The organism is Micromonospora sp. WMMD987 (assembly GCF_029581435.1).
GTDB lineage: Bacteria > Actinomycetota > Actinomycetes > Mycobacteriales > Micromonosporaceae > Micromonospora > Micromonospora rifamycinica.
Genome location: NZ_CP120861.1, coordinates 4,660,001 through 4,714,997 on the forward strand (window position 1 = coordinate 4,660,001; position 54,997 = coordinate 4,714,997).

Below are 54,997 nucleotides of genomic sequence, written 5' to 3' on the forward strand. Positions count from 1 at the left end.
GCGGTCTCCCACCAGCACGCCCGGTTCCCTGCCGGCGTCACACACTACCCGGCCGGTTTCGCCCCACCAAATCGACCCCCCGGGCCGATCCGGGCACCGCCCGGTCCGCGCTTCGCGGGAGCAACCCCACGGAGTCGGAACCTTGCACCGCGCTCCGGCCTCCGAGGCATTCACCCCGGTTCGTCCGTTCCGCGCTGGCAGAGAGAAAGTTACGCGCCCGCCGAGTTGATCGTCAAATCCGGCGGGCGCGTCGCACGTCACACTCGTCCGCCACCACCGGAGCCGGGCCGGACACCCGTACGCCCGACGACGGCTCGGCCCAGGTCAGCCCCTGCCCGACCGACGACGGTTCGGCCCAGGGGCTGCCATCGCGCGACCGACGACGGCCCGACCCAGGCCGACCCAGGCAGGCAGTGGCGCGGGTCTCCACCCCGACGGCAGCGTTCCGCCGGATCGACCCGGAGGCCGGCCGAGAACGACCTACTACCGGGTCAGGGGCGCAGCTCGACCCCGGCGAAGGACCGCTTCCCCCGGCGGAGCACCAGGTAGCGACCATGCAGCAGGTCGGCCGGGTCGACGGTGGCGTCGACGTCGGTGACCCGGGTGTTGTTCACGTACGCGCCGCCCTCGGTGATCACCCGACGAGCCTCCTTCAGCCCGCCGACCAGCCCCGCGTCCCGGAGCAGCCCGGCCACGTCGGGGAGTTCGCCGGTGAGCACCACCAGACCGGCCTCGCTCAACGCGGCGCGCAGCGTCTCCGGGGCGAGCTCGTCGAGCGAGCCCCGGCCGAAGAGCGCCTGGCTGGCGGCGACGGCCTGCCGGGTCTCCTCCGCGCCGTGGACCAGGGTGGTGAGTTCCTCGGCGAGAGCCCGTTGGGCGCCCCGGGCCGCCGGCCGTTCCGCCGTCTCCTTCTCCAGCGCCTCCAGCTCCTCGCGGGAGCGGAAGCTGAAGTAGCGCAGGTAGCGGGTGACGTCCCGGTCGTCGGCGTTGACCCAGAACTGGTAGAAGGCGTACGGGCTGGTCATCTCCGGGTCGAGCCAGACCGCACCGCCCTCGGTCTTGCCGAACTTGGTGCCGTCGGAGCGGGTGACCAACGGGGTGGTGAACGCCTGCACCGGGCCGGCCCCCCGGCGACGGACGTAGTCGACACCGGCGGTGATGTTGCCCCACTGGTCGGAGCCGCCGTACTGGAGCTGACAGCCGTGCCGGCGGTGCAGCTCGAAGAAGTCGTTGGCCTGGAGGAGCTGGTAGCTGAACTCGGTGAAGCTGATCCCGGTCTCCAGCCGGGCCCGCACCACCTCGCGGGCCAGCATCTTGTTGACCGGGAAGTGCTTGCCGACGTCGCGCAGGAACTCGACCACCGACATCTCGCCGGTCCACTCCAGGTTGTTGACCAGTTGCGCCGCGTTCGCCCCGGTGTACGACACGAACGGCGCGAGCTGGTCACGGATGCGCTGCACCCAGCCGGCCACCACCTCGGGCGGGTTGAGGGTACGCTCCGCGCTCTCCTTCGGGTCGCCGATCTGACCGGTGGCCCCACCCACCAGCAGCAGCGGCCGGTGGCCGGCGAGTTGGAGCCGGCGGGCGGTGGTGACCTGCATCAGGTGGCCGACGTGCAGGCTGGGCGCGGTCGGGTCGAAGCCCACGTAGAAGGTGGCCGCCCCGCCGTCGAGCAGGTCGCGCAGCTCGTCGGGGCCGGTGGAGTCCTGGATCAGGCCGCGCCACCGCAGGTCTTCGGTCAGGGATTCCCGCCCGTGCGGGAGGTTGCTGTCGGTCACGGTCACCGATTCTCCCCCATCGCCGACCTGGGGCCGTACCGGGTTTGCCGGCCAGCGGCCCGACTAGGCTGGCCGGGCCGGTGCAGCGAGGAGGAGCAGCAGTGGAGATCCCGGAGATGACGGGCGGTCTGGTCGGCCTGTTGGGGCTGACGTTCGACGAGGCCAGCGGTGACCGGGTGGTGATCCGTTGGAAGGTCCGCCCGGAGCTGCACCAACCGGCCGGCATCCTGCACGGCGGTGTCTACTGCACGGTGGTGGAGACCGTCGGCAGCGTGGGCGGCACGCTGTGGCTCGGTGACCGGGGGTCCGTGGTCGGGGTGTCCAACCAGACGGACTTCCTGCGCGCGGTGCGCGAGGGTGAGCTGGTCGCGGTGGGCACGCCGGTGCACCGGGGGCGCAGCCAGCAGCTCTGGCAGGTGGAGATCACCGACGTCGAGGGCCGGCTGGTCTCCCGGGGCCAGGTCCGCCTGCAGAACCTCACCCGGGACTGACTCCGCGCGGCGACACAGCGATCCTGACCGGTTTGCCCGCTTAGTCGGCCGTACGCCGATATCGTCGCCTCGATGACCGCCGCCGTCCCCGTGCCCCCGTGAGGAAGCTCCTCGCCGCCACCCTCGGGGTGCTGTCGGCCATCGGTGGTTTCGTCGACATCGGCGACCTGGTGGCGGCGAGCCAGGCGGGGGCCCGGTTCGGCATGGCGCACGCCTGGGTGCTGGTGCTCGGGGTGGTCGGCATCTGCGCGTACGCGGAAATGGCCGGACGGATCGCGGCGGTCAGCGGCCGGGCGGTGTTCGACCTGGTCCGGGAGCGGTTGGGGCCGCGGGTCGCGCTGCTCAACCTGGCGGCGTCCTACCTGGTCACCGTGCTCACCCTGGCGGCCGAACTCGGCGGGGTGGCGCTGGCGCTGCAACTGGCCTCCCGGGTGAGTTACCTGCTGTGGGTGCCGGTCGCGGCGTTCGCGGTCTGGCTGGTGCTGTGGAGGATGCGCTTCCAGCTCATGGAGCGGGTGTTCGGGCTGGCCGGGCTGACCCTGCTGGTCTTCGCCGTGGCGCTGTTCTGGTTGCCGACCGACTGGGCGGCGCTGGCCCACGGCGCCCTGCGCCCCGACGCGGCCGGGCAGGGCTGGGGGGCGTACTGGTTCGTGGCGGTGGCGCTGTTCGCCTCCACGGTCAGCCCGTACGAGGTGTTCTTCTTCTCGTCGGGCGGGGTGGAGGAGAACTGGAGCGCGGTCGACCTCGCCGACGCCCGGTCGAGCGTGCTGATCGGCTTCCCGGTCGGCGGTCTGCTGGCGTTGTCGCTGGTCGCCACGGCCACCGTGGTCTTCCACCCGGGCGGGGTGTCGCTGTCGACCCTCGACCAGGTGGCCCAGCCGGTGGTGCTGGCGTTCGGCGGGGTGGGGCTGGCGGTCGCCGCGCTGGCGTTCTTCGCGGTGACCTTCGGGGCCGCGTTGGAGACCGGGCTGTCGGCGGCGTACGCGGCGGCGCAGTACTTCGGGTGGCAGTGGGGCAAACGGGTCAGTCCCCGGGAGGCCGCCCGGTTCCACAGCGTGCTGCTGGTCAGCGTGCTGGCCGCGACGCTGCTGCTGTCCACCGCCGTCGACCCGGTGCGGCTGACCGAGTACATGCTGGTGGCCAGCGCGGTGGTGCTGCCGTTGACCTACCTGCCGATCCTGGTCGTCGCCAACGACCGGACGTACCTGGGGGACGACGTGAACGGGCCGTGGCTCAACCTGCTCGGTGCGGTGTTCCTACTGGTGATCGTGGCGGCGTCGGTGGCCGCGGTCCCGTTGGCGGTCGGGACGGGGATGGGCCGGTGAGGATGCAGCTCGGCCGGCAACTGCTCGACCGGCAGATCGTGGACGCCGACGGGGTGCTGCTGGGCAAGGTCGACGACGTGGAGTTCGCCGTCGACGACCAGGGGCTGCCCTACGTGGCGTACCTGCTGACCGGGCAGGGCGCGCTCGGCCGGCGGATCGGCGGGCGGGTCGGGCGGCTGCTGGTGGCGCTCGCCGACCGGTTCACCGAGGAGGCGACGGGGCCGGTGCGGATTCCGTTCGGTCAGGTCGCCCGGATCGACAGCGCGGTCCGGCTGCACGTCCGCGCCGACACGTTGCCCCGCCCGCCGGTGGAGGTCTGGCTGCGGCGGCACCTGATCGACCGGATACCGGGAGCCGGCCGTGCGAGCGGGTGAGCTGCTCGGCCGGGCCGCGTACGACCTGCACGGCCGGCGGCTGGGCCGGGTGGTGGACGTGGTGGTGCGGGGCGACTTTCCGGACGGCCGGCTGCGGCTCACCGACGTGCTGGTGACCGCCCACTGGTGGAGCCGGGTGTGGGGGCGGCTGATCGGGGCGCAACGGCACCCGTCCGGCCCCTGGTTGATCCGGGTGTCGGCGCGGGCGGTGAGCCGGGACACCCGCCAGTTCCCCGCCGACCAGATCCAGCTCCTGCCCCCGGTGCCGGGCTTCCCGTTCGGGCAGCCGTCCCTGACGGACCGGGCACCCGACGCCGGCCGGGGCCGGGAGACGCCGCCCGGGGAGGCGGGGCCGCACGGCCGGGAGGAGACGAGCGGCTGACCCGGTCAGGCGTGGGCTTCGTCGCGGACGGGTTCCTGCTCGTCGGCGGGGGGCGCGGTCGGGGCGTGGTGCAGCCGGATCTGGGTGATGGCGCGCTGGTCGACGTCGGTGACGGTGATCTCCCAGTCGTCGATGGTGACGCTCTCCCCCGCCACCGTGGGGATGTGTCCGAGGCAGGACAGCACCATCCCGGCGACGGTGGTGTAGTCACCGGCCGGCCGGTTGGGCACCTCGACGCCGATGTCGGTCAGGTCGTGCACGGGAAAGGTGCCGGGCAGCACCAGCGAACCGTCGGCCTCGGTCCGCACCGAGCGGACGTCCCGGTCCGTCTCGTCGTAGATCTCCCCGACGATCTCCTCCAGGATGTCCTCCAGGGTGACGATCCCGTCGACCGCTCCCCGCTCGTCCACCACCAGGGCGATGTGCTGCCGCTCCGCCTTGAACTGGCGCAGCGCGTCCACCACCGGCAGCGAGTCGGGCAGCAGCATCGGCGGCCGGGCGCAGTCGTCGACCGACCGGTCGTCCGGCACCCCCACCAGGTCCCGCAGGTGGATCACGCCGACCGCGTCGTCCAGGCCGCCGTGGCGGACCACCGGTGCCCGGGAGTGGCCGGTGGCGGCCAGCAGCAGCCGGGCGGCCTCCGCGGTGGTCCCGCTGTCGAGCGTGAAGACCTGCAACCGGGGTACGAGCACCGCCCGCAGCTGCCGGTCGGCGATCTCCACCGCGCCGGCGATGATGGTGCGTTGTTCCTTGGTGAAGCCGTGGTTACCGGCGACGATGTCCCGCAGCTCGTCCGGGCCGATCTCGTCGGGCTGGTGCTTCGGGTCGACCCCGGCGAGCCGGACCACCAGGTCGCTGGTGGCACCGAGCAGCCACACCGCCGGCCGGGTGAAGCTGGACAGGATGTCGAGCGGGCGGGCCACCAGCAGCGCCCACCGCTCGGCGCGCTGCATCGCGATCCGCTTGGGGGCCAGCTCGCCGAAGACCAGGGTGACGAAGGTCAGCACCAGGGTGACCAGCACGATGGCCACCGTCTCGGCGGCCCCACCGAGGAAGCCGAGCAGCGGCACCAGTGGCCTGGCCAGGGAGACCGCCGCGGCGGCCGAGGCGAGGAACCCGGCCAGGGTGATGCCGATCTGGATGGTGGCGAGGAACCGGTTCGGGTCCTTGGCCAGCCGGGCGAGCACCCGACCGGCCCGACTGGTGCGCTCCAGCCGCTGCACCTGGCTGTCCCGCAGCGACACCAGCGCCATCTCGCTCCCCGCGAAGATCGCGTTGAGCACGACCAGGACTCCGACCAGGGCCAACTGGCTCCAGTAGCTCTGCACGCCCGGCACTCTCCCTCAGGCGGTGGGCGACGGCGACACCGCCGACGCCGCCGGACGGAGGACCCGTCCGGCGTAGCCCAGTCTGTGCCCCACCGCGCGGTCCGCGAACCCTCCCCACGGTCACGATCAGCCGCTGCCGGTGGCCGGGGGCAGGTCGAGGACGTACGTGTCGCCGTCGGGGCGGAAGCCCAGCCGGTGGTAGTAGGGGGTGACCATGCCGGGCGGGCTGACCACCCGGCGGAACCCCCGGTCGGTGAAGAGGCTGCTGCGGCGGTAGACGAACTCGCCGGGGGTGAGGTCACGGAACCGCGGGGTGACGTAGTCCAGGTCGATCTGGGCGGTCCCGCCCGGCTCGGCGTGCGACAGCACCACCCCGACCACCTCGTCGGCCCGCAGCACCAGGAACGCCGACCGGTCCGTGCCGGCCGGCGGCGGACGGAAAGCGGGGTTGAACCGGGCGATGTCGGCGGCGTGCACCCGCAGCGTGTGGGCCAGGAACTGGTCGTCCACGCCCACCTCGACCACCTGGTAGGTCTGCTCGTCGTGCCGGGTGGCCAGCATCGACCGCAGGTACCACACGTTGATCACGGCGAGCACCACGTTCAGGCCGACCATCGGCCAGACCTGCACGGCCGCGTTGTAGCCGATCAGGATCAGGCAGCCGACCAGGTTGAGGGCGCGCAGCCGCAGCAGGCGCGTCTGTAGCAGCGACCAGACCAGCAGCGCGGAGCCGGCCCAGCCGAGGAGTTCCAGCCAGTTCACCCCGCGAGACTAGTGCTTGCCCTGGTCAGCCGGGGCCGCGGGCAACTCCAGCAGCCACTCCTCGACCTGCCGGCTCCGGCTCTCGGCGTACCCCGAGTCCTCGCCGACGACGACGAAGCCGCACTTGCGCAGCACCGCCAGGGAGGCCCGGTTGTCCTTCGCGGCGCGGGCGCGCACCGGCCGCTGCGGCAGCTCGCGCAGCAGCGCCGACAGCGCGGCGGTGGCGTACCCGCGCCCCCAGCGGCGCGGGTCGATCCAGTAGCTGACCTCGGTGTGTCCGCCCACCGGGAAGGCCGCCACCCGCCCGACCACCGTCCCGTCGACGACCACCGTGCGGTTGACGATCCGGGGGTCGGCGCGGATCCGCGCCCAGTGCGCGTCGAAGGCGGCCCGGTCGGTCGGGTCGGCCGGGCCGAAGGCGGCCATCCAGGCCGCCTCCGGGTCCTGCTCGTGGGCGAAGAAGTGCGGCAGGTCGTCGTCGCGCACCGGGCGCAGGAGCAGGTCGGCGGTCACCGCCGGAGGATACGCAGCCGACGCCGCCGACCCCGGGACCTGTGGCCCGGACGGCGTACCGTCCGGCCCTGCCGGTGGTCCGCCGGAGGTTGCTACCAACGAGGGGACAGGCCCGACCGGCGACAGGAGGCAGCGCCATGACCGCGATCGTCAACCCGACCGGACCCGCCCCGCTCGGACCGCCGCCGGTGCCCCCTGCCCCGCTGGAGGCGGACCGGCCGACGGCGACCGGACCGACGGCGGCCGGACCGACGGCGACCGGGCCGACGGTGACCGGACCGGTGGGGCCGGTGTTGACGCTGCCGGGTGCGGCGGACGCCGCGCTGGTGCCGGTGACCCGCGACGGCCGGGCCGTGGGGGCGTTCGTGCTGGCCGACGGGCGGGTCCGGTACCGGGCGCTGCCCGCCCCGGACCGGGTGCTCGCCGCAGCGGCCGGCGTCACCGTCGTCGCCCTGGTCACCGCCGGGGTAGCGGCGGTGACGCGACGCCGGCCACCGGCGATCGGCGCGGTGACCATGGGGCCGGGCGGCTGGGTCAGCCTGCGCGGCGCGCGGGTGCCCGCGCTGCGGCCGGCGACGCCCCGGCCATGGTGGGCGCGGCTGCTGCGCGCCCAGCGACTCGTCGTGCGGCGCTGACCGGCCGCCGGGGGTCTTTGGTCCCGGGCGGGGATGGTCCTGCGCCTCTGCCCGGGAGCGCCCGGCCCGATGAGGCTGATGGTGCAGGAGCGACACCCCGGCGACCCAGGCCGCCGGACCCGACCAGCGCGGAAGGACCGATCATGACCGGCACCGCACATCTCGACCCGTGGCGCGGCTTCACCGGCGACGCCTGGCGGGACACCGTCGACGTGGCCGCCTTCGTCCGGGACAACCACGAGCCGTACACCGGGGACGCGTCGTTCCTCACCGGGCCGACCTGCCGCACCCTGGAGGTCTGGGGCACGCTGCGGGCGATGTTCGTCGAGGAGCGCCGCCGCGGCGTGTACGACGTCGACGCCGCCACCCCGTCCACCATCACCGCGCACGCCCCCGGGTACATCGACCGGGAGCGGGAGCTGATCGTCGGGTTGCAGACCGACGCGCCGCTGCGTCGGGCGATCATGCCGGCCGGCGGGCTACGGATGGTGGAGACCGCGTTGCAGGCGTACGGCTTCGCCGCCGACCCGCAGGTGCACCGGATCTTCACCACGTACCGCAGGACACACAACGACGCGGTGTTCGACGCGTACCCGGCCGACGTGCTCGCCGCCCGCCGCTCGCACGTCATCACCGGGCTGCCCGACGCGTACGGGCGGGGGCGGATCATCGGCGACTACCGGCGGGTGGCGCTGTACGGGGTGGACCGGCTGGTCGCCGAGCGCAGAGCGCTCAAGGCGGCGCTGGACGACCGGCCGTCGACCGACGAGGTGATCCGGGACCGGGAGGAGCTGGCCGAGCAGATCCGGGCGCTCGGCGAGCTGGCGCAGATGGCCGCCGGGTACGGCTACGACATCTCCGGGCCGGCGACCACCGGCCGGGAGGCGATCCAGTGGCTCTACTTCGCCTACCTGGCCGCCACCAAGGAGCAGAACGGCGCGGCGATGTCGCTGGGGCGTACCGCCGGGTTCGTCGACGTCTACCTGCGGCGGGACCTGGCCGAGGGACGGCTGACCGAGATGGACGCCCAGGAGCTGGTCGACGACTTCGTGATCAAGCTGCGGATCGTCCGGTTCCTGCGCACCCCCGAGTACGACCAGCTCTTCTCCGGCGACCCGACCTGGGTCACCGAGGCGCTGGGCGGGATGGGCGTCGACGGTCGACCGCTGGTCACCCGGACCAGCTTCCGCTACCTCCAGACCCTCTACAACCTCGGTCCCGCGCCGGAGCCGAACCTGACGGTGCTCTGGTCGCCCCGGCTGCCGGTCGGGTTCAAGCGGTTCTGCGCCCAGGTGTCGCTGGACACCAGCGCCATCCAGTACGAGAACGACGACCTGATCCGCCCGGCGTACGACGACGACACGGCGATCGCCTGCTGCGTGTCGGCGATGCGGGTGGGCCGGGACATGCAGTTCTTCGGCGCGCGGGCCAACCTCGCCAAGGCGCTGCTGTACGCGATCAACGGCGGGCGCGACGAGATCACCGGCGAGCAGGTCGCCCCGGTCACCGCCCCGGTCGGCGGGGAGACCCTCGACTACGCGGAGGTGCTGGCGGCGTACGAGCGCACCCTGGACTGGCTGGCCGAGACGTACGTGGACGCGTTGAACGTGATCCACCACCAGCACGACCGGTACGCCTACGAGCGGCTGGAGATGGCCCTGCACGACCACCCGGTGCGCCGGTTCATGGCCACCGGCATCGCCGGGCTGTCGGTGGCGGTGGACAGTCTCGCGGCGATCCGCTACGGCCGGGTGAAGGTGCTGCGCGACGACACCGGCCTGGCGATCGACTACGTGGTCGAGGGGGAACCGCCGACGTACGGCAACAACGACGAGCGGGCCGACGCCATCGCGGTGTGGCTGACCGAGACGTTCGCCGCGAAGCTGCGCCGGCAGCGCACCTACCGCGACGCGGAGCTGACCATGTCGGTGCTGACCATCACCTCCAACGTGGTGTACGGCAGGCACACCGGCAACACCCCGGACGGCAGGCGGGCCGGTGAGCCGTTCGCCCCGGGCGCGAACCCGATGAACGGCCGGGACACCCACGGGCTGGTGGCCGCCGCGCTGTCGGTGGCGAAGCTGCCGTACGACGCGGCCCGCGACGGCATCTCGCTGACCTCGACGGTGACCCCGGACGGGTTGGGCCACACCCGCGACGAGCGGATCGACAACCTGGCCGGGGTGCTGGACGGCTACACCGACGCCGGTGGCTTCCACCTCAACGTCAACGTGCTGGACCGGGCCACCCTGGTCGACGCGATGGCGCACCCGGAGCGCTACCCGCAGCTCACCGTGCGGGTCTCCGGGTACGCGGTGAACTTCGTCCGGCTCACCCGGGAGCAGCAGGAGGACGTGGTGTCCCGGACCTTCCACGGGTCGCTGTGAACGTCCGGCCCGAGCACGCCGTCGCCACCGCCACCGGGCGGGGCGACGGCGTGCCGACCGGGGCGGTGCACTCGTGGGACGTGTCGGTCGGGGTGGACGGGCCGGGCACCCGGTTCGTGGCCTTCCTCGCCGGCTGCCCGCTGCGCTGCCGGTACTGCCACAGCCCGGACACCTGGTACCGGCGCAGCGGCCGGCACCGCACGGTCGACGAGCTGATGGCGGAGGTCGAGCCGTACCGGCGGTTCATCGCGGTGGCCGGGGGCGGGGTGACGCTCAGCGGCGGCGAGCCGCTGATGCAGCCCCGGTTCACCGGCGAGGTGCTGCGCCGCTGCCACGACCTGGGCCTGCACACCGCGCTGGACACCTCCGGTTTCCTCGGCGTCCGCGCCGACGACGCCCTGCTCGACGCCACCGACCTGGTGCTGCTGGACGTCAAGTCGTGGGATCCGGCGACGTACCGCCGGGTCACCCGGACCGGGTCGGTGACCCCGACGCTGCGCTTCGGCCGCCGGCTCGCCGACCGGGGCATCCCGATCTGGGTACGGTTCGTGCTGGTGCCCGGGCTCACCGACGCCGAGGAGAACGTGGCCGGGATCGCCGACTTCGCCGCCGGGCTGGACACCGTGCAGCGGGTCGAGGTGCTGCCGTTCCACCGCCTCGGCGCGCACAAGTACGCCGAGCTGGGGCTCACCCTCCCCCTCGCGCGGACGGAACCGCCCACCCCGGAGCTGGTGGCCCGGGTCCGGGGCCAGTTCGCCGCACGCGGCCTGACCGTCACCTGACGCCGGCCACCGGACGGGCGAAGCCGGTCAGCCCTGCTCGTCCTCGTCGGCCGACGGCCTGGGCCGACGGTGTTCCCGGATGTACGCCTCGACATCGGACCGCAGCCACACCGAGCCGCCGATCAGCTTCTGGAACGGCGCGGGGAACTTGGGCAGCAGGATGAGCTGCCGGAATCGGGACCTGCTCACGCCCAGCATCTGCTGGATCTCAGCGGCTCCGACGAGCGGACCCGGAACTTCTTCCTCGCCCATGACCCCGAAGGTATGCACAGTGAGTCCTACCCTTCAGGGCCTGCCTTATACAGGCCGCCCTAGAGGGCCTGCCCTAGTTGACAGGGGTATTACCGGCGGTGTGGAATCGGTGACGCGGTACCCCCGCCCTGGTGGAGCTGGGCTCGGCGGGGCGGGGTGCCGCGACGACCCGACACCCCCGGAGGCGGAATGTGTGGACACCGCGAGCTGCCGTACCTGATCGCGTCGGCCTGGCGCTGCCTGGACCACCACCGCGACCGACGGTGCGAGAAGTGCACCGCGACCGGCTTCTGCCCGGTGGTGGAGGCCGCGCGCACCCGGATCCGGGCGTGGCGGCGGTACCGCGGCGTGTTCGGTCGGCGATGAGCGCGCCCCTGCCGAGGGCGGGCGACCTGCTCCTGCTGACCCGGGCGGCCAGCGTCCAGTTCGTCAGGCCGGTCCGGTTCCGGGTGATCCGGGTGCTCGACTGGCCGACGTACGACGGCTGGGTCTGGCTCGACGGCTACCGGCTCGACGACAAGGGCGACGCGGTGGCCCGCCGGTCGGTCTTCGTTCAGCCGGCCGGGCTGGTCATCCCCCCGCGCACCGCCCCGACGACGACGCAGCGCCCCACGCCGACACCGCCGGGTGCCGCGACCCGGGCGCGGGTGTCGCCGCCCGTCCGGGTCAGCTCGCCGCCGAGGTCGGGTAGCCGTACAGGTCGAGCAGCCGCCCCCGGGACGCCTGGAGCCGGTCCACCACCACGGCCATGAACCGGGTGGTGAGCTGCCGGCCCAGGGCGTCGTCGGACTCCATCAACCGGCGCACCCCCTCGGCGGTGAACTCCACGGTCGGCGTCCGCCGGACGGCCACCGCCCCGAACTGCCAGCGGTACGGCGGGAACAGCCACGACCAGCCCAGCACCCCACCGGCCCCGATCGACTCGATGCCCACGTCGCCGCGCGCGGGGACCGGGAAGTCCAGCGCCACCTCACCGCCCCGGACCAGCCAGAACCGTTCCGCCGGCTGACCGGCTCGGAACAGCCGGTGCCCGGGGTGCCAGACCACCGGCCGGGCGTACCCGGTCAGCCGGGGCAGCCACTGCGCCGGCAGGCCGGCGAGAAAGGGGTGCTCGGTGAGCATCTCCAGGGGGGTCATCGGGGCGCCCTTCGTCCGCAAGCTCCTCGTCGGTCGTCCTCACCTCCATGACACTCCGGTCGGCGGCGACGCGGCAGGGCCGTTGGTCCCGGACCTGCGGGCGGCGGCACGCCCGGCCGGGTCACCTGCCGGCGCAGACGGGCCGACACGTCGACAATGGGCTGAGCCGACCCAGGGAGAACCGCTGATGAACCGACCGGTAGTGGTGGGCGTGGACGGCTCACCGACCAGCCTGGCCGCCGCGGAACAGGCCGCCCACGCGGCGGTGCTGCGCGGCGTACCCCTGCACCTGGTGCACGGCTACCTGCACCCGCTCGGCTACGGCGTGCCGCTGAACCCGTACGACCTGGGGGTGCCGGCGCCGTCGGAGGAGGCGCAGGGGATGTTGGAGCGGACCGCCGCCGAGCTGACCGACCGGTGGACGGGGCTGGCGGTGCAGGTACGCCAGGTCGCCGGTGGGCCGGGCGCGACGCTGGTCGAGGAGTCCCGCCGGGCCGATCTGGTGGTGGTGGGCAGTCGGGGTCTCGGCGGTTTCGTCGGGCTGCTGCTCGGCTCGGTCGGCGCGCAGGTCGCCGCGCACGCGCACTGCCCGGTGCTGGTGGTCCGGCCGGAGGCGCAGCCGATCGCGATGGACGGCCCGGTGCTGGTGGGCGTGGACGGCTCACCGGCCGCCGGGGTGGCCGCCGACCAGGCCGCCGCCGAGGCCGTCCGGCGGGGCGTGCCGCTGGTGCTGGTGCACATCGGCCCCGCCCCGCAGGACCGGGAGGTGCCGGACGAGGTGGCGGAGGCCGACGCCGCGTACCAGGCGCACGCGGTACGGCTGCTCGCCGAGGCGTCCGCAGCCGTGCGCGCCGACCACCCGGACGTCGTGCTGCGGGAGCATCCGGTCCGGGCGGTCGGGGTGGCGCAGGGTCTGATCGAGGCGAGCGGCACGGCGTCGGTGCTGGTCGTCGGCACCCGGGGCCGGGGCGGCTTCACCGGGATGCTGCTCGGCTCGGTCAGCCAGGCGGTGGTGCAGCACGCGCACTGCCCGGTGCTGGTGGCCCACCCGTACCGGTGAGCGGTCGCCCGGCCCGCCGGCCGGGGACGCCGGGCGGGTCAGTCCTCCCGACCGCCGCCGAGGAGTTCGGCGAAGTCGGCGGTGAGGGCGAACGGGTCGGCCGGGCCGGTCGCCGGTGGCCGGCGGTCGACCTGCTCGGCCAGCTCCCGGCCGGCACGGTCGATCCGCGCCCGCAGCGCCCCCTCGGCGGTGCCGCCGGACCAGTCCTCCGGCGCGGCGAAGACCGACGTCGGCAGCACCACCGCGCGCAGGTAGCCGAACATCGGCCGGACGGCGTGCTCCAGGGCCAGCGAGTGCCGGGCGGTGCCGCCGGTCGCGCCGATCAGCACCGGCCGGTCGACCAGCGCCTGGGCGTCCACCACGTCGAAGAAGGACTTGAACAGCCCGTTGTACGACGCGTTGAAGATCGGCGTGACGGCGACGATGCCGTCGGCGCCGGTCACCGCGTCGAGGGCGGCCCGCAGGTCGGTCGACGGGAAGCCGGTGAGCAGGTTGTTCACCACGTCGTGGGCGTGGTCGCGCAGCTCGACCACCCGCAGTTCCACCTCGTCGCCGCGCCGGACCAGCTCGTCGCGGGCCGCCGCGGCGAGCTGGTCGGCGAGCAGTCGGGTGGACGACGGCTGGCTCAGTCCCGCCGACACCACGGCCAGGGTGCGCCGGGTCATCGGACCCCCTCCGCCCCGGCGGCGGCCAGGTCACCGGAGTCGGCCCCGTCGGCCAGGTCACCGGTGTCACCCGTCGTGGCCGACGCGGCGGCGTCGCGGGCGGCGACCAGCGAGGCGTGGGTGGGCGCGACCGGCACGTGCGCCGGACGCAGCGCGTCGAACTCCCGGCGCAGCACGGGTACGACCTCCTCGCCGAGCAGGTCGAGCTGCTCCAGCACCGTCTTCAGGGGCAGCCCCGCGTGGTCGAGCAGGAACAGCTGCCGCTGGTAGTCGCCGACGTACTCCCGGAAACCGAGGGTGCGGTCGATGACCTGCTGCGGGCTGCCCACGGTCAGCGGGGTCTGCCGGGTGAACTCCTCCAGCGACGGCCCGTGCCCGTAGACCGGCGCGTTGTCGAAGTACGGCCGGAACTCGCGCACCGCGTCCTGCGAGTTGCGCCGCATGAACACCTGCCCGCCGAGCCCGACGATGGCCTGCTCGGGCGAGCCGTGGCCGTAGTGGGCGAAGCGCTGCCGGTAGAGGCCGACCATCCGCTGGGTGTGCTCCTTGGGCCAGAAGATGTGGTTGGCGAAGAAGCCGTCACCGTAGAACGCGGCCTGCTCGGCGATCTCCGGGCTACGGATCGAGCCGTGCCAGACGAACGGCGGCACGTCGTCGAGCGGGCGCGGGGTCGAGGTGAACGACTGCAACGGGGTACGGAACTTGCCCTGCCAGTCGACCACGTCCTCGCGCCACAGCCGGTGCAGCAGCTCGTAGTTCTCGATGGCGAGCCGGATGCCGTTGCGGATGTCCTGCCCGAACCACGGGTAGACCGGCCCGGTGTTGCCGCGCCCCATCATCAGGTCCACCCGGCCGTCGGCCAGGTGCTGGAGCATGGCGTAGTCCTCGGCGATCTTCACCGGGTCGTTGGTGGTGATCAGCGTGGTCGAGGTGGACAGCAGCAGCCGCTCGGTGCGGGCCGCGATGTGCCCCAGCATGGTGGTCGGCGAGGAGGGGACGAACGGGCGGTTGTGGTGCTCGCCGGTGGCGAAGACGTCCAGACCGACCTCTTCGGCCTTGAGGGCGATGGTCACCATCGCCTTGATCCGCTCGTGCTCGGTCGGCTCCCGTCCGGTGGTCGGGTCGACCGTGACATCGCCGACGGTGAAGACTCCGAACTGCATGACCAGCTCCTCGCGTCTGAGATGCCGGGACCGTTCGTGGTACCCGGACGTCGCGCACAACCTATTTGACGCGTCAACTATTCCGCCGGCAGCAGGTCCCGGGGTGGTGCCGGTCACCCCACCGAAGGCCGACCCGACGACCCCTCGTCCTCCCTGCCGGCATTCTCCCTGCCGACGTCCTGCCTGCCGACGTCCTCCCTGGTGACGTCCTCCCTGCCTGCATTCTCCTTGGCGACGTCCTTCCTGCCGATGCTCTCCCCCGCCGGCCCGGACCCGCCCGACGACGGCGTGTCAGGGGACGGGGCGGCCGACGGCGGGCCGGGGTGCGGCGGGCCGTAGCGGGCCGGATCAGCCGGCGGCCACGGCCGCGCCGGGGGCGGGGTCGGTCGGCGACGGCCGAACTGCCACGCCGCCACGACGATCGCTGCCAGCACCACCAGCACCACCAGCGGAACGGCCACGCAGGCCAGCCGACCGGCCAGCACGCCGGCCTCGTGTGCGTCCATTTCCGCCACCTCCACGATCGCAACGAGCGCGCATGCTAGCTGATCCCCCCGGCGACGGACGCCCCGCCCGACGCCGGGCGGCTCCGTCGGCGGGGCACGTGCCGGCGGTAGGTGCTGACCGTCGGGTCGCCGGTGACCCAGAAGCGCCACGGCACGTCGTGTGCGGCGGCCACCCCGACCCGGGGGCCGGTGGAGACGTCCGCCCGGGAGACCGGGCGGGTCGGCGGGCTCAGCAGCAGCGGGCCACTGCCGTCGAGCACGCAGGTGCCGTTCGCCGACGCGCTGACGTCGAGCGTCACGGCCAGCCGGGCCGGACCCCGGGCCAGGTCCCGGTCGGCGACGTCGCCCCGTCGGGCGCGGGCCGCCGGCAGCCCGTCGACCACCTCGCCGGCCCGCAGCAGGACCGCCGCCGCCTCGCCGTCACGGCCACAGACGATGTTGAGACACCAGTGCATGCCGAACACGAAGTACGTGTAGGCGTACCCGGCCGGGCCGAACATCACCCTGGTCCGGGGGGTGGGTCCGCGGTGGGCGTGCGACGCCGGGTCCTCGCCGGTGCCGGCGTACGCCTCGACCTCGGTCAGCCTGATCCGGACGCCACCGGCGGCGAGCTCCCAGCCGAGCAGGGTGCGCGCCGTCGCGGCGACCTCGGCGGCGGGAGCGTGCAGCCACGGGTAGTCCACGGCTCCAGGTAACGCCACCTCAGGAAGATCGGCAAACCGACGACACCTTTTGAACGTTTCGTTGACAACGCTTCGTTGATGAATTGGGATGAGGGTATGAGCGACGTCTTCACCGCACCCGACGCGAGCCGCGCCCGGGCCGAACGGACCTACGCCGCGCTGCACCGGCTCAGCGAGCGGCACGCCGACACCGACACCCGACGCCGCCGGCACACCAACCCGCACCTCGCCGACCCGTGGGAGGCCGTCTGCGTGGTCACCGCGCTCGCCGCCGGCGGAATCGTCCCCGACACCGACGAGGAACCTGTCGACGACGCCGACCTCACTGCCGCGCTGACCCTGCTACCACACCTGCGGGCCGAACTCGACGCGCTGGAGGCGGGCCTACTGACGACCGCACGCGCCCGGGGGCTCACCTGGCAGGCGATCAGCCACGGACTCGGCCTGGGAAGCGCGCAGGCCGCCCGACAGCGCTACGAACGCCTGGCCACCCGGACCGCCTGACCTCCCCCACGCCGACGACGCCCGCCGCCCAGAAGGTTACCTAAAGTAGTTAACCGGCCGCCGCCACCTTTCCCCCTGCGACGCTTTGCTCTGCTGCCCTCAACACGCCAGGAACCCGGAGTAACGACCACAGTTCGAAGAGTCGCCTCAGCCTCAGCGAAAGCCGCAGGTCAAGCGGGTGGCGCGAAAGGGGCAGCAGAGCAAAGGGGGGCGAAGGTATGAAGGCGTGCGGGCGGAGGGACAACTGAACGTAATCAGACCAAGATAATCACTTAACGTAATCCCCAACCGTCCGCCGTCGGCGATGCGGCGACAAGGTCAGGTCGACCGAACGGCCGGAGCGAGCTGGTTCGGTGCGACGTGGCCGACCACCGCCGCACCGGGAGCACACCATGACCAGCGAGGAGACGCTGGCGTATGCAACGCCGCGATCCGGACCGCGCCGCGATGGACAGGACAGGTCGCGCGGGGTCGGAGCCGGACCGCACAGAGTCAGAGCCGGGACACGCAGGGTCGGAGCCGGGACACGCAGGGTCGGAGCCGGGACACGCAGGGTCGCCCGCGCCCCGGATCACGGGACGACAGGACGACCGGCGCGCGTCAGCTCAGCGGGGTACGACCCGCTCGGCGGCCCACTCCCGCCAGCCGGTGAGCTGGTCCGCCGCGGCGGCGAGCTGGTCGGCGACCGGGCCGGGGCCGGTGGAGCCGGGGGTGATCCGGGCGGCCAGCGCCGACCGGACCGACAGCACGTCACGCACCGACGGGTCGAGGTGCTCGCTGACCGCCGCCAGGTCGGTGTCGGAGACCTCGTCGAGGGCGCAGTCGCGGGCCGCGCAGAGCGCCACCAGCTTGCCGGTGATCTCGTGCGCGTCGCGGAACGGCACGTTACGCCGGACCAGCCAGTCGGCGACCTCGGTGGCGAGCGAGAAGCCCACCGGGGCGGCGGCGACCAGGCGGTCCACCCGGACGGTCATCGTGGAGATCATCCCGGCCAGGGCCGGGAGCAGCAGCTCCAGGGTGTCCACCGCGTCGAAGGCCGGCTCCTTGTCCTCCTGCATGTCCCGGTCGTAGGCCATCGGCAGACCCTTGAGCATGGTGAGCACGCTCATCAGCCCGCCCACCAGCCGCCCGGACTTGCCCCGGGCCAGCTCGGCGATGTCCGCGTTCTTCTTCTGCGGCATGATCGACGACCCGGTGGCGAACGCGTCGTCCAGCTCGACCCAGCCGAACTCGTGCGAGGTCCAGAGCACCACCTCCTCGCCGAGGCGGGACAGGTGCACCCCCACCAGCGCGGTGACGAAGAGGAACTCGGCGACGAAGTCCCGGTCGGCGACCGCGTCCATCGAGTTGGCGAACGAGGTACGGAAACCCAGCTCCTTGGAGACGGCCACCGGGTCCAGCGGCAGCCCGGAACCGGCCAGCGCCCCCGCGCCGAGCGGGCTGATCGCCGTCCGGTGGTCCCAGTCGCGCAGCCGCTCCAGGTCCCGCAACAGCGGTTGGACGTGGGCCAGCAGCCAGTGCCCGAAGGTGACCGGCTGGGCGTGCTGGAGGTGGGTCATCCCCGGCGCGGCGGTGTCGACGTGCCGTTCCGCCTGCTCCACCAGGGCCTCGGCCAGCTCGACCAGCCGGGCGGCCACCCCCCGGGCGTGGTCGCGCAGATAGAGCCGCAGGTCGGTGGCGACCTGGTCGTTACGCGACCGGCCGGCACGCAGCTTGCCGCCGAGGCTGCCGAGCCGCTCCAGCAGACCCCGCTCCAACGCGGTGTGCACGTCCTCGTCGTCGATGGTCGGGCGGAACTGCCCGGACGCGCAGGCGGCTTCCAGGTCGTCCAGCGCGGCCAGCATCCGTCCCAGCTCGTCGGGGTCGAGCAGCCCCGCGCCGGCCAGCACCCGGGCGTGCGCCCGGGAACCGGCGATGTCGTACGGGGCGAGACGCCAGTCGAACTGGACGCTCACCGACAGCCGCGCGAGAGCCTCGGCGGGGCCGCCGGCGAACCGGCCACCCCACAGGCTCGTCCGGTTGGTCGCGGCGCTGTTCTCGGTCAGGCTCTTGTCGTCCACGCCGTTCATTCTGGCAGTGCTCACCTTTCGTTCCCCGACTGCGGGGTTCGGTACCGGACCGTTGCTCGTGCCCACCGTGGCCCGTCGGCTCACGGGGTGTTGCCGTCCCCGCTGTCCTCGCGCCGGGCCCAGCCGGCGAGCTTCTCGCCGAGCACCGCCCCGCCGTCGGTCTCCCGGGCCACCACGAGGATGGTGTCGTCGCCGGCGATGGTGCCGACGATCTCGGTCAGCCCCGCCCGGTCCAACGCGCTGGCCAGGTAGTGCGCCGCGCCCGGCGGGGTGCGCAGGACGGCGATGTTGCCGCTGGAGTCGACCCCGTTGAGCAGTTCCCGCAGCAGCCGGACCAGCCGGGCCGGGGCCGCCTCGGCGTCCCGCAGCGGCCGGTGGCCGTCCTCCGGGATCAGGTAACCGGCCCGCCCGTCGCCACCCCGGGCCTTCACCGCGCCCAACTCCTCCAGATCACGGGAGAGGGTCGCCTGGGTGACCTGCACCCCGGCGGCGGCGAGCAGGTCGGCCAGCTCGGTCTGGGAGCGGATCGACCTGGTCCGGATCAACTCGACGATGCGGGCGTGCCGGGCGGCGCGGGTCGGAGCGGTCATGACGAGGATGCCTCCAGGAGAAAGGTCAGCAGCGCCTTCTGGGCGTGCAGCCGATTCTCCGCCTGGTCGAAGACCACGCTGTACGGGCCGTCTAGCACCTCGCCGGTGATCTCCTCGCCCCGGTGCGCGGGCAGGCAGTGCAGCACCTTGACGTCCGGCCCGGCGTGGGCGAGCAACGCGTCGTTGACCTGGTACGGCAGGAACGGCGTGATCCGGTCCAGCCCGTCCTCCTCCTGACCCATCGAGGTCCAGGTGTCGGTGGCCACCACGTCGGCGCCCCGGACCGCCTCGACCGGGTCGACGAGCGCCCGCACCGAGCCACCGGTGCCGGCGGCGATCTTTTCGGCCCGGTCCAGCACCCCGGGATCGGGCTGGAACCCGGCCGGTCCGGCGACCCGGACGTGCATCCCGGCGGTCGCCCCGGCCAGCAGGTACGAATGGGACAGGTTGTTCGCCGCGTCCCCCACGTACGCCAGGGTCCGCCCGGCGGTGCCGCCGCAGTGCTCGCGGACGGTGAGCAGGTCGGCGAGGAGCTGGCACGGGTGGTAGCCGTCGGTGAGCGCGTTGACCACCGGCACGGTGGCGTGCGCGGCGACCTCGGCGATCCGGTCGTCGCCGTGGGTCCGCAGCACGATGGCGGCGACGTAGCGGGACAGCACCCGGCCCGCGTCGGCGAGCGTCTCGCCCCGGCCGAAGTGGGTGACCTGGGTGTCCACCACGAGGGGGTGGCCGCCGAGTTCGGCGATGCCGGCGTCGAAGGAGATCCGGGTCCGCAGGCTCTGCTTGTCGAACAGGACCGCCACCGCACGCGGCCCGGCCAGCGGGGTGTAGCCGAACCGGTCGGCCTTCATCCGCGCGGCCAGGTCGAGCACCGCCAACTGCTCGGCCGGGGTGAGGTCGTCGTCGGCCAGAAGGTGCCGGATCATGCGTGGGTCTCCGTCGGGCTAGAGGGGCTGGCGGGCGGGATCGTGGCGGGTGCCGGCACGGACCGGTGCCCACCGGCGGCGGAGATGTCGCGAGCGGCCGGGTTGTCGGGGGCGGCCGGGTCGTCGGGGGCGGGGGTGGCCGGGTTGTCGGGGGCGGCCGGGGCGTCGAGGGCGGCGGGAAGGGCGGCCAGGAAGGCGTCGACCTGCCCGGCGGTGAGGATCAGCGGCGGGGCGAGCCGGATCACCCCCGGCTGGACCGGGTTGACCAGGAAACCCGCCGCCCGCAGCGCCTCGGCCACCGGGCCGGCGACCGGGGCGGCGAGCACGACGCCCAGCAGCAGTCCGGCACCGCGTACCTCGGCGACGAGTGGATGGCCCAGCGCCTCGATCCCCCGCCGTAGCCGTTCCCCGATCCGCTTCACGTGGTCGAGCAGCCCCTCGCTGGCGATGGTGGAGATCACCGCGAGGGCGGCGGCGCAGCTCACCGGATTGCCGCCGAAGGTGGTGCCGTGCGAACCCGCGCGGAGCAGCTCGGCGGCCCGACCGAAGGCCAGGCAGGCGCCGATGGGCAGCCCACCGCCGAGCCCCTTGGCCAGGGTGACCACGTCCGGTTCGACGCCGTCGGCCTGGTGGGCGAACCAGTAGCCGGTACGACCCATCCCGGTCTGCACCTCGTCGAGCACCAGCAGCGCGCCGTGCCGGGTGGTGATCCGCCGGGCCTCGGCCAGATAGCCGGGCGGCGGCACCACCACCCCGTTCTCACCCTGCACCGGCTCCAGGACCACCATCGCGGTCGCGTCGGTGACAGCCGCCGCCAGTGCCGCCACGTCGCCGTACGGCACATGGTCGACGTCGCCGGGCAGCGGGCGGAACGGGTCGGCCTTGGCCGGCTGGCCGGTGAGGGCCAGCGCCCCCATGGTCCGGCCGTGGAAACCCCCGGCGGTGGCCACCACGTGCGACCGGCCGGTGAGCCGGGACAGCTTGAACGCCGTCTCGTTGGCCTCCGCGCCGGAGTTGGTGAACAGCACCCGGCCGGTCCGGCCCGCCAACGCCAGCAGCAGCTCGGCCAGGGCCACCGGGGGCTCGGCGACGAACAGGTTGGACACGTGGCCGAGGGTGGCGACCTGGGTCGAGACGGCGGCCACCACCGCCGGGTGGGCGTGCCCGAGGGAGTTGACCGCGATGCCGCCGAGCAGGTCGACGTACTCCCGGCCGGCCTCGTCGACGACGACCGCGCCGGAGCCGGAGACCAGCGCCAGCGGCGGCGTGCCGTAGTTGTCCATCATGGACTGGCGCCAGCGTTCCACCAGCGTGCTCATGAGCCGACCGTGCCTTCCTCGTTGGTGGGTGCGGCCGGGGTGTCGACGACCATCGTGCCGAACCCCTCGGAGGTGAAGACCTCCAGCAGCGTGGAGTGGGCGACCCGGCCGTCGACGACGTGCGCGGCGGGCACTCCCCCGCGCACCGCCCGCAGGCAGGCCTCCATCTTGGGCACCATCCCCGCCTCCAGGGACGGCAGCAGCGTCGCCAGCGCCTCGGTGCCGATCTCACTGATCAGGCTGGTGGTGTCCGGCCAGTCGGCGTACAGGCCGGCGACGTCGGTGAGGACGACCAGCTTGCGGGCCTGAAGGGCGATCGCCAGCGCGGCGGCGGCGGTGTCGGCGTTGAGGTTGTGCAACACCCCGTCGGCGTCCGGCGCGACGGTCGAGATGACCGGGATCCGGCCGGCGGCGATCAGGTCGGTCACCGCCGAGACGTCCACCGACTCCACGTCGCCGACCTGCCCGACGTCGACCGCCTCGCCGTCGACCCAGGCGGGCCGCCGCACGGCGGTGAACAGGCCGGCGTCCTCGCCGGACAGGCCGACGGCGAACGGGCCGTGCGCGTTGATCAGGCCGACCAGTTCCCGGCCGACCTGGCCGACCAGCACCATCCGGACGACGTCCATCGACTCCGGGGTGGTGACCCGCAGGCCGCCCTTGAACTCGCTGGCGATGCCGAGCCGACCCAGCATCGCGGAGATCTGCGGGCCGCCGCCGTGCACCACGACCGGTTTGAGGCCGGCGTACCGGAGGAACACCATGTCGGCGGCGAAGGCCCGTTGCAGGGTCGGGTCGACCATCGCGTTGCCGCCGTACTTGACCACCACGGTCGCGCCGGAGAACCGGGCCAGCCAGGGCAGCGCCTCGATCAGCGTCTCGGCCTTGGCCTGCGCGCGGGAGAGGTCCGCGGAGAGGTTCATGTGGAGTACGCCGAGTTCTCGTGCACGTACGCGTGGGACAGGTCGTTGGTCCAGATCGTGGCCGTCGCCGGCCCGGCGTGCAGGTCGATCCGGATGGTGACGTTCCGCCCGGTCAGGTCGACCTTGGCCCGGTCCTCGGCGGCGGCACCGGCGCGGCACACCCAGATCCCGTTGACCGCGACGTCCACCGCGTCCGGGTCGAACGCGGCGGCGGTGGTGCCGACGGCGGCGAGGATCCGACCCCAGTTCGGGTCGTTGCCGAACAACGCGGTCTTGACCAGGTTGTTGCGGGCCACCGAACGGCCCACCTCGACCGCGTCGTCCTCGTCGGCGGCACCGACCACCTCGATGGCCACCTCCTTGGTGGCGCCCTCGGCGTCGGACACCAACTGCTGCGCCAGGTCGTGACAGGCGGCGGTGACGGCGGCGGTCAGCTCGGCCCCGTCGGGCTCCACCCCGGACGCCCCGCTGGACAGCAGCAGCACCGTGTCGTTGGTGGACATGCAGCCGTCGGAGTCCACCCGGTCGAAGGTGACCCGGGTGGCCGCCCGCAGCGCCGCGTCCAGCAACTCCGGCCCGGCCACCGCGTCGGTGGTCAGCACGCAGAGCATGGTGGCCATCCCGGGGGCCAGCATGCCGGCCCCCTTGGCCATCCCGCCCACCGTCCAGCCGGTCCCCCGGGCGACGGTGGTCTTCGGCCGGGTGTCCGTGGTCATGATCGCCTCGGCGGCGGCCGGGCCACCGTCGCGGGCCAGCGCCCGGATCGCGGTACGCACCCCCGGCAGCAGCTTGTCCATCGGCAGCCGCTCGCCGATCAGCCCGGTCGAGCAGATTGCCACGTCACCGGCACCGAGCCGCAGTCGGGGGCTGGACGCGGTGAGCGCGGCGGCGGTGTGCTCGGCGGTGGCGTGGGTGTCCTGGAAACCGGCCGGGCCGGTGCAGGCGTTCGCGCCGCCCGAGTTGAGCACCACCGCGCGGACCACACCGCCCCGGACGACCTGCTGCGTCCAGCGCACCGGCGCGGCCTTGACTCGGTTGGTGGTGAACACGCCGGCTACCCCGGCATCCGGACCGTCGTTGACGACCAGGGCGACGTCGGTGGCCCCGCCGCTCTTCAACCCGGCCGCGACGCCGGCCGCACGGAAGCCCCGAGGGGCGGTGACACTCATGGTGTTACTCCAAAGAGGGGCAGGCCGGTGGTTTCGGGCAGGCCGAACATCAGGTTGGCGTTCTGTACCGCCTGGCCGGCGGCGCCCTTGCCGAGGTTGTCGATGGCGCTGACCACGATCACCCGGCCGGAGTCGACGTCGACGGCGGCCTGGAGGTGGCAGGAGTTCGCCCCGGCGGTGGCGGCGGTGTGCGGCCACGCCCCCTCGGGCAGCAGGTGCACGAACGGCGTCTCGGCGTACGCGGCGGCCAGCACCGCGCGCGGGTCGGCGTCGCCGGTCGGCGCGGCGGTGACGGTGGCGAGGATGCCGCGCGGCATCGGGGCGAGCACCGGGGTCAGCGACAGGCCGGTCGCCCCGGTGGCCTGCTTGATCTCCGGGACGTGCTGGTGGGCACCGACCTTGTAGGGCGACAGGTCCCCCATCACCTCGCTGCCGAGCAGGTGCGCCTTGGCGGCCCGCCCGGCCCCGGAGGTGCCGGACGCGGCGACCACTACCACGTCGGCGGGTGAGACCGCACCGGCGGCGATCAGCGGTGCCAGGGCCAGGGTGACGGCGACGGCGTAACAGCCGGTGTTGGCGACCCGGGTCGCCCCGGCGATCGCGGCCCGCTGGCCGGGCAGCTCCGGCAGGCCGTACGTCCAGGCCCCGGCGTGCGGGCCGCCGTAGTAGCGGGACCAGGCGTCGGCGTCGCGCAGCCGGTGGTCGGCACCGAGGTCGACCACCCGCACCGACTCCGGCAGCTCGGCGGCGAGCGCCGCCGACTCACCGTGCGGCAGGGCCAGGAAAACCAGGTCCGCGTCGGCCAGGGTGGCCGCGTCCGTCGCCGCGAACACCAGGTCCAGCCCCGCGAGCTGCGGGTGTACGGCGGTGACCGGCGCACCGGCCTGGCGGTGCGCGGTGGCGGCGACCAGGTCGAATTCGGGGTGACCGGCGATCAGACGCAGCAGCTCGCCCCCGGCGTAGCCGCTCGCTCCGGCGACCGCAGTTCGGATACCCATTCCAACCTCCGCATGACTATGCAGAGAAGGCTAGCCGCCACCTGAGCAAGATGCAACTTCATACATTACTCCGCATGGAAATGACATCGAGGAACCAATCCCGCTGGGGTAGCAGGTCGCTGGGCGGGGTGGAGTGCCTTCCGGAGGCCGGGCCGCCTCCGGAAGGCACTCCCGTCCCTCTCACCGCGGGGCGAGCCCGTGCTCGCGTTCATAGGCACGCAACGCGACATCCCATGCCTCGGTGTACTCCGACGGACCCAGGTTGAGGTCGTGATGCCCCCGGACCGCCTCCCGGAGCAGAGTGACCAGCTCCGGTACCGTTCCCCGGCGCTCATCGACATAGCGGCGGAAGACCTCGGCGAACTGCTCCCCGGTCAACCGGGCCGCGTGCGCGGTCACCGGATCGGCCTCCAACGCCTGGAGCACCGCGCACCACCGGCGGGTCAGGTCGTCGACGTTCCGGGTCCGGATCTTCTGCAGCTCATGGTCGCACTCCAGCCTGATCCGCTCCTGCCAGTACGGCCGCAGTTGGTCCCTCACCCGCTCATCGGGACTGATCCGCACATAGGCGCTGAACTGGGGCAACGACTCGTCCGCCGGCCACCGCTGGCCGGCGAGCCGTTGGTTGAGAACCCGCTCCAGCTCATGCGACCGATGCGGCTCGAACTCCCTCGACACGTCGATGATCCGTTCCCGGACAATGCCACCGGCCCAGTCGAGGTACCGCTCGGCGCGGTACTTCAGCTCCTCGAACGTCATGCGCCGACCGGTCCAGAGATACACCGGGTGGACCCGGAAGTCGAAGGCGTCCCCCTTGGCCGGCACCAGCAGGGGTTGTGGGACGTCCTGCCGATACGACACCGAGACGGGTGCCGGGGGTGGTTGGGGTGACACCACCACGACCGGCTCTGGGAAGCCGAAGAAGGTGCGCCACCAGGAGCGCCGCTGCGGCGGTACCCGGCTCGGGCTGCCGGAGGTGGTGGTGGAGTGCGCATTCATCCGTGATCCTCGTCAGTGAGTCGGTGTACGGCGGCGAGCAGGGTGTTATGGGGCATCAGCTGCCCCCAGACGTGGTGCAGCTGGTGGTCCAGCCGATGCCGCAGGGGCGCTCGGCCCGCGACCACCAAACCCAGCATCTCCAGGCAATGGGCGGCGACCTCGGCGTGCCCGTCGGCGCGGCTCAGCCAGAAGCCGAGCGTGCGCCACGAGCGGTAGGCGGTCGTGGGCAGACTGAGCGCGTTCGCCCAGCAGGCAGCCAGATCGGTCATCGACACGGTGCCGGCCTGCGCCAGATCGAGCAGTTCCGGCCAGTGTTCCCGGGGGGCCGGTGCCCACCGGTCGGCGAGCACCCGCAACGCCCGTCCGGCGTGCAGCCACACCTCCGGATCCTCCGACCGGGTCCACTCCGCGAGGGCTGGCAGCACGGTCGCCTGGTGACCGGCCGAGTGCACCTCGACCAGGCCACGCACCACCGAGTGGTGCCAGCGTTGCATGCGTACCTGAGCGATCTGACGCAGATGCAGCAGCGCGGTGTCGGGCCAGAGCCGCGCGAGCCCCAGTGCGTACGCTCGGGCGACCGTGTCCCGCCGGTGGGCCGGCCCGTCGGACGCCCACCGGTCCAGCTCCGCGCGTACCCGCTGCCGCAGCTCCGGTTGCATGGCCATGGCCACCAACGCGACGGCGGCAGCCTGTCGGACGCCCGCACGACGCTCCCGGGCCAGGTCGTCCACCGTCTTCAGGGCTGCCCGCACCCCGTGCCGGGCAGACCATCCGACCGCTCCCGCAGCAGCCTCCCGGACCCCCGGTGACCCCGTGCGCACCAGAGTGGCGAGCCAACCGAGCAGATGCTCCGGAAGCCACCAGTTCGACCAGGCGACCTCGAGGAGAGTCGTCCGCAACTGGTCGTTGCCGGGCGAGAACTCGATGCGTCGGCCGCTGCCGATCCGGTCGTCGTCGACCAGGACGACGGCCTGCCGTAGCACCGGACCAAGCAGCAGGTCGACCGCCCCGCCCAACAACCCCACCGACGCCGGAGCAGCCACGTCGTCACTGCCGGGCATCGGTCCGACGAGCAGTCGTCCGGCCGCCGCCTGGACCTCCACCACGGACTGTCCTGCCAGCACCGCGCAGGACAGTCGGAACGCGCGTCGGTGATCGGCGTCCCACCGCGACGCCCCCTCGCCGCCGTCGTCCTCGACAGCGAACACCCCTCGGGCGCGTTGCCGCAACTGTCGTGGGAGCAGCCGCTCCAGCCGCTCGGTGAGGTCAACGCCACGGGGCGGTGCCTGGGCGATCAGCTCTGCCAGTCGGACGACCTCACCGGCGCGCGGGCCACCGGACAGGTGAGCCGCGAGCAGCGGATGCGGGACGCACTCCTCCTCGACGTACACGTCGACACAGTCACCGGTGCAGACATCGACGCACCAGCCGACGCACTGTCCGCGGAGCAGCCGGCGCAGCTGCGCCCGGAACACCTCCACCGAGGGGGCCGGGCGGTGGGGAACCAGGTGACCGGCGAACTCCTGCTCCCGGTGCGCGAAGTCACCGACAAGCACCAGGCTGCTCCCGGTGGCCTCCAGCCTCGCCGCCAGGCCCACCAGCGTCATACCGTCCAACTCCCGGACCGCCTCGTCGCCGAGGGCCAGCGTGTAGCCGTGGCCGGGCCGAACGGGCACGTCGGTGCCCAACAGGTCCGACAGGTGCTCCGCGTCGAGCACGCCGACCCGGTCGTAGCCATAACGGCGGGCCGAGGCCAGGCAAGCTGCAGTGTGTCGACCCGTACCGTCGACGCCGGTCAGGCAGACCAGGTGACGTAGCTTGAGCTGCCGGTCGAGCCACTGGTCGCTTGGCGCGGGAGCATAGCCGTCAGCCAACTGCCGCACCCAGGTGCCGCTAAGCGTCTCGGACCAGCTCCGGCCGCCCGTCGCCACGGTCGCCGTGGTGATGTTCACGGTGCCGATCGCCGTCGCTCCCGGGCCGGTCGCGTTCTGCCCCCGTACCCGTACGTCGCCGACGCCGATGCTCGACGGGGCACCGAGCAGTGCGGTGAGGCGGGCGAGGACGGCCACCGGGTCCGGTGCCTCGTCCTGCTCGTCCCCCGGGTCGGGTGCCTCGTCCTGCTCGTCGTCCGGGGAGGGCCGTGGAACAGGTGCATCCATCGCTGCGGATCGCCCGGCCTCGCCTGCGTCCGACCGCCGCTCGTCGTCACCGGGGAGGTCCGCTGCCGCGTCGACGGCACGTCGCTGCTCCACGTCGCCCGGGTCCGCCGCGCTCCACGAATCCGACGTCCTGCTCATTGACCACCGCCGTCGCCGCCGACCACGGCGTCACGGCCGATCGATCCGATGACCGTGGCGTTCGGTCCGATGGCGTTCTGCCCCTGGACCCAGACGTCGCCGGTGCGGATGTTGGACCCGACCGGGGCGGCCGTACCCCCGATGCCCGGACGGGCTGGCGGCGGTCCCCCCGGCGGAGCGGTCGCTCCCGGCGGTTCCCACGACGACAGGTCCTCGTCGACCACGGAGAGCCAGGCCGGCTCGCGGAACTCCTTTTCCGGGTGCTCGACCTCGATCCGGCAGAACCGCTCCGGTCGCATCTCCTCCGGATACTCGCAGACCACGTCGCGGTACATCTCGGTAGAGACCACCAGGGCGACACCCGCGTCGGGAAACGCGGCCAGCGCCTGGCGTACCGGCCGCGCGTCGCAGAGCCGGCAGACGTGCACGACCGCGTGGCCTGGGAAACCGTTCGCGCCGTCCAGGTGTACCAGACCCTGGTGCACGGCCATCCGTAGCCGGATCTGCGCCGGTGCGGTGCGGCTGCTGTTGAACGTGCGCAGCCGCCGGTTCAGCTCCGGCACGAACCGGCCGATGACCCGGGACTCCGGCACGTCGCGGGGCAGGATCGCCAGCTCGCCGTCGCCGGCCTGCTGGGTGGTCCAGGCGACCCGGTCCAGCCCTACGTCGGTCGCCGCCGCGTGCAGGAGCGTGTGGAAGTTCTGCTGTGCCTCGTACTGCTGAAGATTGCTGCGCCGGCTGTACCGTTCCATGTCCACAGAGATCAGCAGACGCCGTTCGGGATGTCGCATCGGGCACACCCTTCGTCGTCAGCCCGCTCGGCGAGCGAGCACCATCGCACACATCGAAACCGCGTCGCCGGACACAGACCCCCCAGAAATACGGCATCGCCGGGACTGTCGAGATCCGGTCATCCCATCGTGGACAGGTGTCGTGCTAGTCCAGGCCGATTTTGCTACCAGCATGTGGACGAACCTGATCGAACTGCTCCTGGCGCTCGGGCTCTCCCCGCCCATGGTCCTGACCCTGGTGGTGGTCGAGATCCTCACGGCCCGCAGCGGGGCGGTGCGACGCGTGTCGACCCGGATACGCTTCGGCACCTCTCGTCTGTTGAGGAGGATGCTGATGCGGCGCCCCCACGCCCCCACCGACGGCGACTGGCCGTACGGAACCTTCCTGCAACGGCTCGACCCAACTGTTCGGGCGACGTTGCTGGCCAACGGGGTCCGCCGGCAGGTGCCCGCCGGGCAGATCCTCATCCACCAGGGCCGCCACGAGGCGCACCTGGTGCTGTTGGAGGACGGTCTGACAAAGGTCACGGCATCCCTGCCCGACGGCCGGACCGCCCTGCTCGCGTTGCGGATCGGCGGTGACCTTGTGGGCGAGATGTCGGCGCTCAACAACCGTCCCCGGTCGGCGACGGTGACCACCTGCGGCCCCACCAGATATAGCGTCATCCAGCCCGACAGGTTCAAGACCTTTCTGCGCGACCATCCGGACGCCGCCCTCGAACTGGCCGCTATGGTCTCCGGCAGGCTGCGCTGGTCCAACCGCCGCCGGATCGACTTCTCCTCGTACCCGGTGAAGATCCGGGTGGCCCGGGTGGTGGCCGAGCTGTGCCGCTCACACGGCCGGCAGGACCGCGAGGCGGTGGTCATCGACGTCCGGCTGACCCAGCCCGAACTCGCCACCATCTGCGGCGCGGCCGAGACCTCGATCCAGAAGGCGCTACGAGAGCTGCGCGTCGACGGGCTGGTGGAGACCGACTACCGACGCATCACGGTCCGCGACCTCGCCGCGCTGCGGGAGTGCGGCGGGATCACCGACGACGCGTGAACGCGACGGCCCCGACCCGGTGACCGGATCGGGGCCGTCGTCAGGCCGGTGCGCCTCAGGCGCCGCGCAGGGTCGCCCCGAACCGCGCGGCGGCGACGGCCACGGCGGCGTCCCGCGCGGCCACCGCCTCCTCCACGGTCAGCGTCCGGTCGGGTGCCCGGAAGGTGAGCTTGTACGCCAGCGACCGGCGGCCCGCGCCGAGCGACTCCGAGGCGTACACGTCGAAGAGCCGGACATGCTCCAGCAGCTCACCGGCCCCCTCGACCAGCGCGGCGCGGACGTCGGCGGCCGGCACCGTGTCGTCCAGCACCAGCGCCACGTCGATCAGCGCCGGGGGAAACCCGGACACCGTAGGCGCGGACGCCACCGGGGCGGCCGGCAGGGCGTCCAGGTCCAGCTCCATGGCGCTGGTCCGGCGGGGCAGTTCCAGCGCCGCCACCACCGTCGGGTGCAGCTCACCGGCGTGGCCCACCACCACCCCGTCGACCACCAGCGCGGCACAGCGACCGGGGTGCCAGGGGGCCTGCTCGGCGGCCCGTACCTCGATCCGCTCGGCCGGCAGGTCGGCGGCGGCCAGCACGGCCCGCCCGGCCTCCACCGCGTCGGCCCACCCGGCGGCGCGGCCCGCGCCCCACCAGCCGGCCGGCTCGACGTCCCCGGTGAGCACCACCGCGACGTGCCGGGGCTGGGCGGGCACCACCGCGTCGGCGGCGGCGAACTCGGCGTCGGTGGGACGCCGGTCCACCCCCATGGCCGGTGGGGTGCCCACGCCCGGACGCGGCTGGAACACCGCGCCGATCTCGTAGAGCGCCAGGTCGCGGTGACCCCGACCCAGGTTGCGCTTGAGGATGCCCAGCAGTGGGCCGAGCAGCGTGGTGCGCAGCAGCGGCTCCTCCTCGGACAGCGGGTTGGCCAGCCGCACCGCCGGCCGGCGCGGGTCGTCGGCCGGCAGCCCGAGCTGGTCGGCCAGCTCCGGGGCCACGAACGGCAGGCCCAGCACCTCGACGTAGCCGCGTTCGGCCAGCGAGCGGGCCACCGCCCGGCGGCGGCGCTGCTGCCAGGTCAGGCCCCGGCCGGGTGGCGCGGTGGGCAGCACCGACGGCACCCGGTCGTACCCGTCGAGGCGGACCACCTCCTCGACCAGGTCGGCCGGGTCGGTGAGGTCGGGCCGCCAGGTCGGCGGGGTGACGGTGAGCACCTCGCCGGTGCCGGCGGTCGTGCCCACCGCCCCCGGGTCCTCGGCCAGCCGGTCGCCGCCCCGGCTCACCGTGCAGCCCACCTGCTCCAGCAGGTCGACCACCCGCTGCGGGGGGTAGGCCACCCCGACCCGGCGCGACGGCAGGTCGACCGGGAGGACGACCGGGCGCACCGGCCGGACGTGGTCGAGGTCGAGGATCTCCGCGCCGGCCTCGCCACCGCCGTGCGCGGTGAGCAGCTCGACGGCGCGCTGGAGGGCCACCAGCGGCAGCGCCGGGTCGACACCCCGCTCCCACCGCTTGGCCGCCTCGCTGAACAGCCGGTGCCGGCGGGCGGTACGACCGACCATCACCGGATCCCAGTGGGCGGCCTCCAGCAGCACGTTGGTGGTGCCGCCGACCACCTCGCTGGTCTCGCCGCCCATCACCGCGGCCAGCGAGACCGGCCCGGTGTCGTCGCAGATCACCATGTCCTCGACGGTCAGCGAACGGACCACCCCGTCCAGGGTGGTGACCTTCTCCCCCGCCTCGGCCCGGCGCACCACCAGCGGGCCGGTGATCCGGTCGGCGTCGAAGGCGTGCATCGGCTGTCCCAGTTCGAGCATCACGTAGTTGGTGACGTCGACCGCCAGCGAGATGCTGCGCACCCCGGCCACGGTCAGCCGCTGCCGCATCCAGCCCGGGGTGGCCGCCGTCGGGTCGACACCCCGGACCATCCGGGCGGTGAACCGGTCGCAGCCCACCGTGTCGCGCAGCTGCACCGGGTACGCCGGCTCGGCCGTCCCGGCCGGCGCGGGCACCCGGCCCGGGTCACGGAAGGGCAGGCCCAGCGCGTACGCCAGCTCCCGGGCGATGCCCCGCACGCTCAGCGCGTACCCCCGGTCGGGGGTGATCTCCAGCTCGACCACGACGTCGTCGAGCCCCACCACCGGCCGGGCGTCGTCACCGGGCCGGGCCGGGGTGTCGGGCGGCAGCACGATGATGCCGGCGTGGTCGTCGCCGAGGCCCAGCTCCTGCGCGGAGCAGATCATGCCGGCCGACATCCGGCCGTACGTCTTGCGCGCGCCGATGGTGAAGTTCCCGGGCAGCACCCCGCCGGGCAGGATCACCACGACCCGGTCGCCGGGGGCGAAGTTGCGCGCCCCGCAGACGATCTCCTGCGGCTCGCCGGTGCCGTTGGCGGTGCCGACGTCGACCAGGCAGTGCCGGATCGGCTTCTTGAAACCGGTCAGCTCCTCGATCTCGCGGACCTCGCCGACGACCAGCGGACCGGTGACCGTCCCGCGCAGGTCCACCACGGACTCGACCTCGATGCCGAGGTCCACCAGGGCCTGCTCCAGGTCCTCGGTGGGCAGGTCGACGGGGAGGTCGACGTGCTCCCGCAGCCAACTGACAGAAATTCGCATGACTCAGACCACCGTCTCCGTGACTCGTACCCGCATCGCCCTACGCCCCGGCCCCGAACGCGCGGGTGAACCGCACGTCGCCCTCGGCCATGTCCCGCATGTCGCTGACCCCGTGCCGGAACATCACCGTCCGGTCGATGCCCATGCCGAACGCGAACCCGGAGTAGACCTCCGGGTCGATGCCGCAGGCCCGCAGCACCCTCGGGTTGACCATGCCGCAGCCGCCCCACTCGACCCAGCGCGGGCCGTCGCGGTGCTCGGGGAACCAGACGTCGAACTCCCCCGACGGCTCGGTGAACGGGAAGTAGTGCGGACGCCAGCGGGTCTTCGCGCCCTCGCCGAACATGGCCCGGGCGAAGTGGTCCAGGGTGCCGCGCAGGTGCGCCATCGTGATGCCCCGGTCGACCACCAGGCCCTCGACCTGGTGGAAGACCGGCGCGTGGGTGGCGTCCAACTCGTCGGTGCGGTAGACCCGGCCGGGCACCACCACGTAGATGGGGGGCTTGCGGGTGAGCATGGTGCGCGCCTGCACCGGCGAGGTGTGGGTGCGCAGCACCAGGCCGGAGGCGTCCGCGCCCGGCGGTGGTGCGATGTGGAAGGTGTCCATCAGCCCGCGCGCCGGATGGTCGGCGGGGATGTTCAACGCGTCGAAGTTGGTCCACTCCAGCTCGACCTCGGGGCCCTCGGCCACCTCGTAGCCCATCCCGACGAACAGGTCGCTGATCTGCTCCATCAGGGTGGACAGCGGGTGCCGGGCGCCCCGGGGCCGCCGGTCGTACGGCAGGGTCACGTCGACCCGTTCCTCGACCAGCACCCGGGCGGCCTGCTCCCGCTCCAGCACCTCGGCGCGGGCGGCGTAGGCGGACTCGATCGCCCGGCGGGCCTCGTTGACCCGCTTGCCGGCGTCGGACTTCGCGGCCGGCGGCAGCGCGCCGATCTCCCGGCGGGCCAGCGACACCGGGGACCGGTCGCCGAGGTGCGCGGGGCGCAGCGCGGTCAACGCGTCGGGGTCGGCGGCGGTGGCGAACGCCTGCTCGGCGTCGGCCACGGCCCCGGCCAGGGCGGCCGGGTCGAGCAGGGCGACCTGCTTCGGGTCGTACGGATCGTTGCGGTAGCTCATGGCGTACGGGCACTCCCTCACGGCGGCGCCGGCCCTCCCGGGCGGCTAGGCGAGTCTACGGACGCGCGGCGATGCCGCAGCCCGCCGGTGGGAGTCGCGCGCGGGAAGGGTCAGGCCCGCCGCCCGCCGACACCGGCGGGCTGGCTAAACGAACGCCGTGGCGCGTTCCTCAACTGACCGGCTCCCTGGGTGGCGTGCGGGTGACGGGGGGCGCGTGACCGGGGTCAGCGCAGTGCTCGGGCTGAAGCGTACAGGCAGACCGCGGCCGCCGCAGCCAGGTTCAGGCTCTCGGCCCGTCCGTGCAGCGGCACCCGGACCCGGGCGTCGGCGACGGCGGTCAGCTCCGCGGGCAGGCCGTGCGCCTCCGAGCCGAACAGCCAGGCGGTGGGCGCGGCGAGCCGGCCGTGGTCGGCGAGGTCGTCCAGGTCGCTGTCGCCGTAGCCGGTGGTGGCGAAGACCGAGAGACCGGCGGCGCGCAGCGCGTCGACCGTCGCGGGCAGGTCCGGATCGCGGACCACGTCGACGTGGAAGAGGCTGCCGGCCGAGGCCCGCACGCACTTGCCGTTGTACGGGTCGACGGTGTCCCCGGCGAAGACCACCGCGCCCGCGCCGGCCGCGTCGGCGGTCCGCAGCACGGTGCCGGCGTTGCCCGGGTCACGGATTCCGGCGAGCACCGCGACCAGGCGGGGTCCGCGCGCCAGGGCGGTCGCCAGTGGTACGTCGAGATGCCGGCAGACGGCGACCAGCCCCTGCGGGGCGACGGTCTCGGTCAGCGCGGCCAGGGCCTCGTCGGTGACCTCGGAGACCGGCAGGTCGGACCGGGCGGCCCGGGCCGCCAGCTCGGCGTGCCGGTCCAGCGCGGCCGGAGTGCCGAACAGTTCCACCACCGTGCCGGTGCCGTCGAGCGCCTCGCGGACCGCCTGCGGCCCCTCGGCCAGGAACCGGCCGGTGGCGTCCCGGTCCCGCCGACGGTGCAGCCGCCGGGCGGCGACCACCCGCGGGGTCCGCGGGGTGAACGGGCCGGCGACGGCATCGAGGCGTCTCCCGCGCGCTGGTGAGTGCATGGGAGACGCCTCGATCTGCTGCCGGGTGGGTCAGGCGGCCTGAGCCGCGGCGCCACCGGTGCCCTCGGCCGTCACGGCGGCGCGGGCCAGCTCGACGATCGCGGCGAACGCCGCGGCGTCGTGGACGGCCAGGTCGGCCAGGATCTTGCGGTCGACCTCGATACCGGCCAGCCGCAGGCCCTGGATGAGCCGGTTGTAGGTCATGCCGTTGGCCCGGGCGCCAGCGTTGATGCGCTGGATCCAGAGCTGCCGGAAGTCGCCCTTGCGGTCACGACGGTCCCGGTAGGCGTACTGCATCGAGTGCAGCACCTGCTCCTTGGCCTTGCGGTACAGCCGGGAGCGCTGACCGCGGTAACCACTCGCGGTCTCCAGCAGGGTACGACGCTTCTTCTGGGCGTTCACAGCCCGCTTGACGCGTGCCATCTCAACTCCTTGTTAGGTAAAGGTGGCGCGCGTCAGCGGCCGAGCAGCTTCTTGATTCGCTTGACGTCAGCCTTGGCCAGCTCGACCGTGCCGGTCAGCCGCCGGGTCTGGGTGGAGGGCTTCTTCTCCAGGTTGTGGCGAAGGCCGGCCTGCTGGGCGACGATCTTGCCCTTGCCGGTCACCTTGACCCGCTTGCCCATACCCGTGTGGCTCTTCATCTTCGGCATGTGGAACGTCTCTCCCTGTTACTGGCCGCTGGGGTCAGCGGTCGGGCCGGTCTCGCCGGCTGCTGCGGTCTCGCCGGCCACCGGGGCCTCACCCTGTGCCGGCGGCGCGGACTCGTCCGTGGTCCGGTCCCGGGGACCGGTGCGGGACGCCGTGGCGGCGACCGCGGAGGCCTTGACGGCCCGGTGCGGAGCGAAAACCATGATCATGTTACGACCGTCCTGCTTCGGAGCGGCCTCGACGTATCCCAGGTCCGTGATCTCGGACTCGAGCCGGCGCAGGAGCCGGTAACCCAGCTCCGGGCGGCTCTGCTCGCGACCGCGGAACATGATCGTCACCTTGACCTTGTCGCCCGCCTTGAGGAACCGCACCACGTGACCCTTCTTGGTCTCGTAGTCGTGCGGGTCGATCTTCGGCCGGAGCTTCATCTCCTTGATGACGGTCTGCTGCTGGTTACGCCGCGCTTCGCGCGCCTTGAGTGCGCTCTCGTACTTGAACTTGCCGAAGTCCATGAGCTTGCACACCGGCGGGCGCGCCATCGGCGCAACCTCGACCAGGTCCAGGTCGACGTCCGCGGCCAGCTGCAGGGCGCGCTCCAGCGGGACGATACCCACCTGCTCACCCTCAGGGCCGACCAGTCGGACCTCACGTGCCCGGATCTGATCGTTCACGCGTGGTTCGACGCTGATGGGGCCTCCTCGAGTCGGATCTGCCGGGTAGCCGACCCCGCGCGGCCCCCGGGTGGGGGCGACCCGGAAAGCAGAAGGCCCCGGCGCATGCCAGGGCCCGCTCGACCGGTCGGCACGATCATATGATCGCGCATCCGGCACCGGGACAGGCCCGGAACCGGTGACCGGACCCGGCCACCTCGTGGAGGCGACTCGGGTGGGAGCAGGCGCTCCGCTTCAGGACCACCCGCACGCCGCAGGCGGGGGCAGTCTGGTCGACGTACCTACACTACACCCGCACCCGACCGTCCCCCAAACCGGGGCCCCAGGTCAGCGGAGGCCCACGCCCGGTGCGGACCTACCCGCACCGGGCAGCCGGGCGGGGGCGTCGGCCGCGACGCTCACAGGTGGGTCGACGCGCCGCCGAGGCGGGACAGGTGGGCCTGGTGCAGCCGACGCAGCGCCCGCACCCCGTCGACCGCGATCTCCTTGTCGGCCGCCTGGAGGGCCACCATCGGCAGCAGGTCGTCGTCGTGCAGCTCCAGGCTGGCCCAGGGTGCGCCCCGGTCGAAACGCACCCCCCGGACCACCTCCCAGGGCAGCTCGTACGAGCCGAGCACGTTGCGCACCCGGACCCCACGGGCGTCCGCCTCGACCCGGGGCCGGGTGAACAGCAGGATGCCGAGCGCGCCGAGCACCCCGAGGCCGACCATCGCGAACTGGTCGCCACGCTGGAACGTGCCGTAGCCCTCACCGGTCGTCCCGGTCAACGAGGTGGCCACCAGGCTGAAGACCACCAGCAGGGCGATCGCCGAAGCCCAGCAGACGACCCGGATGCGACGCGGCTTGAGGCGGATCAACTCGGTGTCGCTCACCCGACCAGTCTGCCACCCGCCCCCGGCCGCCCGCGCGGCGGCGGCTCAGAGTCGACAGGCGTGGATGTTGGTGACCAGGATGGCGCGGGCGCCCAACTCGTACAGCTCGTCCATGATCCGGTGCACGTCGTCGCGGAGGACCATCGCCTGCACGGCGACCCAACCCTCCCGGTGCAACGGGGAGACCGTCGGCGACTCGATGCCCGGGGTGAGCGCGCTGGCCCGGTCGAGCAACCCGGCCGGCACGTCGTAGGCGAGCATCACGTACCGGCGGGCCACCAGCACCCCGTGCAGCCGGCGCAGCAACTGCTCCGCCTGCGGGTGCGCCGGCGCGGCGGCCCGGCGGACCAGCACCGCCGAGGAGCGCAGCAGCGGATCGCCGAAGACGACCAGCCCGGCCTGGCGCAGCGTCGCGCCGGTCTCCACCACGTCGGCGACGACGTCGGCGACCCCGAGCCGGATGGCGTTCTCCACCGCGCCGTCGAGCCGGATCACGTCGGCCTTGACGCCGAGTTCGGCCAGATAACGCTCGACCAGCCCCGGATACGCGGTGGCGATCCGGTGCCCGCCCAGCTCCTGGACGTCGCCGACGTCCTCGGGACGGGCGGCGAACCGGAAGGTGGCCCGGCCGAACGCCAGGTCGACCACCTCCTCGGCGGGTGCGCCCGAGTCGATCAGCAGGTCCCGGCCGGTGATCCCGACGTCCAGGTCACCCGAGCCGACGTAGGTGGCGATGTCCTTGGGCCGCAGGTAGAAGAACTCGATGTCGTTGGCCTCGTCCGGGCAGACCAGGTCCTTGGGGTCGGTGCGCTGGCGGTAGCCCGCCTCGCGCAGCATCTGGGCGGCCTTCTCGGCCAGGGCGCCCTTGTTGGGTACGGCGACACGCAGCATGACGGAGTGCTCCTTCGATCGGATCAGACCAACGACGCGGCGCACTCACAGATGTCGGTAGACGTCCTTCAACTCCAGGCCACTGGCCAGCATGAGCACCTGCACCTGGTAGAGCAGCTGGGAGATCTCCTCGGCGGTGCGCTCCGGCCCCTCGTGCTCGGCGGCCATCCACGACTCGGCCGCCTCCTCGACGACCTTCTTGCCGACGAAGTGCACCCCCTTGGCCAGGGCGTCGACCGTGCCCGAGCCCGGCGTGCCGGCGGCGGCCTTGGCCTGGAGCTCGGCGAACAACTCCTCGAACGTCTTCACGAAACCGGATTCTTCCAGCCGCCCGTCGGGACCGTGCGCCCCGGGTCCGGCCGTGTCGCCCCGCCCACCGTCGGCCTCCCGCTGGCTGGGACGACGGCCGGCGGCGGCGACCCGGCCGGGCCGGGCGGATATCGATCTCCCATCTACCTGACGGGACACCTTCCCGGGAATCGGCGATCTTCTTTATCCTGGCGGCCATGGTCAGCAGCAGCTCACGTACCCGCACGGCCGCCGTCGCCGCCGCCGCGCTCCTGGTCGCCGTGGCCGGATGCGCGCCTCAGGAGAACGTCCCCACCCCCGACGCCGCCCCCACCGCGTCCTCCTGCACCAAGGAGGGGTTGAAGACCCGGACGCCGGGCAAGCTCACCGTCGCCACCGACGAACCCGCGTACGCGCCGTGGTTCAAGGACAACAAGCCGGACAACGGCGAGGGCTTCGAGGCCGCCGTCGCGTACGCGGTCGCCGAGAAGCTCGGGTACGCCCGCGCGGACGTCACCTGGACCCGGGTGAAGTTCGACGCCGCCATCGCCCCCGGCCCGAAGAACTTCGACTTCGACGTCAACCAGTTCTCCATCACCGAGGAGCGCAAGCAGGCGGTCGACTTCTCCCCGCCGTACTACCTGGTGCGGCAGACGGTCATCGCGCTCAAGTCGTCGAAGATCGTCGGCAAGAAGTCGGTGGCCGACCTCAGGGACGCCAAGCTCGGCGCGCAGGTCGGCACGACCAGCTACCAGGCGATCACCGACCTGATCAAGCCGAAGGCGAAGCCCCAGGTCTACAACAGCAACGACGACGCCAAGAAGGCCCTGCAGAACGGTCAGCTCGACGGCCTGGTGGTCGACCTGCCCACCGCGTTCTACATCACCGGCTCGGAACTCACCGACGCCACCGTGGTCGGGCAACTGCCGCAGGTCGGGGCTCCGGAGGCGTTCGGCCTGCTGCTGGACAAGGACTCCCCGCTCACCTCCTGCGTCAGCCGGACGATCGGGGAACTCGCCGAGGCCGGCACCCTCAAGCAGTTGGAGCAGCAGTGGCTCGCCCAGGTGGCAGGGGCGACCGAACTCCAGTGAGCCACCCGCCGCCCCGCCCACCCGACATCCCGACGCCGCACCGGCAGCACGTCCCCTCGGCGGCCCAGCGGCGACGGGCCGCGTACCGGCGGCGGCAGACGACGCGCAGCGTGCTGGTCGCCGCCGCCTCCACGGCGGTGCTCGGCACGCTGCTGGTCGTCGCGGTCACCGGGGCACCCGGCTGGGACCGGGTCCGCCGGTCGTTCCTCGATCCGGCGATCGCCCGGGACGCGCTGCCCGACGTGCTCGCCGGGCTGTGGCTCAACGTCCGGCTGCTGGTCTGCTGCGCGGTCGGAGCGCTGCTGCTCGGTCTGCTGGTCGCGCTGCTGCGCACCCTGCGCGGGCCGGTCTTCTTCCCGGTCCGGGCGCTCTCGGCGGGCTACACGTACACCTTCCGCGGCCTGCCGCTGATCATCGTGCTGTACGTGCTCACCCTGGGTGTGCCCGGCCTGCGGTTGCAGGGCATGCCACCGGTGCTGGTGCTCGGCGGTCTGGCGCTGGTGCTCACCTACGGCGGCTACCTGGCGGAGGTGTTCCGGGCCGGCATCGAGTCGGTCCACCCGAGCCAGCTCGCGGCGGCCCGCTCGCTGGGACTGACCTACCGGCAGACCATGCGGCACGTGGTGCTGCCGCAGGCCGTCCGGCGGGTCGCGCCGCCGCTGCTCAACGACGTGGTGGCGTTGCAGAAGGACGTCGGGCTGGTCTCCCTGGCCGGGCCGATCGACGCGGTCCGGGCGGCCCAGATCGCCACCGCGCAGACCTTCAACTACACCCCGTACATCCTGGCCGGGGTGCTGTTCGTGCTGCTCGCCATCCCGCTGATCGCGGTCACCGACTGGGTGACCCTGCGCTCGGCCCGACGCCAGTCCGGAGGCTGAGATGGCCGTGTCGACGACCCGCCGGAGGCGACGATGGCCGTACTGACCTGTCGGGGGCTGCGCAAGGAGTTCGGCGGGCAGGTGGTGCTCGACGGCCTCGACCTGACCGTGGACGAGCACCAGGTGGTGGCGCTGATCGGGGCGTCCGGCTCGGGCAAGTCGACGTTGCTGCGCTGCGTCAACCTGCTCGAGGAACTGGACGACGGCACCATCGAGCTGGACGGCGAGGAGATCTCCGGTCCCCGGGTCGACCCCGACCGGGTGCGTCGGCGCATCGGCATGGTCTTCCAGTCGTACAACCTGTTTCCGCACCTGAGCGTGTTGGAGAACGTCACCCTCGCCCCGCGCCGGGTGCACCGGCGGGGGCGGGCCGAGGCCGAGGCGCAGGCCCGGGAACTGCTCGACCGGGTGGGGTTGGGCGCGAAGGCGGACGCCTATCCCGACCGGCTCTCCGGTGGCCAGCAGCAGCGGGTGGCGATCGTCCGGGCGCTGGCCAACTCCCCCCGCCTGATGCTGCTGGACGAGGTCACCTCGGCGCTCGACCCGGAACTGGTCGGCGAGGTGCTGTCGATGATCCGCGACCTGAAGGCCGACGGGATGACGATGGTGCTGGCCACCCACGAGATGGGGTTCGCCCGGGACGTCGCCGACCAGGTCTGCTTCCTCGACGCCGGCCGGGTGGTCGAGGCCGGGCCGCCCGCCCGGGTCCTCGGCGAGCCGACCCAGCCACGGACCCGGCAGTTCCTCAGGCGGATCATCGAGGCCGGCCGGCTCTGACCGTGCGACGGCGGCCCGGACCGTCCGCCGGGACCGGCAGTCCGGGCCGGGCGGACAGTCCGGGCCGGGCGGACAGTCCGGGCCGGGCGGACAGTCCGGGCCGGGCGGACAGTCCGGGCCGGGCGGACCCGAACGCCGGGACGGGGTCAGCCGGCGAAGCCGACCCGCTGGGCGTTGGCGACGGCGACGGACCGCAGCGCCAGCGCGGCGTCCAACGCCGCCACGGTCGCCGCCCAGCCCTTGTCCTCGGCGGACCCGGGCAGCCCGGCCCGGTCCCGGGCCTGCGCGAGGGTGTCCACGGTCAGCACCCCGTGCGCCACCGGCTTGCCCTCGTCCAGGGCGATCCGGGTCAGCCCGTCGGTCACCGACCGGCAGACGTAGTCGAAGTGGGCGGTCGTCCCCCGGACCACCACACCCAGCGCCACCACCACGTCGCAGCGCCGGGCCAGGGCCTGGGCCACCACCGGCAGCTCCACCGAGCCGGCCACCCGGGCGGTCACCGCCCGCGCCCCGCACGCCTGCGCGGCGGCGACGGCCCGGTCGAGCATGTGGTCGGTCAACTCGGCGTGCCAGCGCGCGGCCACCACCCCGACGGTCAGCCCGGCGGCGTCCACCGGGGTCGCTCCGGGTTCACCGAAACCCGCCATGGTCATACTCCGATCTCGTCGCCGGGGACCGGGACACCCATCGGGGCCTCGGTCACCTCGTCCAGCTCGTCCAACAGGTGGCCCATCCGGTCCCGCTTGGTCCGCAGGTAGCGGACGTTCTCCGGGTGCGGCCGGACCGGCAGCCCCTCCCGGCCGGTGACGGTCAGCCCGTACCCCTCCAGCCCGGCCCGCTTGGCCGGGTTGTTGGTGAGCAGCCGCATCGACCGCACGCCCAGGTCGTAGAGGATCTGCGCGCCGGTGCCGTAGTCCCGGGCGTCGGCCGGCAACCCCAGGTCGAGGTTCGCGTCCACGGTGTCGCGGCCCTGGTCCTGGAGCTGGTACGCCTGGAGCTTGTGCAGCAGGCCGATCCCCCGCCCCTCGTGTCCGCGCACGTAGAGCACCACTCCCCGCCCCTCCCGGGCGACCCGGGCCAGCGACGCCTGCAACTGTGGCCCGCAGTCGCAGCGCAGCGAGCCGAAGACGTCCCCGGTCAGGCACTCGGAGTGCACCCGGACCAGCACGTCGTGACCGTCACCCAGGTCGCCGATGACCAGCGCGACGTGCTCGGCCGGGTCGTGCTCGGCCCGGTAGCCCAGCGCCCGGAACACCCCGTGCGGGGTGGGCATCCGGGCCTCGGCCACCTGCTCCACCTGCTTCTCGTGCCGCCGCCGGTAGGCCACCAGGTCGGCGATGGTGACCAGGGTGAGCGCGTGCTCGGCGCAGAACTTCTCCAGGTCCGGCAGGCGCATCATGGTGCCGTCGTCGTTGACCAGCTCGCAGAGCACCCCGGCGGGACGCAGCCCGGCCAGCCGGGTCAGGTCGACCGCCGCCTCGGTGTGCCCCGGTCGACGCAGCACCCCGCCGGAGCGTGCGCGCAGCGGCACCACGTGGCCGGGGCGGGCCAGGTCCGTCGGGGCGGTGGCCGGGTCGGCGAGCAGCCGGATGGTGTGTGCCCGGTCCGCGGCGGAGATCCCGGTGCTGACCCCCTCCCGGGCGTCCACGGTCACCGTGTACGCGGTGCCGCGCCGGTCCTGGTTGGTGTGGTGCATCGGCGGCAGGTCCAGCCGGTCGCACTCCGCCTCGGTCAGCGGGACGCAGACGTACCCGGAGGTCCAGCGGACCATGAAGGCGAGCAGTTCCGGGGTGGCCAGTTCGGCGGCGAAGATCAGGTCGCCCTCGTTCTCCCGGTCCTCGTCGTCGACCACCACCACGGGACGGCCGGCGGCGATCTCCGCCACCGCCTCCTCGATCCGGGCGAAGGTGACCGCCTGGGTGCTCATGCCACGACCTCCGAGTAGGTGGACGGGATCGGTGTCGTCGCCGCGCGGACGGTCCGCGAGCTGCGCCACCAGGCGGCGAAACCCCAGACGCAGAGGGCGCCGTAGACCAGGTACATGACCGCCGAGGGATAGAAGCCGCCGCGCAGCAGCAGTGGTACGCCCACCGCGTCCACGGCGATCCAGACCAGCCAGAACTCCACCCAGCCCCGGGCCATGCCGTAGGTGGCCAGCAGACTGCCGGTGAGGATCCAGGCGTCCGGCAGCGGCCCCCACGAGCCGAGCGCGGCGAGCAGCGGATAGCCCAGTGCGGTGCCGACGGCGGCGGCGAGCAGCAGGCCCAGCCGTTCCCGACCGGTGGCCCAGCGGGGGGTGACCGCCGGTGCATCCCCACCCTGACGGCGGTTGCGTGACCACCGCCACCAGCCGTAGACGCTGACCGCGAAGAAGAAGACCTGCCGACCGGCCTGGCCGTAGAGGTCGTGTGCCTGCGGGGTGGCGAACACCCCGCCGAGGAAGACGGTGAACAGCAACCCGTTGCCGATCATGCCGACCGGCCAGGCCCAGACCTGCCGTCGCAGCCCGAGCAGCGCCGAGGCCAGCCCGAAGCCGTTGCCGACGATCTCCCGGACCAGCACCGGGGCGCCGAGGAGGTGCACCTGGGCGTCGAGCAGCCAACCGAGCGGCCCGGTCACCGGGCACCACCGTCGGCCGGCGGGGTCGCCGGACCACCGGCACCGTCGGCCAGCGCCGCGGCGGCCAACCCCCCGACCGGGGCCGGGTCGGTCGCCGGGCGGGTGGTGAGGAGGCGTTCGACGTACTTGGCCAGCACGTCGACCTCCAGGTTGACCGGCGCACCGACATCCCGCACCCCGAGCGTGGTGAGCTTCAGGGTGGTCGGGATCAGCCCGACGGTGAACCAGTCGTCGCCGACCGCCGCCACGGTCAGCGACACCCCGTCGACGGTGATCGAGCCCTTCTCCACCACGTACCGGGCCAGCGCGGCGGGGAGCCGGAACCGCAGCGTCTCCCACTGGGCGGCCGGTTCCCGGGAGAGCACCGCGCCGACCCCGTCGACGTGCCCCTGCACCAGGTGCCCGCCGAGCCGGCTGTTCAGCGCGGCGGCCCGCTCCAGGTTGACCGGGTCGCCGGGGCGCAGCCCGCCGAGCGCGGAACGCCGCAGGGTCTCGCCCATCACGTCGGCGGTGAACACCCCGCCGTCGACGTCGACCACGGTCAGACAGACCCCGTTGACCGCGATGGAGTCGCCGTGCCGGGCGTCCGAGGTGACCAGCGGGCCGCGGATCGCGACCAGCGCCGAGTCACCCCCCGTGTCGGCGATCCGGACGACCTCGCCCAACTCCTCGACGATGCCGGTGAACATCTCAGGCCTCCCTCTTCCGGGGCAGCGCGGTGATCCGCAGGTCGGAACCGACCCGGGTGACGTCGGTGATCTCCAGGTCGATGGCGTCGGCGATGGTCGTCACACCCGCGTCGACCAGCGCGGTCGGGCCGCCCCCGAGCAACTTCGGCGCGACGTACCCGACGACCCGGTCGACCAGGCCGGCGGCGAGGAACGCGCCGGCCAGCCGGGGGCCGCCCTCCAGCAGCGCGGCACGTACCCCGCGGTGGTGCAGCTCGGCCAGCAGGGCCGGCAGGTCCACCCGGCCGTCCGGGCCGGCCCCGACCTCCGCGACGGTCGCGATCCAGGTCCGGGCGGCGCCGTCGCGGACCCGGGCGTCGACCGGGGTACGCCCCGCGCTGTCCACCACCACCCGCAGCGGCTGCCGGATGGCCAGGGTGCCGTCGCGCAGGTTGCGGGCGGTCAGCCGGGGATCGTCGGCGAGCACGGTGCCCACCCCGGCGACGACCGCGTCCACCGTGCCGCGCAGCGCGTGCACGTCCATCCGGGCGGCCTCGGAGGTGATCCACATGCTGCTGCCGTCGGCCGCCGCCGACCGGCCGTCGAGGGTGGCGGCGTACTTCCAGATCAGGTACGGCCAGCCCCGCCGCATCGAGGTCAGCCAGGCGACGTTGCCGGCCTCGGCCTCGTCGGCGCGTACCCCGAACTCCACCCGCACCCCGGCGGCGCGCAGGGTGGCCGCGCCCCCCGAGGCGACCGGGTTCGGGTCGGGCACGGCGACGACGACCCGGGCGATCCCGGCGCGGATCAGCGCGTGACTGCACGGGCCGGTGCGCCCGGTGTGGTCGCAGGGCTCCAGGGTGACCACCGCGGTCCCGCCCCGGGCCCGCTCGCCGGCCTGGGCGAGCGCGACGATCTCGGCGTGCGGACCGCCGGTGTAGGCGTGGAAACCCTCCCCGACCACGACGCCGTCCGCGTCGAGCAGCACGCAGCCGACGACCGGGTTGGGACTGGTGGTGCCGAGGCCGCGGGCGCCCAGTTCGATGGCACGGCGCATCGCCTCGTCCACGGAGACGCCGCCCATGCCCTGCCCTCTCGCTCGCCGGTCCGCGCGGGCGGTGCGGGAGGAGCGGGAGCAGGCAGCGGCGGAACCGGGAACGGCAGGGCCGCCCCCGGGGAGCCCACGCGCAGCCGGATGACGCCCGCGCAGGGCCGCCCCGCCCGCGCGCTGTCTCCCATCCGGACTGTCGGGGGTGCGGACGAGCCGCTCCCCCACCGTCGGCCCCGGATTCTCACCAGGTCCACCGGGCGGCAGAGCCGTCCGGGTCGCGGGCTTACCACGTCGAGCGTGGATCACCGCCGGTTCGGAATTTCACCGAGCCCCGCCAGCGCGTGGTGGGTACCTCCGCAGTCTTACACGTTCACCCGGCCGGTCCGCCACCTCCAGGGGGCTACTTCACACCCCGTCGGCTCGTCGCCGGTCCACCGCGACGTATGACCCCGGTTGGCTCTTGGCGACCGTTTTCATCTCGCTGGCCACGGCGATCGCGTCCAGGGGGTCGGTGAAGCGCTTCCTGGCGTCCGAGAGCGAGACGCCGATCGACAGCGTGACCAGGGCCGCCCGCCGGATGTTGCCCCGGCGGTCCTTCAGCTCGACGAATCCGCGCTCCCGGTCGGACGGGTCGTAGAGGGTGTCGGCGGACTTCTCGAAGTCGACCACGGCCCGGGAGGTCAGCGGACGGATCTGCTCGGGCGCGCAGACGATCACGAAGTCGTCGCCGCCGACGTGGCCGAGGAAGGCCGGTGGCAGCCCGATCGCGACCACCGCCCGGTGCAGGCTGCGGGCCAGCGCCGAGATGAACTCGTCGCCCCGGACGAAGCCGTACCGGTCGTTGACGCTCTTGAACCGGTCGATGTCGATGTAGCCGACGGCGTAGTCGACGCCGCTGCGGACCCGGTCGCTGATCTCCCGGCGGATCCGGCTGTTACCGGGCAGGCCGGTCAGCGGGGAGACCTCGCGGAACTCCTTGTTGCGGCGCAGCGTGGAGCTGACCCGGGCCACCAGCTCGGCGGTGTCGAACGGCTTGACCAGGTAGTCGTCCGCGCCGGCGCTGAGCCCGTGCACCTTGTCCACGGTCATCCCCTTGGCGGTCAACATGATCACCGGCAGCGCCGAGGTGATCGGGTTGGCCCGCAGCCGCCGGGTCAGCTCCAGACCGTCGATGCGCGGCATCATCAGGTCCACCACGGCCAGGTCCGGCCGGTGCCGCTCGATCATGTCGAGGGCCTCCTGGCCGTCACCGGCGTGCAGCACCTCGAAGCCGTGCAGCCGCAGGTTGAACTCGACGAATCGGGCGATGTCCTCGTCGTCGTCGACGACCAGGATCACGTCGGGACGGTCGCCGGTGGGCTCCACCCTCAGGCCCCGGCGGTGGCGCGCTCCGCGAGCCCGCGCAGGCGGCGGACCGCCTCGGCCGGATCGGCCGCCCCGTAGACGGCGGTGCCGGCGACGAAGGCGTCCGCGCCGGCCGACGCGGCCTGCTCGATGGTGTCGGCGGCGATCCCGCCGTCCACCTCGATGCGCAGTTCCAGGTGGCCGCTGTCGACGTGCCGGCGGGCCGCCCGCACCTTGTCCAGCAGCTGCGGGATGAACCGCTGGCCGCCGAAGCCCGCCTTGATCGTCATGATCAGCAGGGTGTCGAAGCTGGGCAGCAACTCCAGGTACGGCTCGATCGGGGTGTCCCGGTCGATGGCCAGCCCGGCCTTCGCCCCGGCCGAGCGGAGGTCCTTGGCGAGGGCCACCGGGTCGTCGCACGCCTCGGCGTGGAACGTCACGTTGTACGCGCCGGCGTCGGCGTAGCCGGGTGCCCACCGGCGCGGGTCGGTGATCATGAGGTGCACGTCGAACGGGAGCTGGGTGACCGCCCGGAGGCTCTGCACCACCGGCAGGCCGATGGTGAGGTTGGGGACGAAGTGGTTGTCCATCACGTCGACGTGCAACCAGTCCGCGGCGCCCTCGACGGCGCGGACTTCATCGGCGAGGCGGGCGAAATCGGCGGCGAGGATGCTGGGCGCGATGATCGACGGCGGTACGGTCACAGGGCAAGTGTACGAACGCGGCCACCCGCCGCGGACAGCACGGCACCATGGGCGACATCCCGTGATCCGGGCGTGACCCACGGTGTCCGAACCGGTCCCTCCGGATCGAATCGGGGACGATGGGCCGGTGATGACTGGCCGAACGGTCCCGGTACGGCGACACTCCATCGGGGACGGTCACGTATGCTGCTCGCCCGGCGGCGGGCAATGCCACGTGGGGCGCGGCGACGGACCGTCAGCTCCCGGAAAGGGCGGACGATGCGACGGTGGCTCGTGGCGCTGGCGCTGGCCGGCGCGGTGACGGTGGCGCTCAGCGGCTGTGCGCCGCAGCACAGCGCCGACGGGGATCTGATCGACGACTGGCCGGTGCTGCCGGTGGCCCAGGCGTTCGTGCCCGCCACCGACGCCTGCCTGCCCCGGATAACCCCGGTGGTGCAGGCCGGCACCTACGACACGGTGGACTGCGCCCGCAGCCACCTGGCCGAGGCCATCCACGTCGGCACCTTCACCGGCGCGGTGGTCCGGGGCGACCGGCCCGAGCCGGGGTCCGCCGCGCTGCGCCCCGCCCGCGCCGAGTGCGACCAGCGGGCCCGGGCCGTGCTCGGTGGCGACTGGCACTCGGCCCGGCTCACGATGAACATCGCGCTCCCGGCGAACTCGGCGTGGAACAGCGGTGCCCGCTGGTTCCGTTGCGACCTCAGCGAGACCGACAGCATCGACAACACCCGGCCGGTGAACCGGGTCGGCAGCCTGCGCGGGGCGATGGTCGGCGACAACCCGCTCAGCCACCGGTGCTTCGACCCCAAGCTGATCGGCAACAACCTCAACTACATGGCGCCGGTGCTCTGCTCCGAGCCGCACCGCGCCGAGTTCGTCGGTGTCTACCTGGAGCGCAGCGATCTGAGCTGGGCCGAGTTCAGTCGCACCAACCAGCGGGTGCACCGGCGCTGCATGGCGCTGATCGCCGGTTTCGCCGAGGTGCCCAACAACGGCGAGCTGCCGTACCGGGCCGGCTCCATCTTCTATCCGCCGTCGCAACGGGAGTGGGAGGAGGGCGACCGGGGAATCCGCTGCTTCCTGTGGAGCGACGACCGGAAGCTGACCCGCTCGATGCGCGGCGTCGGCCCCAAGGGCCTCCCCGTCATCTGACCCACCCACCCCACCCCCCTTCCCCTGCCCACCGGTGGGATCAGGAGGCTCGCGTCAGGAGATCACGCGACAGGTGGCCCGGACCTCCTGACCACCGAGGCGAAGGGGCGGACGAGGGGGTGGGGTCCGGGGGTCAGGAGGTGCGGCGGAGCAGGGCCAGGAACATGGCGTCGGTGCCGTGCCGGTGGGGCCAGAGCTGCACCGTCGGGCCGCCACCGAGGCCCGGCATGCCGGCCGGGAACAGCGGGCGGGCGTCGACGAAGTCCGCCGGCACACCCGCCCGGCGGGCGGCCTCGGTGACCGTCACGTGCGTCTCCACGGTGTGCGGGGAGCAGGTCACGTAGCCGACCAGACCACCCGGACGGGTCGCCCGCAGCGCGGCGGTGAGCAGTTCCCGCTGCAACCGGGTCAGCGGCGGCAGGTCCGACGGCTGTCGCCGCCAGCGCGACTCCGGACGGCGGCGCAGCGAACCCAGCCCGGTGCACGGGGCGTCGACCAGCACCCGGTCGAAGTGCCCCTCCGCGAGCTTCGGGCCCGCCCCGACGGTGCGGCCGTCGGTGTGCAGGACGCTCACCGGCAACCCCCGGGTGGCCTGTTCGACCAGCCTGGCCCGGTGCTCGGCGACCTCCACCGCGGTCAGCCGGGCACCCCGCTGCGCGGCGAGCGCGCCGAGCAGCCCGGCCTTGCCACCGGGACCGGCGCACAGGTCCAGCCAGCGGCCGTCGGGACCGTCGAGCGGGGCCGCCACCAGCGCGTTCGCCACCAGCTGTGAGCCCTCGTCCTGCACGTGCGCCCGGCCGTCGGCCAGTGCCGGCAGCTCGCCCGGGGCACCGCCGCGCAGGTAGACCGCGTACGGGGAGAACGCGCCCGGGGCACCGCCCACCTCGTCGGCCACGTCGGCCGGGTCGGCCCGACCGGGGCGGACGCACAGGTGCACCGGCGGACGCTCGTTGTTCTCGATCAGCAGGCGGGTCACCTCACCCAGGTCACCGCCGAGGGCGTCGGCGAAGGCCCGGACGATCCACTGCGGGTGGCTGTAGGTCACCGCCAGGTGGCCGATCGGGTCGGCCGCCATGGTCGGGGCCAGCCTGGCCACCCAGGCGTCGAGATCCTGGCCGGCCACCTCGCGCAGCACCGCGTTGGCGAACCCGGTCGCGCCCTCGCCGACCGTGCGGACCAGGTCGACCGTGGACGACACGGCGGCGTGGGCCGGCACCCGGGTGTGCAGCAACTGGTAGGCCCCCAGCCGCAGCGCGTCGCGTACCGGCGGGTCGATCCGCTCGACGTCCCGACCGGCCGCGGCGGTGAGGATGGTGTCCAGGGTGCCGACCTGGCGCAGGGTGCCGTAGGTCAGCTCGGTGGCGAAGGCGGCGTCCCGCCCGGTCAGCCCCTGCTCACGCAGGATCGTCGGCAACACCAGGTTGGCGTACGCGTCGTCGCGGTGCACCGCCGCGACGGCCTGGTAGGCGGCGTGCCGGGGCAGGTCCACCGCCGGCCGGACCGGTCGGCCGGGCCGCCGGTCGACGCCACCCCGGTCGGCCCAGCCGCCGGAGCGGGCCGGACGGTCGCCCCGGAAGCCGCCCGCGGGCCGGTCGGGACGCCGGTCGTCAGCGCGCTGCTCGCGGCGCACGCCGTCGGCGGGTCGCCGGGTCGGCCCGGTCACGCGAGTTCCTCCCCGCCGCCGACCCGGACACCGCGCGCCCAGTCGCTCGCCGGCATGGCCTTCTTGCCCGCCGCGCGCACCTCACCGAGCCGCACCGGCACGGTCGCCGTGCCGGCCAACACGCGGGACTTCTCCACCAGCAGTTCTCCAGGCTTCAGTCGGGGGCCGTCGCCGACCAGGGTCACCGGGCCGAGCTTGACCCGGTCGCCGCGGAAGGTCGTCCACGGGCCGGGGGCGGGGGTGCAGGCGCGGATCCGACGGTCCACCGCGAAGGCGGGGTCGGTCCAGCGCACCCGGGCGTCGTCCACGGTCAGCTTCGGGGCCAGCGAGACCCCGTCGGCGGGCTGCGGCTCGGCCCGCGCCGTCCCCGCCCCGATCGCGTCCAGGACGGCCACCAGCAGCCCGGCACCGGAGTGGGCGAGGCGCTCCAGCAGGTCGCCGGAGGTGTCGGTGGGCCGGATCTCGTCGGTCAGGGTGCCGTAGACCGGGCCGGTGTCCAGCCCCTGCTCCAGCTGGAAGACGCTGGCCCCGGTCAGCTCGTCGCCGTGCAGCACCGCGTGCTGGACGGGGGCCGCGCCCCGCCAGGCGGGCAGCAGCGAGAAGTGCAGGTTGACCCAGCCGAACCGGGGGATCTCCAGCGCCGCCGGGGGCACCAGCGCGCCGTACGCCACGACCGGCACGCAGTCGGGGGCCAGCGCGCCGAGCCGGTCGAGGAAGTCGGGCTCCCGGGGCCGGGCCGGGGTGAGCACCTCGACGCCGTGCTCGTCGGCCCAGGCGGCGACGGGCGAGCGGAGCACCCCCCGGCCCCGACCGGCGGGCGCGTCGGGGCGGGTCACCACGGCCACCAGCTCGTGCCCGGAGGCGTGTACGGCGGCCAGGGCGGGGACGGCGACCGCCGGCGTGCCGGCGAAGATCAGACGCATCGGCGGGTCACCGGCCCAGACCGAAGGGGTTGCCGGCGGAGTGCGGGCTGACCTTCACCGTCGGCGGGGCGGCCTCGTCGTACCAGTCGGCCTGACGGATCGCCTTCATGGCCTCCTTGCGCCCGGCCGGGTCCAGCCGGTCGAGGAAGAGCACGCCGTCGAGGTGGTCGGTCTCGTGCTGGACACAGCGGGCCATCAGCCCGGTGCCGACGATCTGCAACGGGTCGCCGTAGCCGTTGAAGCCCTTGGCGATGACGTTCTGCCGGCGCTTGGTGTCGAAGTAGAGCCCGGGAATCGACAGACAGCCCTCCGGGCCGTCCTGCTCCTCGGTGTCGGGGAACTCCAGGACCGGGTTGACCAGGTGGCCGAGCACGTCGTCCACCTCGAAGGTGAAGACCCGCAGGCCCACGCCGAGCTGCGGGGCGGCCAGCCCGGCACCGCCACGGTCGCGCATCGTGTCGGTGAGGTCGGCGACGAGCCTACGCAGCTCGACGTCGAAGTCGACGACCGGATCGGCCGGCGTGCGCAGCACCGGATCCCCGAACAGACGGATGGGCTGGACGGTCACGCGGGGTGGCTCCTTCGTTGGACGGCGTGGTGCCGTACCAGTCTACGGAGTGCCGCGGGCGGCACCGGGCGGCGTACCGCGATGCGCCGGGACCGGACCGCCGGATCCGGGAACGGGCGACCGTCGGCGGGGAGGATCAGGCGCCGGCGCCCGGTTCGCCGGCCAGCACCGCGTCCCCGCCGAGCAGCGCGTGTGCGGGCAGCGGGAGCCGGATGCCGTGGGCGGCCTCCCAGTCGTGCACGAGGCTGGGGCGCACGTGGGCGGCGAAGTAGTCGACGGCGCTGGTCTGCCCGACGACCGGCTCGTCCACCTCGGCGACGAGCTGCGCGGGCACCAGCGGGAAGCCGTTGCGCAGGGCGGCGCTGAGCCGGCGGTGGCCGTCGACGACGAAGAAGTACTCGCCGGTGAAGCCGATCCGCAGCGGGGCGAGGGCCTCGTCGCCGGCCGCCGCCAACTCCCCGACGAGCCCGGACCCGTCGAGTCCGCGCAGGCCGGCGACGTCCTCGGTGGGGTAGACCCGGGCCGGGTCGAGCAGCAGCAGCGGGGGGGCGTCGCGCAGCACGTCGGCGGCGAGCCGGCCCTCGTACGCGTCGACGATGTGCTCGATGACCTCGGCGGCGGAGGCCCGGGTGGTGTCGCAGACCAGGTCGTAGTTGCGCAGCCGGGCCTTGTCGACGCCGTAGCGGAGGATGAACCTGTTCCGTTCGCTCTCGCTGCGTTCGCGGAGCTTGGCCTCCGCCTCGGCCAGCGAGGTGTAGCTCTCGGCCGGGCCGGAGGGCCGCAGCAGCACCCGCCGGGCCGCCTCGGCCGGCTCGGTGATCATGTGCACCTTGAGCGCGTCGGTGAAGAAGTGCCAGGCCAGCCGGGAGTCCATCACCAGGGATTCGCCGGAGGCGGCGATGTCCCGCTGGAGCTGGTCGACGTAACCGTCGACGGCCTGGTCCAGCTCGGCGTGCAGGTTGAGCTGGAGGGCGGTCATCTGCCGCTCCTGGGCCATCTGCCGGTAGAGGTCACCGACGCTGACCCGGCGCAGGCCCAGCCGCTGGGCGATCTCGACGGAAACGGTGCTCTTGCCGCTGCCGAGGTCACCGTTGAAGACGATCGACTGACGAACGGTCACCACTGGCCCACCCTTGCTCACCGGCTGCTTGGCATCATCGATCTGGCGTCGGCTCGACGCGTTCCCGTCTCGTCGCGCCATCCGTGCGCCCCGGGTATGACGGGCGATGCTATCACGCGGGCATCCCCGGCCCCCCGCACACGGGGTGCGACGGCGGGCTGGCCAGGTGCTCCACCACGCTGACCGGCGACTCAGAAAAGGCTGAGCGGATCGACCTGGAGGCGGACCGGTTCGGCGGCCCGACGGGCACTGCGCACCCCGGCGGCGACGTGCAGCGCCTCGGCCAGCGCGGCGGCCCGGGACCGGGGCACCCGGACCAGCATCCGCTCCCGGTCCTGGTCGGCGGGGACCGGGCCGAGCACCTCCGCCTCGTCGGGCAGCCGGGCCTGGGCCAGCAGGTCGGCCACCGCGTCCGCGTCGCCGGTGACGCTGGCCATCCGGACCGCGGGCGGGAAGCCCAACTCCCGGCGCTCGGCCAGCTCCCGGGCGGCGAACCAGCCCGGATCCCAGCGCAGCAGCGCCTGCACCGGGGCGAGCGCGCCGTCGGCGACCACCACCACCTTCCCGCCGGCCGGGGCGGGCCGGGCCAGGGCGGCGGCGGACAGCCACCGACGCAGGGTCTCCTCACCGGCCCGCAGGTCCGCCCGGGTGAGCAGCGCCCAGGAGTCCAGCAGCAGCACCGCGCCGTACCCCCCCTCGGCCACCGGTTCGGCCCCCGGGGTGGCGATGACCAGACCCGCGCCCGCCGGGACGTCGGTCAGCACCTCGTCGCGGCCCGACGTGCGCACCGGCACCCCGGGAAAGGCCCGGCCCAGTTCCTCGGCGGTCCGCCGGGCACCGGTGACCGCCGCCCGCAGCCGCCGCCCACCGCACTGCGGACAGGCGTACGCGGCGACGACCCGACCGCACCAGCGGCAGGCCGGCGGCGCGTCGGCGGCCCGCAGCGCCAGCGGGCCGGAGCAGTGCGGGCAGCGGGCCGGGGTCCGGCAGTCGGCGCAGGAGACCGACGGCAGGTAGCCCCGACGGGGCACCTGGACCAGCACCGGAGCGTCCGCCCGCAGGGTGTCCCGGGCGGTGGTCCAGGCCAGGCTGGGCAGCCGGGCGGTCGCGGCCCCCGGATCCCGGGCCAGTTGCGGATCGTCGCCGGTCGGGGCGATGGCCGGGGTACGCGCCCGCAGGGTCGCCCGGTCCGCGACCACCTCACGGGCCCAGCCGGTTTCCACCAGGAGCTGCCCCTCCGCGGTCCGGGTCCACCCGCCGACCAGCGCGGCGGCCCCGCTGAGCCGGGCCCGGGTGAGCAGCACCTCGCGGGCGTGCGGGTAGGGCGCGCGTGGCTCGGCGTGCAGGTCGTCCCCGTCGTCCCAGATCGCCACCAGGCCGAGCCGCGCCACCGGGGCGAACATCGCGGCCCGGGTGCCGATCACCACCGGCACGTCGCCCCGCCGGGCGGCCAGGAAGGCACGGTAGCGCCGGGCCGGGCCGAGCGCGGCGGAGAGGGTCACGTGCCGGCCGGGGCCGAGCAGCGCGGTCAACGCCGCGTCGAGCCGGTCGAGGTCCCGGGCGTCGGCCACCACCACCACGGCGCCCCGACCACCGGCGAGGGTGGCGGCGACGGCGTCGGCGTACCGGGCGGCCCAGTCCTCGCCGGCCAGCGCCGACCAGACGGCCCGGGGCGTCCGGCCGTCGGCCAGCGCCGCCAGGTAGGCCGGACCGGCCGGATAGTCCCGCCACCCGCGCGGGTCGGTCACCACAGGACGCGGCGGCACCCCGATGCCGTCACCCGCACCGGGAACGGCCGGATCGGCGGCGGCAGGCGGATCAGCGGTGGCGGACGGACCGGCGGCAGGCGCGGCGGCGGCAGGCGGACCGACGGAGGCAGGCGGACCGACGGAGGCAGGCGGACCGACGGCCGGGGCCGGGGTGGCGCGGGGTTCCTTCTCGACCCGGGCGTGCCGGGGTGGGACGGCCAGCCGGAGCACGTCGGCGAGGTTGCCGGCGTACCGGTCGGCGACCGCCCGGGCCAGGCGGAGCACCTCCGCGGCCAGCACCGGCTCGGCGGAGACCACCTTCTCCAGGTACGCCAGCCGGCCGCCGTGGGTCGAGGCGTCGACACGTTCCAGCAGCCAACCGTCGACCAGCTGACCGGCGAAGCGGACCTTCACCCGCACCCCGGGGACCGCGTCGGCGGCCAGGCCGGCGGGGACCAGGTAGTCGAAGGGGCGGTCGAGGTGCGGCAGCGGGACGTCCACACAAACCCGAGCGACCGGCGACCCGTCCGCGGGTCGCCGGTCGCTGGGCGTGGTGCCGGTCAGGCGCCCGCTACCGACTTCAGGTCGGCCGCCCGGTCGGTGCTCTCCCAGGTCAGATCCGCCAGCTCCCGGCCGAAGTGGCCGTAGGCGGCGGTCTGCCGGTAGATCGGGCGGAGCAGGTTGA

At 73.6% G+C, this 54,997-nt stretch carries 57 protein-coding genes, 1 pseudogene and 1 riboswitch (1 of these 59 only partly in view); of the genes and pseudogenes, 16 read left to right on the forward strand and 42 right to left on the reverse strand.

The window, feature by feature from the left end; all coding sequences use genetic code 11:
* Nucleotides 1-491: 491 nt before the first annotated feature.
* On the reverse strand, nucleotides 492-1,778 hold the full coding sequence (tyrS, locus tag O7612_RS19510; RefSeq protein WP_282273958.1) for a tyrosine--tRNA ligase: 1,287 nt from the start codon (nucleotides 1,776-1,778) through the stop codon (nucleotides 492-494).
* 116 nt (nucleotides 1,779-1,894) lie between these two features.
* Here tyrS and O7612_RS19515 point away from each other — a divergent pair, with 116 nt between their 5' ends.
* From O7612_RS19515 to O7612_RS19530, 4 genes are all read left to right on the forward strand, one after another.
* On the forward strand, nucleotides 1,895-2,269 hold the full coding sequence (locus tag O7612_RS19515; protein WP_172898570.1) for a PaaI family thioesterase: 375 nt from the start codon (nucleotides 1,895-1,897) through the stop codon (nucleotides 2,267-2,269).
* A 98-nt stretch (nucleotides 2,270-2,367) separates the two neighbouring features.
* Nucleotides 2,368-3,594, forward strand: coding sequence for a divalent metal cation transporter (locus O7612_RS19520; RefSeq protein ID WP_282266294.1), 1,227 nt, complete (start codon nucleotides 2,368-2,370; stop codon nucleotides 3,592-3,594).
* A gap of 2 nt (nucleotides 3,595-3,596) precedes the next feature.
* Complete coding sequence (locus tag O7612_RS19525; protein ID WP_282273959.1) at nucleotides 3,597-3,968, forward strand: hypothetical protein; 372 nt, start codon at nucleotides 3,597-3,599, stop codon at nucleotides 3,966-3,968.
* Nucleotides 3,955-4,350, forward strand: a complete 396-nt coding sequence (locus O7612_RS19530) for a PRC-barrel domain containing protein (protein ID WP_282266296.1) — start codon at nucleotides 3,955-3,957, stop codon at nucleotides 4,348-4,350. Before O7612_RS19525 ends, O7612_RS19530 begins: the two co-directional genes overlap by 14 nt.
* A gap of 5 nt (nucleotides 4,351-4,355) precedes the next feature.
* On the opposite strand, the gene O7612_RS19535 is transcribed toward O7612_RS19530, so the two are convergent.
* The 3 genes from O7612_RS19535 to O7612_RS19545 all read right to left on the reverse strand — a co-directional run bounded on the left by O7612_RS19535 (nucleotide 4,356) and on the right by O7612_RS19545 (nucleotide 6,953).
* The gene (locus O7612_RS19535) at nucleotides 4,356-5,678 is read right to left on the reverse strand and encodes a hemolysin family protein (protein ID WP_282266298.1); all 1,323 of its coding nucleotides are present in this window, start codon (nucleotides 5,676-5,678) and stop codon (nucleotides 4,356-4,358) included.
* A gap of 126 nt (nucleotides 5,679-5,804) precedes the next feature.
* Nucleotides 5,805-6,440 (reverse strand): hypothetical protein, encoded by a 636-nt coding sequence (locus O7612_RS19540; RefSeq protein ID WP_282266300.1) that lies wholly within the window; start codon nucleotides 6,438-6,440, stop codon nucleotides 5,805-5,807.
* Between the two features lie 9 nt (nucleotides 6,441-6,449).
* Complete coding sequence (locus O7612_RS19545) at nucleotides 6,450-6,953, reverse strand: GNAT family N-acetyltransferase (protein ID WP_282266302.1); 504 nt, start codon at nucleotides 6,951-6,953, stop codon at nucleotides 6,450-6,452.
* 137 nt (nucleotides 6,954-7,090) lie between these two features.
* Here O7612_RS19545 and O7612_RS19550 point away from each other — a divergent pair, with 137 nt between their 5' ends.
* The 3 genes from O7612_RS19550 (at nucleotide 7,091) to pflA (ending at nucleotide 10,757) form a co-directional block, all read left to right on the forward strand.
* Nucleotides 7,091-7,588, forward strand: coding sequence for a hypothetical protein (locus O7612_RS19550; RefSeq protein WP_282266304.1), 498 nt, complete (start codon nucleotides 7,091-7,093; stop codon nucleotides 7,586-7,588).
* 143 nt (nucleotides 7,589-7,731) lie between these two features.
* A complete protein-coding gene (pflB, locus tag O7612_RS19555; protein ID WP_282266306.1) occupies nucleotides 7,732-9,975 on the forward strand; it encodes a formate C-acetyltransferase in 2,244 nt (747 codons plus the stop codon).
* Complete coding sequence (pflA, locus tag O7612_RS19560; RefSeq protein ID WP_282266308.1) at nucleotides 9,972-10,757, forward strand: pyruvate formate-lyase-activating protein; 786 nt, start codon at nucleotides 9,972-9,974, stop codon at nucleotides 10,755-10,757. The genes pflB and pflA overlap by 4 nt, the downstream gene beginning before the upstream one ends.
* A gap of 27 nt (nucleotides 10,758-10,784) precedes the next feature.
* On the opposite strand, the gene O7612_RS19565 is transcribed toward pflA, so the two are convergent.
* Complete coding sequence (locus O7612_RS19565; RefSeq protein ID WP_282266310.1) at nucleotides 10,785-11,009, reverse strand: hypothetical protein; 225 nt, start codon at nucleotides 11,007-11,009, stop codon at nucleotides 10,785-10,787.
* Nucleotides 11,010-11,198: 189 nt separating this feature from the next.
* Here O7612_RS19565 and O7612_RS19570 point away from each other — a divergent pair, with 189 nt between their 5' ends.
* Nucleotides 11,199-11,375 carry a hypothetical protein gene (locus O7612_RS19570; protein ID WP_282266311.1) on the forward strand — a complete coding sequence of 59 codons (177 nt, stop codon included), beginning with the start codon at nucleotides 11,199-11,201 and terminating at the stop codon, nucleotides 11,373-11,375.
* Nucleotides 11,372-11,566 (forward strand): annotated as a pseudogene (locus tag O7612_RS19575) (hypothetical protein); the annotation flags it as partial. The gene O7612_RS19570 and the pseudogene O7612_RS19575, both read left to right, overlap by 4 nt.
* 109 nt (nucleotides 11,567-11,675) lie before the next feature.
* Here O7612_RS19575 and O7612_RS19580 read toward each other — a convergent pair.
* Nucleotides 11,676-12,146, reverse strand: a complete 471-nt coding sequence (locus O7612_RS19580) for a cyclic nucleotide-binding domain-containing protein (RefSeq protein WP_282266312.1) — start codon at nucleotides 12,144-12,146, stop codon at nucleotides 11,676-11,678.
* A gap of 187 nt (nucleotides 12,147-12,333) precedes the next feature.
* Between O7612_RS19580 and O7612_RS19585 the strand changes: the two genes are divergently transcribed.
* Nucleotides 12,334-13,206 carry a universal stress protein gene (locus O7612_RS19585; protein ID WP_282266313.1) on the forward strand — a complete coding sequence of 291 codons (873 nt, stop codon included), beginning with the start codon at nucleotides 12,334-12,336 and terminating at the stop codon, nucleotides 13,204-13,206.
* Between the two features lie 38 nt (nucleotides 13,207-13,244).
* On the opposite strand, the gene O7612_RS19590 is transcribed toward O7612_RS19585, so the two are convergent.
* From O7612_RS19590 to O7612_RS19605, 4 genes are all read right to left on the reverse strand, one after another.
* Nucleotides 13,245-13,871: an FMN reductase gene (locus tag O7612_RS19590; protein WP_282266314.1), complete on the reverse strand. Its 627-nt coding sequence runs from the start codon at nucleotides 13,869-13,871 to the stop codon at nucleotides 13,245-13,247.
* Nucleotides 13,868-15,034, reverse strand: a complete 1,167-nt coding sequence (locus O7612_RS19595) for an LLM class flavin-dependent oxidoreductase (protein WP_282266318.1) — start codon at nucleotides 15,032-15,034, stop codon at nucleotides 13,868-13,870. The genes O7612_RS19590 and O7612_RS19595 overlap by 4 nt, the downstream gene beginning before the upstream one ends.
* Nucleotides 15,035-15,147: 113 nt before the next feature.
* On the reverse strand, nucleotides 15,148-15,540 hold the full coding sequence (locus O7612_RS19600) for a hypothetical protein (RefSeq protein WP_282266320.1): 393 nt from the start codon (nucleotides 15,538-15,540) through the stop codon (nucleotides 15,148-15,150).
* Between the two features lie 35 nt (nucleotides 15,541-15,575).
* A complete protein-coding gene (locus O7612_RS19605) occupies nucleotides 15,576-16,223 on the reverse strand; it encodes a DNA-3-methyladenine glycosylase (protein WP_282273960.1) in 648 nt (215 codons plus the stop codon).
* Nucleotides 16,224-16,319: 96 nt separating this feature from the next.
* Here O7612_RS19605 and O7612_RS19610 point away from each other — a divergent pair, with 96 nt between their 5' ends.
* Nucleotides 16,320-16,727 carry a DNA-binding protein gene (locus O7612_RS19610; RefSeq protein WP_282266322.1) on the forward strand — a complete coding sequence of 136 codons (408 nt, stop codon included), beginning with the start codon at nucleotides 16,320-16,322 and terminating at the stop codon, nucleotides 16,725-16,727.
* A 605-nt stretch (nucleotides 16,728-17,332) separates the two neighbouring features.
* Here the strand turns inward: O7612_RS19610 and argH are convergent.
* From argH to O7612_RS19660, 10 genes are all read right to left on the reverse strand, one after another.
* Nucleotides 17,333-18,796 (reverse strand): argininosuccinate lyase, encoded by a 1,464-nt coding sequence (argH, locus tag O7612_RS19615; protein WP_282273961.1) that lies wholly within the window; start codon nucleotides 18,794-18,796, stop codon nucleotides 17,333-17,335.
* 80 nt (nucleotides 18,797-18,876) lie between these two features.
* A complete protein-coding gene (locus tag O7612_RS19620) occupies nucleotides 18,877-19,386 on the reverse strand; it encodes an arginine repressor (protein WP_282266324.1) in 510 nt (169 codons plus the stop codon).
* Nucleotides 19,383-20,312 carry an ornithine carbamoyltransferase gene (argF, locus tag O7612_RS19625; RefSeq protein ID WP_282266325.1) on the reverse strand — a complete coding sequence of 310 codons (930 nt, stop codon included), beginning with the start codon at nucleotides 20,310-20,312 and terminating at the stop codon, nucleotides 19,383-19,385. The genes O7612_RS19620 and argF overlap by 4 nt, the downstream gene beginning before the upstream one ends.
* Nucleotides 20,309-21,631: an acetylornithine transaminase gene (locus O7612_RS19630; protein WP_282266326.1), complete on the reverse strand. Its 1,323-nt coding sequence runs from the start codon at nucleotides 21,629-21,631 to the stop codon at nucleotides 20,309-20,311. Before O7612_RS19630 ends, argF begins: the two co-directional genes overlap by 4 nt.
* Entirely contained in the window at nucleotides 21,628-22,554 is a 927-nt protein-coding gene (gene argB / locus O7612_RS19635) for an acetylglutamate kinase (protein ID WP_282266328.1), read from the reverse strand. Before argB ends, O7612_RS19630 begins: the two co-directional genes overlap by 4 nt.
* On the reverse strand, nucleotides 22,551-23,723 hold the full coding sequence (argJ, locus tag O7612_RS19640) for a bifunctional glutamate N-acetyltransferase/amino-acid acetyltransferase ArgJ (RefSeq protein WP_282266330.1): 1,173 nt from the start codon (nucleotides 23,721-23,723) through the stop codon (nucleotides 22,551-22,553). The genes argB and argJ overlap by 4 nt, the downstream gene beginning before the upstream one ends.
* Complete coding sequence (argC, locus tag O7612_RS19645; protein ID WP_282266332.1) at nucleotides 23,720-24,721, reverse strand: N-acetyl-gamma-glutamyl-phosphate reductase; 1,002 nt, start codon at nucleotides 24,719-24,721, stop codon at nucleotides 23,720-23,722. Before argC ends, argJ begins: the two co-directional genes overlap by 4 nt.
* A gap of 180 nt (nucleotides 24,722-24,901) precedes the next feature.
* On the reverse strand, nucleotides 24,902-25,720 hold the full coding sequence (locus O7612_RS19650) for a hypothetical protein (protein ID WP_282266333.1): 819 nt from the start codon (nucleotides 25,718-25,720) through the stop codon (nucleotides 24,902-24,904).
* On the reverse strand, nucleotides 25,717-27,879 hold the full coding sequence (locus tag O7612_RS19655) for a hypothetical protein (protein WP_282266334.1): 2,163 nt from the start codon (nucleotides 27,877-27,879) through the stop codon (nucleotides 25,717-25,719). The genes O7612_RS19650 and O7612_RS19655 overlap by 4 nt, the downstream gene beginning before the upstream one ends.
* A 134-nt stretch (nucleotides 27,880-28,013) precedes the next feature.
* A complete protein-coding gene (locus tag O7612_RS19660) occupies nucleotides 28,014-28,808 on the reverse strand; it encodes a hypothetical protein (protein WP_282266336.1) in 795 nt (264 codons plus the stop codon).
* Between the two features lie 172 nt (nucleotides 28,809-28,980).
* On the opposite strand from O7612_RS19660, the gene O7612_RS19665 reads away from it, so the two are divergent.
* On the forward strand, nucleotides 28,981-29,853 hold the full coding sequence (locus tag O7612_RS19665; protein WP_282266337.1) for a Crp/Fnr family transcriptional regulator: 873 nt from the start codon (nucleotides 28,981-28,983) through the stop codon (nucleotides 29,851-29,853).
* A 55-nt stretch (nucleotides 29,854-29,908) separates the two neighbouring features.
* Here the strand turns inward: O7612_RS19665 and pheT are convergent, their stop codons facing one another.
* The 9 genes from pheT to O7612_RS19710 form a co-directional block, all read right to left on the reverse strand.
* Nucleotides 29,909-32,455 carry a phenylalanine--tRNA ligase subunit beta gene (pheT, locus tag O7612_RS19670; RefSeq protein ID WP_282266339.1) on the reverse strand — a complete coding sequence of 849 codons (2,547 nt, stop codon included), beginning with the start codon at nucleotides 32,453-32,455 and terminating at the stop codon, nucleotides 29,909-29,911.
* Nucleotides 32,456-32,495: 40 nt separating this feature from the next.
* A complete protein-coding gene (gene pheS, locus O7612_RS19675; protein WP_282266341.1) occupies nucleotides 32,496-33,575 on the reverse strand; it encodes a phenylalanine--tRNA ligase subunit alpha in 1,080 nt (359 codons plus the stop codon).
* 224 nt (nucleotides 33,576-33,799) lie between these two features.
* Nucleotides 33,800-34,639, reverse strand: a complete 840-nt coding sequence (locus O7612_RS19680) for an RNA methyltransferase (protein ID WP_282266343.1) — start codon at nucleotides 34,637-34,639, stop codon at nucleotides 33,800-33,802.
* A gap of 30 nt (nucleotides 34,640-34,669) precedes the next feature.
* On the reverse strand, nucleotides 34,670-35,062 hold the full coding sequence (gene rplT, locus O7612_RS19685; protein WP_067305147.1) for a 50S ribosomal protein L20: 393 nt from the start codon (nucleotides 35,060-35,062) through the stop codon (nucleotides 34,670-34,672).
* A gap of 32 nt (nucleotides 35,063-35,094) precedes the next feature.
* Entirely contained in the window at nucleotides 35,095-35,289 is a 195-nt protein-coding gene (rpmI, locus tag O7612_RS19690; RefSeq protein WP_026267805.1) for a 50S ribosomal protein L35, read from the reverse strand.
* Between the two features lie 18 nt (nucleotides 35,290-35,307).
* Nucleotides 35,308-35,958, reverse strand: coding sequence for a translation initiation factor IF-3 (gene infC, locus O7612_RS19695; protein WP_282266348.1), 651 nt, complete (start codon nucleotides 35,956-35,958; stop codon nucleotides 35,308-35,310).
* A 398-nt stretch (nucleotides 35,959-36,356) separates the two neighbouring features.
* Nucleotides 36,357-36,830: a PH domain-containing protein gene (locus tag O7612_RS19700; protein WP_282266350.1), complete on the reverse strand. Its 474-nt coding sequence runs from the start codon at nucleotides 36,828-36,830 to the stop codon at nucleotides 36,357-36,359.
* Between the two features lie 45 nt (nucleotides 36,831-36,875).
* On the reverse strand, nucleotides 36,876-37,721 hold the full coding sequence (gene hisG, locus O7612_RS19705; RefSeq protein ID WP_282266352.1) for an ATP phosphoribosyltransferase: 846 nt from the start codon (nucleotides 37,719-37,721) through the stop codon (nucleotides 36,876-36,878).
* A gap of 45 nt (nucleotides 37,722-37,766) precedes the next feature.
* Nucleotides 37,767-38,030, reverse strand: a complete 264-nt coding sequence (locus O7612_RS19710; RefSeq protein WP_067305135.1) for a phosphoribosyl-ATP diphosphatase — start codon at nucleotides 38,028-38,030, stop codon at nucleotides 37,767-37,769.
* A gap of 197 nt (nucleotides 38,031-38,227) precedes the next feature.
* On the opposite strand from O7612_RS19710, the gene O7612_RS19715 reads away from it, so the two are divergent.
* Genes O7612_RS19715 through O7612_RS19725 form a run of 3 tightly spaced genes read left to right on the forward strand, consistent with a single transcriptional unit; the run spans nucleotide 38,228 to nucleotide 40,755 of the window.
* Nucleotides 38,228-39,100, forward strand: coding sequence for a transporter substrate-binding domain-containing protein (locus tag O7612_RS19715; RefSeq protein WP_282266356.1), 873 nt, complete (start codon nucleotides 38,228-38,230; stop codon nucleotides 39,098-39,100).
* A complete protein-coding gene (locus O7612_RS19720) occupies nucleotides 39,097-39,978 on the forward strand; it encodes an amino acid ABC transporter permease (RefSeq protein ID WP_348774241.1) in 882 nt (293 codons plus the stop codon). The genes O7612_RS19715 and O7612_RS19720 overlap by 4 nt, the downstream gene beginning before the upstream one ends.
* A gap of 33 nt (nucleotides 39,979-40,011) precedes the next feature.
* Nucleotides 40,012-40,755, forward strand: coding sequence for an amino acid ABC transporter ATP-binding protein (locus O7612_RS19725; protein WP_282266358.1), 744 nt, complete (start codon nucleotides 40,012-40,014; stop codon nucleotides 40,753-40,755).
* Nucleotides 40,756-40,901: 146 nt separating this feature from the next.
* Here O7612_RS19725 and ribH read toward each other — a convergent pair whose 3' ends face one another.
* The 7 genes from ribH to rpe form a co-directional block, all read right to left on the reverse strand.
* Nucleotides 40,902-41,402: a 6,7-dimethyl-8-ribityllumazine synthase gene (gene ribH, locus O7612_RS19730; protein WP_282273963.1), complete on the reverse strand. Its 501-nt coding sequence runs from the start codon at nucleotides 41,400-41,402 to the stop codon at nucleotides 40,902-40,904.
* Nucleotides 41,403-41,404: 2 nt separating this feature from the next.
* Nucleotides 41,405-42,682: a bifunctional 3,4-dihydroxy-2-butanone-4-phosphate synthase/GTP cyclohydrolase II gene (locus O7612_RS19735; protein WP_282266360.1), complete on the reverse strand. Its 1,278-nt coding sequence runs from the start codon at nucleotides 42,680-42,682 to the stop codon at nucleotides 41,405-41,407.
* On the reverse strand, nucleotides 42,679-43,374 hold the full coding sequence (gene pnuC, locus O7612_RS19740; RefSeq protein ID WP_067305118.1) for a nicotinamide riboside transporter PnuC: 696 nt from the start codon (nucleotides 43,372-43,374) through the stop codon (nucleotides 42,679-42,681). Before pnuC ends, O7612_RS19735 begins: the two co-directional genes overlap by 4 nt.
* Nucleotides 43,371-44,063, reverse strand: coding sequence for a riboflavin synthase (locus tag O7612_RS19745; protein ID WP_282266365.1), 693 nt, complete (start codon nucleotides 44,061-44,063; stop codon nucleotides 43,371-43,373). Before O7612_RS19745 ends, pnuC begins: the two co-directional genes overlap by 4 nt.
* Before the next feature lies 1 nt (nucleotide 44,064).
* Nucleotides 44,065-45,126 carry a bifunctional diaminohydroxyphosphoribosylaminopyrimidine deaminase/5-amino-6-(5-phosphoribosylamino)uracil reductase RibD gene (gene ribD / locus O7612_RS19750; RefSeq protein ID WP_282266367.1) on the reverse strand — a complete coding sequence of 354 codons (1,062 nt, stop codon included), beginning with the start codon at nucleotides 45,124-45,126 and terminating at the stop codon, nucleotides 44,065-44,067.
* 139 nt (nucleotides 45,127-45,265) lie between these two features.
* Nucleotides 45,266-45,436, reverse strand: a riboswitch (FMN riboswitch).
* A gap of 62 nt (nucleotides 45,437-45,498) precedes the next feature.
* Nucleotides 45,499-46,458: a response regulator gene (locus tag O7612_RS19755; RefSeq protein ID WP_282266369.1), complete on the reverse strand. Its 960-nt coding sequence runs from the start codon at nucleotides 46,456-46,458 to the stop codon at nucleotides 45,499-45,501.
* A gap of 2 nt (nucleotides 46,459-46,460) precedes the next feature.
* Nucleotides 46,461-47,141, reverse strand: a complete 681-nt coding sequence (rpe, locus tag O7612_RS19760; RefSeq protein ID WP_282266371.1) for a ribulose-phosphate 3-epimerase — start codon at nucleotides 47,139-47,141, stop codon at nucleotides 46,461-46,463.
* A 258-nt stretch (nucleotides 47,142-47,399) separates the two neighbouring features.
* Here rpe and O7612_RS19765 point away from each other — a divergent pair, with 258 nt between their 5' ends.
* Nucleotides 47,400-48,290, forward strand: a complete 891-nt coding sequence (locus O7612_RS19765) for a septum formation family protein (protein ID WP_282266372.1) — start codon at nucleotides 47,400-47,402, stop codon at nucleotides 48,288-48,290.
* A gap of 133 nt (nucleotides 48,291-48,423) precedes the next feature.
* On the opposite strand, the gene O7612_RS19770 is transcribed toward O7612_RS19765, so the two are convergent.
* From O7612_RS19770 to metK, 6 genes are all read right to left on the reverse strand, one after another.
* A complete protein-coding gene (locus O7612_RS19770; protein ID WP_282273964.1) occupies nucleotides 48,424-49,920 on the reverse strand; it encodes a transcription antitermination factor NusB in 1,497 nt (498 codons plus the stop codon).
* Nucleotides 49,921-49,949: 29 nt separating this feature from the next.
* Nucleotides 49,950-50,876: a methionyl-tRNA formyltransferase gene (fmt, locus tag O7612_RS19775; RefSeq protein ID WP_282266373.1), complete on the reverse strand. Its 927-nt coding sequence runs from the start codon at nucleotides 50,874-50,876 to the stop codon at nucleotides 49,950-49,952.
* Nucleotides 50,877-50,883: 7 nt separating this feature from the next.
* Complete coding sequence (gene def, locus O7612_RS19780) at nucleotides 50,884-51,444, reverse strand: peptide deformylase (RefSeq protein WP_282266375.1); 561 nt, start codon at nucleotides 51,442-51,444, stop codon at nucleotides 50,884-50,886.
* Between the two features lie 136 nt (nucleotides 51,445-51,580).
* Entirely contained in the window at nucleotides 51,581-52,564 is a 984-nt protein-coding gene (locus tag O7612_RS19785) for an AAA family ATPase (RefSeq protein ID WP_282266377.1), read from the reverse strand.
* 191 nt (nucleotides 52,565-52,755) lie between these two features.
* Nucleotides 52,756-54,813, reverse strand: coding sequence for a primosomal protein N' (locus tag O7612_RS19790; protein WP_282266379.1), 2,058 nt, complete (start codon nucleotides 54,811-54,813; stop codon nucleotides 52,756-52,758).
* A gap of 59 nt (nucleotides 54,814-54,872) precedes the next feature.
* Nucleotides 54,873-54,997, reverse strand: the 3' end of a protein-coding gene (metK, locus tag O7612_RS19795; RefSeq protein ID WP_282266382.1) for a methionine adenosyltransferase. It continues 1,069 nt past the right edge of the window; 125 of the gene's 1,194 nt are visible here — the last part of the coding sequence; its start codon lies off the right edge, out of view — the gene reads right to left on this strand; it ends in the stop codon at nucleotides 54,873-54,875.

What these genes read in the sequence shown, in the direction of transcription:
- O7612_RS19515 (WP_172898570.1), top strand. Translation starts at nt 1,895, where the DNA reads ATGACGGGCGGTCTGGTCGGCCTGTTGGGGCTGACGTTCGACGAGGCC.
- O7612_RS19525 (WP_282273959.1), top strand. Translation starts at nt 3,597, where the DNA reads ATGCAGCTCGGCCGGCAACTGCTCGACCGGCAGATCGTGGACGCCGAC.
- O7612_RS19550 (WP_282266304.1), top strand. Translation starts at nt 7,091, where the DNA reads ATGACCGCGATCGTCAACCCGACCGGACCCGCCCCGCTCGGACCGCCG.
- pflB (WP_282266306.1), top strand. Translation starts at nt 7,732, where the DNA reads ATGACCGGCACCGCACATCTCGACCCGTGGCGCGGCTTCACCGGCGAC.
- O7612_RS19565 (WP_282266310.1), bottom strand. Translation starts at nt 11,009, where the DNA reads ATGGGCGAGGAAGAAGTTCCGGGTCCGCTCGTCGGAGCCGCTGAGATC.
- O7612_RS19570 (WP_282266311.1), top strand. Translation starts at nt 11,199, where the DNA reads ATGTGTGGACACCGCGAGCTGCCGTACCTGATCGCGTCGGCCTGGCGC.
- O7612_RS19580 (WP_282266312.1), bottom strand. Translation starts at nt 12,146, where the DNA reads ATGACCCCCCTGGAGATGCTCACCGAGCACCCCTTTCTCGCCGGCCTG.
- O7612_RS19585 (WP_282266313.1), top strand. Translation starts at nt 12,334, where the DNA reads ATGAACCGACCGGTAGTGGTGGGCGTGGACGGCTCACCGACCAGCCTG.
- O7612_RS19590 (WP_282266314.1), bottom strand. Translation starts at nt 13,871, where the DNA reads ATGACCCGGCGCACCCTGGCCGTGGTGTCGGCGGGACTGAGCCAGCCG.
- O7612_RS19595 (WP_282266318.1), bottom strand. Translation starts at nt 15,034, where the DNA reads ATGCAGTTCGGAGTCTTCACCGTCGGCGATGTCACGGTCGACCCGACC.
- O7612_RS19600 (WP_282266320.1), bottom strand. Translation starts at nt 15,540, where the DNA reads ATGGACGCACACGAGGCCGGCGTGCTGGCCGGTCGGCTGGCCTGCGTG.
- O7612_RS19610 (WP_282266322.1), top strand. Translation starts at nt 16,320, where the DNA reads ATGAGCGACGTCTTCACCGCACCCGACGCGAGCCGCGCCCGGGCCGAA.
- argH (WP_282273961.1), bottom strand. Translation starts at nt 18,796, where the DNA reads ATGAACGGCGTGGACGACAAGAGCCTGACCGAGAACAGCGCCGCGACC.
- O7612_RS19620 (WP_282266324.1), bottom strand. Translation starts at nt 19,386, where the DNA reads ATGACCGCTCCGACCCGCGCCGCCCGGCACGCCCGCATCGTCGAGTTG.
- argF (WP_282266325.1), bottom strand. Translation starts at nt 20,312, where the DNA reads ATGATCCGGCACCTTCTGGCCGACGACGACCTCACCCCGGCCGAGCAG.
- O7612_RS19630 (WP_282266326.1), bottom strand. Translation starts at nt 21,631, where the DNA reads ATGAGCACGCTGGTGGAACGCTGGCGCCAGTCCATGATGGACAACTAC.
- argB (WP_282266328.1), bottom strand. Translation starts at nt 22,554, where the DNA reads ATGAACCTCTCCGCGGACCTCTCCCGCGCGCAGGCCAAGGCCGAGACG.
- argJ (WP_282266330.1), bottom strand. Translation starts at nt 23,723, where the DNA reads ATGAGTGTCACCGCCCCTCGGGGCTTCCGTGCGGCCGGCGTCGCGGCC.
- argC (WP_282266332.1), bottom strand. Translation starts at nt 24,721, where the DNA reads ATGGGTATCCGAACTGCGGTCGCCGGAGCGAGCGGCTACGCCGGGGGC.
- O7612_RS19650 (WP_282266333.1), bottom strand. Translation starts at nt 25,720, where the DNA reads ATGAATGCGCACTCCACCACCACCTCCGGCAGCCCGAGCCGGGTACCG.
- O7612_RS19655 (WP_282266334.1), bottom strand. Translation starts at nt 27,879, where the DNA reads ATGGATGCACCTGTTCCACGGCCCTCCCCGGACGACGAGCAGGACGAG.
- O7612_RS19660 (WP_282266336.1), bottom strand. Translation starts at nt 28,808, where the DNA reads ATGCGACATCCCGAACGGCGTCTGCTGATCTCTGTGGACATGGAACGG.
- O7612_RS19665 (WP_282266337.1), top strand. Translation starts at nt 28,981, where the DNA reads ATGTGGACGAACCTGATCGAACTGCTCCTGGCGCTCGGGCTCTCCCCG.
- pheT (WP_282266339.1), bottom strand. Translation starts at nt 32,455, where the DNA reads ATGCGAATTTCTGTCAGTTGGCTGCGGGAGCACGTCGACCTCCCCGTC.
- pheS (WP_282266341.1), bottom strand. Translation starts at nt 33,575, where the DNA reads ATGAGCTACCGCAACGATCCGTACGACCCGAAGCAGGTCGCCCTGCTC.
- O7612_RS19680 (WP_282266343.1), bottom strand. Translation starts at nt 34,639, where the DNA reads ATGCACTCACCAGCGCGCGGGAGACGCCTCGATGCCGTCGCCGGCCCG.
- rplT (WP_067305147.1), bottom strand. Translation starts at nt 35,062, where the DNA reads ATGGCACGCGTCAAGCGGGCTGTGAACGCCCAGAAGAAGCGTCGTACC.
- rpmI (WP_026267805.1), bottom strand. Translation starts at nt 35,289, where the DNA reads ATGCCGAAGATGAAGAGCCACACGGGTATGGGCAAGCGGGTCAAGGTG.
- hisG (WP_282266352.1), bottom strand. Translation starts at nt 37,721, where the DNA reads ATGCTGCGTGTCGCCGTACCCAACAAGGGCGCCCTGGCCGAGAAGGCC.
- O7612_RS19715 (WP_282266356.1), top strand. Translation starts at nt 38,228, where the DNA reads ATGGTCAGCAGCAGCTCACGTACCCGCACGGCCGCCGTCGCCGCCGCC.
- O7612_RS19725 (WP_282266358.1), top strand. Translation starts at nt 40,012, where the DNA reads ATGGCCGTACTGACCTGTCGGGGGCTGCGCAAGGAGTTCGGCGGGCAG.
- ribH (WP_282273963.1), bottom strand. Translation starts at nt 41,402, where the DNA reads ATGGCGGGTTTCGGTGAACCCGGAGCGACCCCGGTGGACGCCGCCGGG.
- O7612_RS19735 (WP_282266360.1), bottom strand. Translation starts at nt 42,682, where the DNA reads ATGAGCACCCAGGCGGTCACCTTCGCCCGGATCGAGGAGGCGGTGGCG.
- O7612_RS19745 (WP_282266365.1), bottom strand. Translation starts at nt 44,063, where the DNA reads ATGTTCACCGGCATCGTCGAGGAGTTGGGCGAGGTCGTCCGGATCGCC.
- ribD (WP_282266367.1), bottom strand. Translation starts at nt 45,126, where the DNA reads ATGGGCGGCGTCTCCGTGGACGAGGCGATGCGCCGTGCCATCGAACTG.
- O7612_RS19765 (WP_282266372.1), top strand. Translation starts at nt 47,400, where the DNA reads ATGCGACGGTGGCTCGTGGCGCTGGCGCTGGCCGGCGCGGTGACGGTG.
- fmt (WP_282266373.1), bottom strand. Translation starts at nt 50,876, where the DNA reads ATGCGTCTGATCTTCGCCGGCACGCCGGCGGTCGCCGTCCCCGCCCTG.